The following is a 56,358-nucleotide window of genomic DNA, read 5'->3' as shown; positions in this document are numbered from 1 at the left end:
GTATCGGTGCTAACCTGCTGTGCGATCTTCCGGAGGTGCATTTCCCCCCAATGCGGCAGAGCCTCCGAGCGATGCAGGAGTGACCATGAGTTCCGGAAAGCGGTCCATCCGAGTCAAGATTTTTGCGCTGTTGCTCCTGCCGCTGCTTTCGCTCAGCGCCCTGTGGGGATTCGTCCTCAATCTCACGGTCGGTGATGGCATCGCCCTGATGCGGGCGAACACGATCTATCAGAGCGTGGGCGTCACCTCAACCGATCTGGGACTCCAGATTCAGAGCGAGCGCGCGCTGTCCGCCGCCGCTCTCAGCGTCCGGCTCGGCGACCAGAACCGGCTCGCCGCCCAGCGGCACGCCACGGACGTCTCCCTGGAGAAATTCCGCGCCGCCGCGCTGTCGGACGGCACCCAGAGCGCGCTCACCGAGGCGACGAAGGCGTCGGTCAACACCCTGCTGGACGAGTTGCAGGGCCTGCCGACGATCCGCGCCGACGTCGACACCGCGCAGTCCAACCGCCTGGAGGCCACGCAGGCCTACAACCGCATCATGGACGCGCTGTTCGTCGTGTACACCCGCATGACCTCGGTGCCCGACCTCGCCGTCTTCGAGCAGGCCGCGGCGATGCAGGGCATGGGAATCGTGCGCGAGATCATCGCGCGGGAGAACGCCCTGATCACCGGCGCCCTGCGCTCCGGAGGGCTGACCCACCCCGAGTTCTCGGCCTTCGCCGAGTGGGCCGCCAACCGGCGCTTCCAGCTCGCCAAGGGCATGGCCGCCCTCGACCCCGAGCTGCGCAGGCCCTACGAGGAGGTCATCGCCTCCCCGACGTACAAGCGCTTCAACGCCATGGAGCAGGACGTCTTCGGGAAGATCCACACCGGCGGTCCGCTGCCCGACACGCTCGGCAAGTGGCAGCCGATCACCGACAACCTCTCCTCGACGCTCGACCAGGTCGCCGTCAAGGCGACCCGCACCCTGGCCGACCGCGCCAAGTCCATCGCCACCGGCATCCTGCTGCGCATCATCCTGGCCGGCGGCCTCGGCCTGGTCGCCGTCATCGCCTCGATCGTCATCTCGGTGCGCTTCGGCCGCCGCCTGGTGCGCGAGCTGGCCGACCTGCGCAACTCCGCGCGCGAGCTGGCCGACGTACGGCTGCCGCGCGTCGTCGACCGGCTGCGCCAGGGCGAGGCGGTCGACGTCGAGGCCGAGGCGCCGCCGATCACCGGCGGCGACTCCTCCGAGGTCGCCGACGTCGCCCATGCGTTCAGCTCGGTGCAGCGCACCGCCGTGGAGGCCGCCGTCCAGCAGGCCGCCCTGCGCCAGGGCGTCGGCCAGGTGTTCCTCAACCTCGCCCGCCGCAACCAGGGCCTGCTGCACCGCCAGCTCCGGCTGCTCGACGCCATGCAGCGGCGCACGAACGAGCCGGACGGGCTGGAGGACCTGTTCCAGCTCGACCACCTCACCACCCGCATGCGCCGCCACGCGGAGAGCCTGATCATCCTGTCCGGCGCCGCGCCCGGCCGCGCCTGGCGCAGGCCGGTGCCCATGGTCGACGTCGTGCGCGCCGCGGTGTCCGAGGTGGAGGACTACACCCGGGTCAACCTGTTCCCGCTGCCGAGCGCGTACATCAACGGCGCCGTCGTCGCCGACGTCATCCACCTGATCGCCGAGCTGATCGAGAACGCGACGATGTTCTCGCCGCCGCAGACCACGGTCCAGGTCCGCGGCGACACGGTCGGGAACGGCTTCGTGGTCGAGATCGAGGACCGCGGCCTCGGCCTCACCCCCGAGGAGTACAAGGCGGTCAACGAACGGCTGGCCGACCCGCCGGAGTTCGACCTGGCCGACAGCGACCGGCTCGGGCTCTTCGTCGTCGGCCGGCTGGCCACGCGCAACGGCGTGAGCGTGGTGCTCCGCGGCTCCCCCTACGGCGGCACGACGGCCATCGTCCTGATCCCCAAGAGCCTGCTGGCCGATCCCCAGGAGCTCGCCGAGAGCGGCGGCCCCCGGCACGCCGGCGGCACGCAGGCCGGCCGGACGCCCAGGCCCGAGGCGGCCCTGCCCGACGCTCCCGCCGGTCCGGCGAAGGGACCGGCGACCGGCGCCTCGCCGTTCCTCACGCCCTTCCGCGGGGACGCACGGCCCGGCGACCCGCCGCCGGCGCTCACCGTGGTCCCCGGCATCGCCGACACCGGCCCGATCGGCCCGATCAGCCTGAACGGCATGAACGGCGACGCCACCACGACGGCGGACCCGGACAGGGCGGACCAGGCCGGCGAGGCCGGTGAGGCGTCGTCCGGCGACCGGGGGGAGGCGTCCCTCGGTGACGGAGGCGAGGCGTCCTCGCCCACCAGGCCGCCGCGCGCCAGCGCGGCCAACGGGACCCACCGAGGGCTGCCGCGCCGGGTCCGGCAGGCCAACATGGCTCCGCAACTGCGCGAGACCACCGGCCCGCTGGCCGCTCCGACGCCCACGGCCGACCCGCCGGGCGCCGGGGCGCAGGCGGGCGGCCCCGGAGCCGCCGAGCGGTCCCCGGACGAGGCGCGCGCGATGTTCTCCGCCTTCCAGCAAGGAGGGCGGCGCGGGCGCCTGGAAGCGGAACGAGATCTGCCGGACGATTCGGCTGAAGACGCATCGCGGCCCGAGACGGCCGCGAGCAGGGGCGACGGCGAGAACCGCCTGCCCCGGCGGACATCGGGCGCGAATCACCGCGCCACCGACGAGTCCGACCAAGGTGACCAAAGACGCGAGCTGCGCGACCATAGTGAGGGTTACGTACAGCAGACGACTGGCGAGAAGGGTGACGAATGACCGGCAATGTCTCGTCGAACGGCGAACTGAACTGGCTCCTCGACGATCTCATCAGCAGGGTCGCGGCCGTGCGGCAGGCGGTCATCCTCTCCACCGACGGGCTCGTCGTCGGCGCGTCCAAGGGGTTCAGCAGGGAGGACGCCGAGCACCTGTCGGCCGTGGCCTCCGGCTTCCAGAGCCTGGCCCGCGGCGCGGGCCGCCACTTCGGCGGCGGGGAGGTACGCCAGACCATCGTGGAGATGGAGTCGGCCTTCCTGTTCGTGACCGCCGCGGGCACCGGCACCTGCCTGGCGGTGCTCAGCAGCTCGGACGCCGACGTGGGCCACATCGCCTACGAGATGGCGATGCTGGTCAAGCGCGTCGGCCAGCACATCTCGACCAACCCGCGGCGGACATTGTCATGAGGGCGCGCGGAGACCAGTGGGTCGACGAGGAGGCCGGGCCGATAGTGCGCCCGTACGCGCTCATCCGCGGGCGCACCCGCTCGTCCGGCGACGATCTTGACCTGATCGCTATGGTCACGGCGACCGGCGCTCCCTACACTGGCGAGGCCGGTCTCGGCCCTGAGGAGCTACGCATCCTCGAGCTCGCCGACCGGCCGATGTCGGTCGCGGACATCGCCTCCGAGATCGACCTGCCGCTCGGCGTGGTCCGCGTTCTCCTCGGCGATCTCCAAGATCAGGGCATGATCAGCGTCCGGGCGCCCGCTCATGCGGGACCGCGTCCGAACGAGCGCATTCTCAAGGAAGTGATCAATGGCCTACGAGCACTCTGAGGAGCCCGTCGCTCTCAAGATCTTGGTGGCGGGCGGCTTCGGCGTGGGGAAGACCACGCTGGTGGGGGCGATCAGCGAGATCCGCCCCCTGCGCACGGAAGAGGTCCTGTCCGACCGCGGCATCGGTGTCGACGACATCGACGGCGTGGAAGGGAAGACCACCACGACGGTGGCCATGGACTTCGGCCGGATCACCATCCGCGAAGGCCTGGTGGTGTACCTCTTCGGCACCCCCGGTCAGGAGCGGTTCTGGTTCATGTGGGACGAGCTGTCCTACGGCGCGCTCGGCGCGGTCGTCCTCGCCGACACCCGGCGCCTCACCGACTGCTTTCCCTCCATCGACTACTTCGAGCAGCGGGGCACGCCGTTCATCGTCGCGGTCAACTGCTTCGACGGGGCCGAGCAACACGAGCCGGAGGACGTCCGCATCGCGCTCGACCTCGACCCGGACATCCCGGTGATCCTGTGCGACGTACGACGCCGCGCCTCGGCGAAGGTCGTGCTGGTCACCCTGGTAGAGCACGCCCTGCGCACCCTGACGCCCGCCGCCGGGTAGGAGCTCGCCGCCCGGCGAGCGTGATCGGGGCTCCGCGAGGAGTCTCGCCGGGCGCCTGACCGGCCTCGACCCGCGGCGGTGCGCCCGCGAGGGCACCCGTGCTGAAAGGGCACCGCATGCTCAAAGGCACCACAGGGCCCCGGCCGGAGGACCTGACCGAACGCGCCCGCGGGTGGCACGACCCCCGGCTGCCCCTGGCGCTGCGCGCCGCCAACCGCGTCCTTGCGCCGTTCGCCTCCCGGTTGTGGCCGCTGACCCCCGACGCGCTGACGGCCAAGGCGCGCCGCAGGACCGGCCTTTCGGACTTCGGGGACGGCGCCCCTCTGGCCGAGCCGCTACGGCTGCTGTGCCGGTCTCTGGACGAAGAGGCGGAGTTCCACGCCCTCGGCCGGCTGTCGGCCCATACGGCCCTTCTGAGCGCTCTGGTGAACCGGCTCCGTCTGGAGGACCTCGCGCGGCGGCGTCCTGAGGTGTTCGAGCGGCCCGTCGAAGCGCCCATCGTCATCGTCGGCCTCCAGCGGAGCGGCACGACGTTCCTGCAGCGCCTGCTCGCCCAGGATCCGGCGCTGCGGTCGATCCCGTTCTGGGAGGTCATGAACCCGCTGCCGCTCGGCGACGTCGAGGCGCCGATCCCGAGCCCCGACCCGCGGGTGAAGGCGGGCGCCCGCATGATCTCCTTCATCCACCGGGTGTCCCCCGAGCTCGTCAAGATGCACGAGATGGAGAACGAGGCCCCCGACGAGGAGCTCGTGCTGCTGGCCATGGGGTTCTCGTCGATGCTGTTCGAGACCTTCTCCCCGCTCCCGGCCTACCTGCCCTGGTACACCGGCGCCGACCACACCGCAGGGTACGCCTACCTGCGGCGCACGCTGCAGGCCATGGACTGGGTGCGCCCGGCGGGGCGCCGCTGGCTGCTGAAGTCGCCGCAGCACCTGGAGCAGCTGCGCCCGCTGACCACGGTGTTCCCCGACGCCACCTTGGTGCAGACCCACCGCGATCCCGTCCGCAGCATCGTGTCGCTGGGCGGCATGATGGCGTACGCGCTGCGCCAGAACTACGACCACCCCGACCCGCACCTGATCGGGCGGCAGGTCACGGCCATGACCGAACGTCTGCTCCGCGCCGCGGACCGCGACCGCGACCCGGGGGACGAGCGGTTCGTCGACATCCGGTTCAAGGAGCTGAACGACGACCCGCTCGAAGCCGTCCGCAGGATCTACCGCAGGGCCGGCGCCGAGCTCACCGCGGAGACGGAGCACCGGATGCGCTCCTGGCTCGCCGGCCACCGGCGCGGCCGCCACGGCGCCCACGAATGCGCCCCCGCCGACCTGGCCCTCGACGTCCCCGCGCTCCGCGACCGCTTCGCCTTCTACTACGACCGCTTCGGCGTCCCCCGAGAGCCCGTCTGACCCCGCCGACCGGCGCCCGCCGGAACGCCGCCGGGACGGCGTCGTCTGCGGAAGGGCGTCACAGGGACTGGAGACCCTCGATGACCTCCTGGAGGATGGCGGCCCGGGGGTTGCGCGTGCCGGGGGCCGGGGGGCGGGCCAGGACGAGGCCGTGGGTCACCAGGTCGTCCAGCAGGAGGCGGATCACGCCGAGCGGGAGGTCGATGTCGGCGGCGACCTCGACCAGGGGGCGCGGCCGCTGGACGACGGCGAGCAACCGGCGGTGCTCGGGGCCGAGGTCGGCGGTGCCGGGCGGCGGCGTGCCGGTCGCGGCGACGCGGGTCAGCAGGTCGAACGCCTTGGCGGACGGCGGGGTCCTGCCCTTGGCGAGGGCGTACGGCCGCACCACCGGCCCGTCGTCGATCACCTCGGGCTCGTCCATCACACGGCGCCCCTCGCCTGCGTGGTGAGGTGCCGTCCGACTCCGGCGACCAGGCGGGCCATCTCGTAGGCGATGACGCCCGCGTCGGCCTGCATCTTGCTGATGACGGCCAGGCAGCTGCCGTTGCCCGCCGAGGTGACGAAGAGCAGGGCCGACTCCATCTCGACGATGGTCTGGCGCACCGCGCCGCCCTGGAAACGCATGCCCGCGCCCTTGGCCAGGCTCTGGAAGCCCGCCGCGACGGCCGACAGGTGTTCGGCGTCCTCGCGTTCCAGGCTGCTGGACGCGGCCACGCGCAGACCGTCGTTGGACAGGATGATCGCATGGCGCACGTCGGTCACCCGGGCCACGAAGTCGTCGAGAAGCCAGTGCAGCTCTGCCGACATCCTCACACCTCCTCGCCGTCTGGCTTGTTGTCGGCCCTGCCCCGCCGCCAGCCGAGCTGGAGGGAGTCGAGAAGAGCCCTGGACTCCTCGGGGGATCGCTCCGCTGCCGCCGCCGGCGTGGCGTCCCGGCCATCGGCGCCGCCGCCCCCGTCCCGGCCGTCGAGGCCGTCGAGGCCGTGTCCCGCCCGGCCGTCGGCGCCGAGGCCGTCGCCCGCCGGGCCACGGACGGGGACGGCGGTGCCGTGGTCCGCCGGGCCGTGAACGGCGGGACCGGTCGGGCCGGTGGGGCCCTGTTCGGGGATGCGGTGCTGCGCCGGGCCGCGCACGGGGGAACCGTCATGCGACGCCCGCGCGGCAGGGTCGTGACGTCCGTTCTGCGACCTGAGCTGAGGGGCGAGGCTCGCCTGCCGCACCCGCCGCGGGAGGGCTCCCTTGCCGGACGGCTGCCGGAGGCTCGAAGGCGTCCCGGACGGCTGCGCGTCGCGCGTCCCGGACGGCTGCGCGTCGCGCGTCCCGGACGGCTGCGCGTCGCGCGTCCCGGAACCCTCGGGCGACCGGAAGGCGTCCGGCGACCCCGCGCTCACCGGCGGCCACAGGCTCTCGGGCGGCTGAGAGCCTTCGGGGGGCCGGGCGGCCTGGAACGGCCGGAAAGAGTCCGGGCCGGCCGAGGCGTCCGGCGCTCTTCGGGCCTCCAGGGCTTCACGGGCGGCCAGGGCTTCGCGCGCCTCCAGGGCTTCGCGGGCGGCCAGGGCCTCGGTCGCGTCCAGGGCTTCGCGGGCGTCGGGCGGCCGCGTGGTGTCCGACGGCCGGGGTGCGCGCGGCGGCCGGGTGGGCAGGGTCCTGGACCGGGCGGCGGGCAGGGCCAAGCCCGCGGGCGGGCTCGCGGGCGGCTCCTCGAAGAAGGACTTGGCGCGCGCGGCGGGCGGCATCGCGGTCCGCGCGGGCGGCGGCGTCGGCCGTACGGGCGTGGCGGCCGGGCGCTCCGGCATCGTGATCAGCCGTTCGGGGAGCAGGACGATGACGGTCGTCCCGCCATACGGGGACCCGCGCAGCTCGACGTGGATATCGTGGCGGGCGGCGAGCCGGCCGACGACGAACATGCCGAGGCGCTTGGTGTCGGCCGGGTCGAAGTCGGCGGGACGCGCCAGCTTCTCGTTGAGCGCCTCGCGGTCCTCGGAGGTCATGCCGAGGCCGCGGTCCTCGATCTCGATCGCGAAGCCCCGCCCGACCAGTTCGCCGTGCACGGAGATCTCGGTGTTGGGCGGGGAGAAGGACGTGGCGTTCTCGACCAGCTCCGCGCACAGGTGGATGACGTCGGCGACCGCGTTGCCGACGATCATGACCTCGGGCATGGGGTGGACGCGCACCCGCGTGTAGTCCTCCACCTCGCCGACCGCCGCGCGCAGGGCGTCCATCACCGGCACCTCCTGCCTGAACCTGCGGCCCGGCGAGGCGCCCGACAGGATGACCAGGCTCTCGGCGTGCCGGCGCATGCGGGTGGTGAGGTGGTCCACGCGGAACAGGTCGCGCAGCGTCTCGGGGTCCTCCACGTGCCGCTGCATGCCGTCCAGGAGCTTGAGCTGGCGCTGGAGCAGCGACTGGCTGCGCCGGGCGAGGTTGCGGAACGCCTCGCCGACGGCGTCGCGGAGCCCGGCCTGGTCCACGGCGGCCCGTACGGCGGTGCACTGGACGCTGCTGAAGGCCTCGCTGAGGTCGCGCACCTCGGTGGTGGTCGCGGTGGTGGTCAGCGGCGGCGTCTCGACGGCGGTGTCGACATCCTCTCCGGCCCGCAGCCGCTCGACGACGCGCGGCAGCCGTACGGTGGCCAGCTCGACGGCGAAGGCCCGCAGGTCGCCGAGCTCCCGGCTCAGCCGGCGTCCCACCCGGAACGCGACGAGCAGCGAGGCGACGACCGCGAGGAGCCCGAGCGCGCCGGCCAGGCCGGCCCGGACGAACGAGCCGATGGCCACCGGTTCCGCGGACGCCGCGAGCGCCGCGCCCGCGCGGGTGAGGGTGGCCTGGTAGCCGCCCTCCACCTTGTCGGTGATGGTGCGCCAGGCCTCGTGGGAGAACGTCCGGCCGTCGCCGATGATGATGTCGTTCTCCATGGTGGAGAAGCGCCGGTAGTCCTCCGAGCGCGCCAGGGCGGTGAAGGGGTCGCGCACGGACGGGTCCAGCTCGGCCATGCCCTGGTCGAACAGGAAGCGGCGCGTGGTGGCCAGCGCGGAGAACGTCCGCAGCTCGCCGGGGCTCAGCGCGCGGTTCTCGATCAGCGCGCCGGCGGCCAGCGCCCGTTCGCGCGAGAGGAAGTCCTTGGCGTAGCCCATCGCGGTCAGGTTCTGCGACTGGTGGTAGAGCGCCAGGTCGTTGGTGAGCGTCATGCTGGTGATGAGCTTCTGCATGGCGTCGGGCACCTGGGCGTAGTCGCGGGTGAGCGTGACCAGGTCCATGGCGCCGCTGTCCACGGAGGCGCGCGTGGCGTCGAGCCTGTCGACCGCCGCCATCAGGTCGGCGAACCGCGAGCGCATCTCGGGCGTCGAGAGCTTGGACTGCGCGGTGTCGGCCAGTGCCAGCCGGCGCATCCGCTGGCGGAGCAGGTCGGACTGCTGGCGCTGGCGCAGCAGGTCGGTCTGGGTCTTCTCCGAGGGTGCGCCGAGGTACTCGGCCGAGAGCAGGTGCTCGTGCTGGAGCGCGATCGTGAGCTGGTCGCCGGGTTTGCCGATCTCCTCGTACAGCGAGGCGACGGTGAGCAGGTTGAGGGAATCCCGCGTCGTGACGCTCGTCCCGAAGATCCACAACGCGGTCAGCGAGAGGAGCGGGATCACGAGCAAAGCGGAGATCTTATATCTTATGGACCTGCTCGATGCCATGGCACCTCATCGCTTGGCGGGTTGCCGTCATGGGCCGGCAGCCGAGGGTGAAGATCGGCGACGAGACTAGCATTGAGGCGGCTGATTTTCTTGATGCTTCTGTGATATTTCGCGAATTAAGCTCTTCTGCGTTTACTGTCGGCTTAACGCCGCGGTGGTGTTTCGTGCACCACTTGTAGGATTTTCCAGCGTCGCGGCCATCGCGATGATCGTGGCGATCCGCGGCCGCGACGCGGGCGCGGCGAGGCGCATCAGTCCAACGGCGGAGAAGGCGAGCGCGGCGACCTCGACGGCCAGCAGAGACCACTCCACCAAGCCGATCAGCACCTGGTGCCCGGGAAGCGCGACGTAGGTCAGCACGGCGAGGCCGCCGCCCGCGCCCAGGGCGAGCCACTCCAGCGGCCGGGCCACCGCCGCCCACCGCGCGTCCTCGCCGAACCGCCGGGCCAGCAGCGCCGTGGCGGCGGCCATGCTGATCAGGGCGAGCGCCACCAGAGCGTCGGCCACCCCCGCGAACGGCACGACGGCCGCGCCGGTCAGCGACACGGCCCACACCAGCAGCAGCCGCTCAGGCCAGCCCGACACAGGGGCGGCCATGGCGCGCATCCCGGCGAGCAGACCCAGCGTGGCGAGGCCGAGGAGCGCCAGCGCCGTCTCGGTGAGCCCGCCCGGGTCCAGCGCGGCGGCGCGGCCGATGGTGACGTCGAGGACGCCCGAGGGGGCGCCGACGCGGCCGGCCGCCATCGTGAGCCCCGCGGCCAGCATGGCCGGGACCGACGCGAGGAGCATGCCCGCTCCGGCGGCCAGGGGGTAGAGCCTTTTCAGCATGGCTCCAGACTGTCCGGAACCGGCCGTTTCGAACATCCGGTGCCGTCCCTGAACGACCCCTGAGGCGATCTCGGGGTCCCTCAGGGTCACCGCCCCCGGACGCGGTCACCGTGACCGGCCGGCGTCCCCAACGCCGACCGGCCTCCGGGACGCCGGCCGGCCACGGTGCGCGGGGGCCGCCGCGCTGCCGCGGCGGCCCCCGCCCTGGTCGAACTGCGGCGCCTTCGCCCCGGATCAGACGGCGGCGGCGGCCTCCGCGTACCGGGCACGGACCGCGGGGACCGGGTCGGCCTCGTAGACCTCCGGCTCGCCCGCCTGCCACCGCGGCGGCTCGGCCGCGCCGCTGAGCAGCCACGCGGCCTGGCGCGCGGCGCCGTCGGCGACGTACTCGCCCGGCTCGGGCACCACGACCGGACGCCCGAACACCGCCGGGGCGATCGCGCGCACGGCCTGCGACCGCGCGCCCCCGCCGATCAGCAGGACGCGCCGCGGCTCGACGCCCAGCGCGTCCAGCCCGTCGGCGAGCCCGCACAGCATTCCCTCCACGGCGGCCCGCGCGAAGTGCGCCGGCGTGGAGTTGGCCAGCCGCAGCCCGTGCACCGAGCCGGTGGCGTCCGGCTTGTTCGGCGTCCGCTCGCCTTCCAGGTACGGCACCAGGACGAGCCCGGCCGCGCCGGCGGGCGCCCCCAGGGCGAGGGCGTCCAGCTCGGCCAGGCTGACGCCCAGCATGCGCGCCGCCGCGTCGAGCACCCGGGCGGCGTTGAGCGTGCACACCAGGGGCAGGAACCGGCCGGTCGCGTCGGCGAAGCCGGCCACCGCCCCGGACGGGTCGTGGCTCGGCTCGCCCGCGCAGGCGAACACCGTCCCGGAGGTGCCGATGGACACCACCACGTCGCCGGGCAGCAGCCCGACGCCGAGGGCGGCGGCCATGTTGTCCCCGGTGCCCGGCGCGAGCGCCACGTCGCCGGCCCGCCCGGCCTCGCCCGCGGGAGCCAGCACGCGCGGCACCACGGGGGTGTGGCCCATCGCGAGCTTGAGCAGGTCGGGACGGTAGGACCCCGTGCCGGGCGACCAGTAGCCGGTGCCCGAGGCGTCACCGCGGTCGGTGGTGAGCGCGTTGACGCCCGCGGCGCCGGCCAGCCGCCAGGTGAGCCAGTCGTGCGGCAGGCACACCGCGGCGGTGCGCGCCGCGTTCTCCGGCTCGTGCTCGGCCATCCAGCGCAGCTTGGTCACGGTGAAGGAGGCCACCGGGACGCTGCCGACGGCCTCCGCCCACGCCCGCGGGCCGCCCAGCTCGGCCACCAGTTCTTCCGCGGCCCGCGCGGAACGGGTGTCGTTCCACAGCAGCGCGTCCCTGACGACCTCGCCCCGCTCGTCCAGGCAGACCATGCCGTGCTGCTGGGCGCCGACCGACAGCGCCGCCACGTCCGACAGGCCGCCCGCCTGGGCGAGGGCCTGCTGGAGGGCGTCCCACCAGTGGCCGGGGGCCACCTCGGTGCCGGCGGGGTGCGGGGCCCTGCCCTCACGGACGAGGGCCCCGGTCTCGGCGTCGCGGATGACGACCTTGCAGCTCTGCGTCGATGAGTCGACTCCCGCGACGAGCGTCATCCCCGCACTCCCAGGAGGTGCTCGAGCGCGAGCTGGTTGAGCCGGGTGAAGTGGAAGCCGCGCTCGGCCGCCTTGTCGATGTCGAAGTCGTCGTTGGCCAGGTTCTCGTAGGTCTCGCCGGGGGCCAGGGTCGGCTGGGCCAGCTCGGTGACGCGCGAGTCGGCGAGGGCGGCCTGCACCTCGGGGTCGGCGCGGAACGCGGCGGCCTTCTCCTTGAGGATCAGGTAGGTGCGCATGTTGGCGGCGGCCGAGACCCACACGTCCTCGGCGTCCTCGGTGCGCAGCGGCTTGTAGTCGAAGTGGCGCGGGCCCTCGTAGCCGCCGTTCTCCAGCAGGTCGACCAGGAAGAACGCGCTCTTGAGGTCACCGTGGCCGAAGACGAGGTCCTGGTCGTACTTCGGGCCGTGCTGGCCGTTGAGGTCGATGTGGAACAGCTTGCCGTGCCACAGCGCCTGGGCGATGCCGTGCACGAAGTTGAGCCCGGCCATCTGCTCGTGGCCCACCTCGGGGTTGAGGCCGACCATCTCGGGGTGCTCCAGCTCGTTGATCAGCGCCAGCGCGTGGCCGATCGTCGGCAGCAGGATGTCGCCGCGCGGCTCGTTGGGCTTGGGCTCCAGCGCGAAGCGGATGTCGTACCCCTTGTCGAGCACGTACTGGCACAGGATGTCCAGGCTCTCCTTGTACCGGTCGAGCGCGGCCCGCACGTCCTTGGCGCCGTCGGACTCGGAGCCCTCGCGGCCGCCCCAGCAGACGTAGGTCGTCGCGCCCAGCTCGGCGGCGAGGTCGACGTTGCGCATGACCTTGCGGATCGCGTACCGGCGGACGTCGCGGTCGTTGCTGGTGAAGCCGCCGTCCTTGAAGACGGGGTGGGTGAACAGGTTCGTGGTCGCCATGGGAACCTTGAGACCGGTTTCGCTCAGGGCCTGCTTGAAGTTCTGGACGGCCTTGTCGCGGTCGGGCTCGGTGGCGAGGAGGTCGTCGTCGTGGAAGGTCACGCCGTAGGCGCCCAGCTCCGCGAGGCGGTGCACCGATGTCACGGGGTCGAGCGGCGCGCGGCTGGCGTCGCCGAACGGGTCGCGCGCCTGCCATCCCACCGTCCACAGGCCGAACGTGAACTTGTCTTCCTTCTTCGGTGTGTACGCGTCCACGGTGTGTCTCTCCCGATTTAGTCTAGGTTGTGGACTAAATACTCTGCCCGTAAGCGCGCCGGGTCAAGAGGGAGCGCCCGGCCACTTCACCGGACCAGACTGGAAAATGTGATCGGAATCGGAGGCAGCCCCTGATGGCACAGGCCGTTCGGCACGACGCGATGCGCGCGGGCAACCTCGCCGTGGTCCTCGGAGCGCTGGACCGCCGGGGCCCGCTGACGCGCGCCGCGCTCGCCGAGGCCACCGGCCTGTCCAAGACCACGGTGTCCAAGCTGGTCGCGGACCTGATCGACGCGGGCATGGCCGTGGAGTCCGGCACCGTCGGGGACGGCGAGCGCGGCCGCCCGGGGGTGGCCGTCCGGCTCAGCGGGCACCGCGTGGCCGCCCTCGGCCTGGAGATCAACGTCGACTACCTGGCCGGCTGTGTCGTGGACCTCAGCCGGACGGTGCGGCTGCTCCGTACACAGGCTGTGGACAACCGGGCCGCGACGCCCGAGGAGGTGATCGCCGGGCTGCGCGCGCTGGCGGCGTCCATGCTCGCCGACGCCGCCAGGCTGGGCCTGTCGGTCGCCGGGGCCATCGTCGCCCTGCCCGGCCCGGTCGAACGGTCCGCCGGGAAGGTCCACCGGGCGCCCAACCTCGGCTGGCGGGACGTGGCGGTCACCCAGACCCTCGAACTGCCGCTGCCGGTGCTGGTGGACAACGAGGCCAACCTCGCCGCCCTCGGCGAGCTGTGGTTCGGCTCCGGCGCGGCGCTCGGCGACTTCCTGCACGTGTCGGGCGAGATCGGCATCGGCGCCGGCCTGGTGGTCGACGGGGCGCTGTTCCGGGGGGCGCACGGGTACGCGGGCGAGCTCGGCCACGTCGTGGTCTCGCCGGACGGCCCGCAGTGCCGGTGCGGCGGCAGCGGCTGCCTCGAACGGTACGCCGGGCAGGACGCCCTGCTGCCTCCGGGCGACGACATGGCAGCGCTGGTGGCCCGGCTGCGGGCCGGCGACGCGGCCGCCGCGGACGCCTGCGAGCGGGCGGGGACGGCGCTCGGCGTCGCGCTGAGCAGCGCGGTCAACCTGCTCGACCCGGACACGATCGTGCTGGGCGGCATCTTCGCGCCGCTGTTCCCCTGGGTGTCGGGGCCGGCCGAGGCGACCTTGCACCGGCGGCTCGGGCAGATGCGCGCCCGCGTCCCGGCGGTGGTGGTCTCCCAGGTCGGCGCGGACGCCGCGCCCCTGGGAGCCGCCGGCCAGGTCATCCAGCGCATCATCGCCGATCCGGGGGCCTTCCTGCTGGAACCACAGCGCTGAGCCCGGCGCCTTTCGCCTCGCCCGGCGCCCCTTCGCGTCAAAGATATTTGATGCAGGGATAGTTGCTTCGTCAAATAATTCTGGATATGATTGGTTGAGAGTTCAAGCTCTAGGAGGCAGCATGCCGGTCCACCGTCTCAACCACGCCGTCCTCTACGTCCGCGACGTCGAGCGCAGCGTCGCCTTCTACCAGCGGGCGCTCGGCTTCCGCCAGGTCATGAGCCTCCCCGGCGCGGCCTTCCTGCAGGCCGCCGCCTCCGGCAACGACCACGACCTCGGCCTGTTCCAGATCGGCTCGCAGGCCGGGCCGTCCGAGGCGGGACGGGCCACCGTCGGCCTGTACCACCTGGCCTGGGAGGTCGAGACGCTCGACGACCTCGACGAGATCGCGACGACGCTGCGCGAGCTCGGCGCCCTGGTCGGCGCCTCCGACCACTCCACCACCAAGGCCCTGTACGCCAAGGACCCCGACGGCATCGAGTTCGAGGTCTCCTGGCTGGTGCCCGCCGCCCTGCTCACCGAGGAGACGCTCGCCGGGCGCACCGCCATCAAGCCGCTCGACATCGCCCGCGAGAAGCGGCGCTATGGCGGCGGCACCCGCGGCGGCGTCGGCGTCTCCATCGCCGCCGCCCCCTGACCGGCCGCCGTCACGGCGCGCCGTCCCCGGTCAGCTCGCGTTGCAGGGTGAACGCCTGGTGCAGGTAGTCGCGGGCCAGGTCGGCACGGCCGGCGGCCCGGTGCAGTTCACCGAGCATCCGGGTCGCGCTGGCCTCCCCGCTGCGGTCGCCGAGCCGCTGGAAGATCGTGCGTGAGCGTTCGAGCTGGGCCGAGGCGTGCACGCGCTCACCGCGGACGGCCCGGCGGTTGCCGAGGCTCTGCATCGCGTACGCCGCGCAGTGGCAGTCGCCGAGGCTCTCGAAGATGTCCAGCGCCTGGTCCTGGAAGTGCGTCGCCCGGTCGAAGTCGGCCGCCAGATCGTGCAGCCGCCCGAAATGATTGAACACGCACCCCTCGCGGTGCCGGTCGCCGATGGCGCGGGCGAGCCGCAGCGCCTCGTCCAGCCACCGCGACGCCGCCGCGAGGTCGCCCGACTCCAGGCACACCTTGCCGATCGCCTGCCGCGCGTACGCCTCGCCCGCCGGGTCGCCCATGCGGAGGAACATGCCGAGCGCGTGCCGGAAGCGCCTGAGCGCCCTGAGCGGCCGGCCGCGGATCTGGTCCACCGCGCCGAGCCCGCAGATCGCGATCGCCTCGCCCCTGCCGTCCCCGAGCCGGCGGAACAGCACGTACGACCGGTGGAACATCTCCGCCGACTCGGCGTACCCGTCCTGGTACAGGTGGACCTGGCCGAGGCCGCGGAGCAGCGCGGCCTCCCCGCGCGGGTCGCCCTTGGCGCGCACCGCCTCCAGCGCGATCTCGTGGGTGCTCCGCCAGGCGTCGTAATGCCCGCGCAGGTCGAAGTACGGCACCAGCGAGGCCGCGAGGCCCCACGCCGAGTCGGCCATCCCCGCGTCGGCGGCCAGCCGCACCGTCCCCACCAGCGCCTCCCGCTCGGTGTCGAACCACGACAGCGGGTCGGCGCCGACCTGGCCGACGGCGGACTCGTCGGGCTCCCAGCGGGTGGCGGTGGGCGACATCAGGCCGAACACGGTGGTCGGCAGCCGCGCGGTGGCCCGTTCGGCGACCGCCAGCCACGCGCCGACCACCCGGCCGAGCGCCGGCGCCTCCGGCTCGGCGTAGGCCTTCTCCCTGGCGCCGCAGCGGATCAGGTCGTGCAGCCGGTAGCGGGGCTGGCCGGACGGGTCGCCGCCGACCGGTTGCAGCAGGTTCGCGTCCACCAGGTCGTCCACCACGTCGTCGGCGCCGTGCCGGTCGAGCGCGGCGTCCACGATCCAGGCGGGCAGCGACCGCGGGCCGAGCAGGCCGAGCATCCGGAACGCGCGGGCGGCCTCCTCCGGCAGCAGGCGGTAGCTGCGGTCCACGCTGGCCCGGACGGCGAGGTCCCCGGCCCGCAGCTCGCTCAGCCTGCGCGCCTCGTCCTCCAGCCGGCGCTCCAGCAGGCGCAGCGGCCACCCGGGGCGCGCGACCAGGCGCGCGCCGGCGATCCGGACGGCGAGCGGCAGGTGGCCGCACGACCGGACGATGGCCGCCGCCGCGTCCGGCTCGCGTTCCAGCCGCTCCCGGCCGACGATCTTGCCGAGCAGTTCCCCGGCTTCCGGGGGCGTGAGCACGTCGAGCTCCACCTGGAGCGTCCCGGGCAGCGCGGTGATCCTGCGGCGGCTGGTGACCAGCACCGAGCATCCGCTGCCCGGCAGCAGGGGACGCACCTGCGCGGCGCTCGCCGCGTCGTCCAGCACGAGCAGCACGTTGCGTCCGGCCAGCAGCGACCGGTACAGGGCCGAGCGCTCGCGCACGCCCGCAGGAAGCGCGCCCTCGGTCACGCCCAGCGCCCGCAGCGCCTCCGCCAGCAGGTCGGCGGGGTCGGCCGGCGCCGCCGAGGTGCCGCCCAGGTCGAGATAGAGCTGGCCGTCCGGGTGAGCGGCCCGTGCCGCGTGCGCGCAGTGCACCGCCAGCGCGGACTTGCCGACGCCCGGCGGGCCGACGATCACCGTGATCGCCGGCGGACCCGCCGCCCGTCCGGGTCCGAGCGCGTCGGCCAGCGCCGCCACCTCGTCCGACCGGCCGGTGAAGTCGGGAATGTCGGGCGGTAATCGCCACAGGGACGGTTCCCCCGACATCTCGGGCGCACGACTCGGCGGCGGATTCCCCCGTGCCTCCGCCGCCGGCGCACCGCGAGGTCCGCTCGGCGGTCGCGGGGGCGGGGAAGGGTCGCCCGCGAGCACGGCGGCGTGGGTGCGGCGCAGCTCGGCCCCCGGCTCGACCCCGAGCTCCTCCACCAGCCGGTCGCGGATCGTCGCGTACGCGCGCAGCGCCTCGGCCTGGCGGCCGCTCCAGTGCAGGGCCAGCATGAGCTGCCGCCACAGGCCCTCGCGGAAAGGGTGCTCCACCAGCAGGCCGCGCAGCTCGCCGATCGCGCTGGTGTACTGCCCGAGCGACACCCGCATGGCCAGCAGCTCCTCCGCCGCCGTGAGCCGCGTCTCCACCAGCGGCGACAGGCGGCTTTCCCACAACGGGCTGCCCGGCAGGTCCGCCAGCGGGGCGCCCTGCCACAGGGACAGCGCCCGGCACAGCAGGTCCACCGCCTCGGCGGTGCGGCCCTCGGCCCCCGTCCGGCGGCCCTCCTCGACGAGCCGCTCGAAGGCAAGCAGGTCGAGGTCCTCCGCGGACAGCTCGATCATGTAGCCGGACTGCCGGGCCAGGATGACCGCCCCGGCCCCCGCGGCTTCGGCGAGGCCGGACCGCAGGGAGCTGACGTAGGTCCGCAGGTTCTCCACGGCCGAGCGCGGCCGCCGGTCCGGCCAGAGCACCTCGACCAGATGGCTCGTGCCCACCACCCGGTTGGCATGGAGCAGCAGGGTGGCCAGCAGCATCCGCGGCTTGGCGCCGCCGAGTCGCACGGGCCGCCCGCCGAGCCGGACGTCCAAAGGTCCGAGAACGCTGAATGTGGGCCGATCAGTCATCATGCCCGTCTGCTCCTTTGCGACTTTGCACGCGGCTTTACCGGTGAGTCACTCAAAGCTCTGGATCTCTTTGTATCCGTTTTGGACGTTTCTTATACGGCTTATCCGGACGCTGTACGCGAAGCGAAGGGCCCGGGCCGGCCCGTCGGAGTTTCTCCCGAGTACCCCGTAACCGGCCTGGCACAGGCGGGGCCCGGCACCGGCCCGGCCGGAACCGTGAGAAAGGATCCGCATGAGGCTCAGAACATTGTCGACGGCGGGAGTCGCGCTGCTGCTCAGCCTGGTCGGCGGCGTCGCGATGGCACCGGCCGCCGGCGCCGCCGGCCCCCGTCCGAACTTCCAGATGCCCTTCCCCTGCAACCAGGTGTGGACCGGCAACTCCAGCGCCAGCAGCGCCCACCAGTCATGGGAGATCGACTTCAACCGGGGCGGCACGGCCGACGCCGACCGCGGCGACACCGTGGTCGCCGCCGCGGCCGGCACGGTGGTCATCTCGGCCCACCAGGGCTCGACCAACGGGTTCGGCAACCTGGTCAAGATCGACCACGGTGGCGGGTGGTCGACGTACTACGCGCACCTGGAGTCGCGCGCGGTGAGCGTGGGCGTCCACGTCTCGCAGGGCCAGAAGATCGGCGCCGTCGGCAACACCAGCAAGCCGGGCAACAACATCTCGCCCCACCTGCACTACGAGGTGCGCACGACCGACACCTCCTACCCCGCCAACATCCAGAAGGCCGTCTTCAACGGCACCACCTTCGGCTACCCCGTGCAGAGCGTGACCTCGCGCAACTGCTCGGGCAGCAACAACCCGTACACGCCGGAGGAGGTCTGCGGCAGCGGCTACGGCGTCATCGACTCGGCCGCCCTCGGCACGTCGGGCAGGGTGTACCTGCTCTACAACACCTCCAACGGGTACAACTGCGTGGCCACGATCAAGAGCGCGTCGGTCGGCACGGCGACCGCCACCACGGCCTACCTGGAGGTCCAGGGCAGGTCCCGGATCATCGACTCGGGCAACTTCTCCTACTACGCGGGCCCCGTACGGGCCTCGGCCGCCGACACCTGCGTGAAGTGGGGCGGCAAGGCGGGCTCCTCCGCATACGACAGCCCCTTCGAGCACTGCGGCTGACCGTCGCCCCCCGAGGACCGGTCCGGCGAGCCCCGGACCGGCCCTCGACCATGCGACGCGCGCCCGCCCAGCGGATGCGCTCAGCGGGTGCGGGCGGCCCGGCGGGCGAGGGCCGGGACGGGCAGGGAGCAGGCGAGGAAGACGGCGGCCATCAGCAGCCAGCCCCTCGCGGCGAGGCCCGTGAGCGCGAGCGTGAACACGGCGGGCGCGAACATCTGCACCGTCGCGGTCGCCGCCTCGGAGGCGCCCTGGTAGGCGCCCTTGGCGTCCTCGCGCATCAGCTCCACCGACAGGCCCCAGCCCCCGCCGACGTACCCCAGCTCGCCGGCCACGTGGAACAGCGCGGCCAGCGTCACCACCCCGATCGCCGCCGCCCCCGACCCTCCGGCCGTGGTGGCCAGCAGCACGCAGCTCACGGCCAGAAACGCACCCGCCCAGACGACGGTGCGCGCCGCCTGGACGGCGGTGGCGGTGAACCTGGTGACGAAGACCTGCGCCGCGGCGATGCCCACCGAGCTGATCACCACCACGGCGCCGCTCAGCGAGAGCGGCAGGTGCGTGGAGCCGGCGATCCACAGCGGCAGCCCCGTCGAGAGCATCGCCCAGCACAGCGACAGCAGCGAGGTGGCGCCGATGACCGCGAGGTAGGGCCGGTCGCGCAGAACGATCCTGACGCCCGGCGGGCGCTCGCGTACCGTCCGCGCGCGCGGCGGCGGCGGGACGGTGGCGGTGAGCACCGCGAGGACGGCGAAGCTGACCACGTTGCCGCCGATGGCGAGCAGGTAGGCCGACGGCCGGTCGGCCGACAGCACCACCGCGCCCGCGGCGGCGCCGAGGGCGTATCCGGCATGCTGGGCGACCCGCTGCCTGGCGAGTTCCCGCACGCGGTCCTCGGTGCCGGTGACCAGCGCGGCGACCAGGACGGTCCGGACGGCCGAGGCCCCGTTCGCGGGCGCCGCGAAGGCGACCGTGACCAGCATGAACGCCCACGTCGGGCCCACCAGCGCGTACGAGGCCATGGCGGCGCCGCGAAGCACGGTCACGGCGACCAGGATGGCGCGCGGGTCGTACCTGTCGGCCATGGCCCCGAGCGGCATCGCCACCAGCAGGCCCGCGCCCCCGGCCGCCGCCATGGCCAGTCCGACCAGGGCCGGCGGCAGGTGCAGGATCCGGGTGAAGTACAGCGCCCAGATGGTGAACCACAGCCCGTCGCCCAGCGCCGAGACGCCCCGTCCCCACAGCAGCCGCCGGAGCCCGGTCACCTCGCGAGCCGCCTGCCTGCCAGGGGCCGCCACCATGTCACCACCACCTTTCACGAGTCGCTTAATAGTGAATGTACCGACATGGCCGCTGCTCGAACAACCACCATTCAGGACTGCGTGAACCTTGATAGCCTGATAGCGAGGAGGCGAGGTCGATGGGCGGTTGGCTGGACGCACAGGAGCCGGTGCTGGGCTCGGTCATCTCCCTCGCCCGCGAACTGGCCGATCCGGTGCGGCTCACCGCGCTGCAGCTTCTCTCCGCCGAGGGCCCCCACACGCTCGGCCGGCTCGCCGACGTCCTCGGCGTCTCCGCGCCGCGCATGAGCAACCACCTCGCCCGCCTGCGCGCCGCCGGACTCGTCACCGTCGAGCACACCGGCCGGCACGCGGTCTACCAGGTGGCCTCACCCGGCATGGCGGACGTGCTCGCCGCGCTGGCCAGGTACGCCCACGCCGACCTGGCGGCGCGTCCCGGCCGCCCGCGGGACGCGGACGACATCGCGCACACCTGCTACGACCACACCGCCGGGCTGCTCGGCGTGTCGCTGTTCGCCGCGCTCGTCGAGCGCGGCGCCCTGCGGCCGCCCGACGGACGCGACAGCGCGCTCACCCTCGGCCCCGGCGCCGGCTTCCTCGCCGACCTCGGCGTCGACCCGGCCGCTGTGGACACCGGACGCCGCAAGCTCGCCACGGCCTGCCTGGACCGCGTCCACCGCCTGCCTCACCTGGGCGGCGTCCTGGGCAAGGCCGTGCTGGACGCCTTCGTCGCCCGGGGGTACGTCGAACCGCGCGAGGGCACCCGCGAACTCGCCGTGACCCCCCACGGCGCGACCGTCCTGCCCACTCTGCTGCCCGGCTTCACTCCCGCGACGACGACGGCCTCCCCGTCCGCGCCGTGAGCCGCGCCGGGCCGGCTCGCCCGGCCGCGAGCACGAGCAGCGCGAGCATGCTCAGCACGAGGCCCATCTGTGCGAGCAGGTTCGCCGCGTTCGCGTTTCCCTCCAGGTACAGCAGGAAGAAGCCGATCCAGGCGTAGGTCAGCAGCGCCGCGCCGCCCAGCGCGAGCCGGTGGCCGGCGCCCCACCCTGCCCGCCGGGACCAGCGGGCGACCGCGACGGCCGTCACGACGATCAGGCCGGCGCCGATCGCCACGCCCCACCAGTTCTCCGGCCGCGAGACGAACAGGCCCGCCACCACGAACGCCGCCACTCCCACCAACCAGACTCGCGGCGCCCGCCGCACACCGTCACCCGCGCCGTGGCCCGCGCTCATCCCATCGGCCGCGCTCGTCCCGTCGCCCGTGTTCGTACCGTCGCCCGTGTTCGTCCCGTTGGCCGCGCCGGCGTCGGGGCGCGCGGCGGCGGCGCGGGCCGGACGCCGTCCGAGGGTGAACGCGACGGCGATCAGCGCCACGACGACGACGGACGCGCCGATCACCTGCGGCGCCGGCGCCACGAAGGTCTTCCTGTGGTCGGCGGCGATGACGGCGCAGCCGAGGAGGAAGACGACGCAGGTCACCACCAGGCCGGGGATGCGCAGCCACGGCTCGGTCCTGCGAGCGGGCACCAGCGACTCGATCAGCACGATGGGCACGCCGATGCTCCAGACCGCGTGCCCGGTGACGAAGGTCAGCGCGTAGTGGGCGCTGACGCCGAGCACCGGGACGTGCGCGACGCTCTGGAAGTCGTACCCCTCCTCGTCGAAGGACGGGTTGAACAGCGACTGGTCCAGCAACCCGGCCTCCAGCACGCCGTACGCCGCGCCGAGCACCAGGATCGCCGGCCAGCCGCGCCCCGCGCGGCGGACCGCTTCCCTGATCAGGACCGCCCCGCCCCCGTACATCGGCGCGAGGACGAACAGCCCCGCGAGCTCCGACGGCGGAATGTTGCCCAGCAGGTACTCGGCGACCAGCGGCGCGAGAAAGAACAGCCCGACGGCGGGCGCGACGCGTCTCGGCATCCGCAGCCGACGGGCGTCGGTCAGCCCGGAGGCGGTCATGCGGCCGAGGCCCGACAAGAGAAGGAGCCGGACGCGATGAACGTCGGTGCGATGAACGTCGGTGCGATGAACGTCCGCCCGATGGACGTTGGCGCGATGGACGCCCGCACGATGGACGTTGGTGCGATGGACGCCCGCACGATGGACGTTGGTGCGATGGGCATCCGCGCGACGGGCCTTGGAGCGACGGTGAGCATGGGGCGACGCTAGGCGCCGGCACGGCGGCGGCGGATCGGCCATCGGTATTCTCCGCCGCGACCAACGTACCCGTCCGGCCACCCGCCCTCCGACCGAAGTATCACCCCTTCACGCGACCGCCGTGCGCCGGCGGACGACCGGAGAGCTGAGGTCGAAGAGCAGCGGCCGAAGGGTCGTTACGGGTCTGTCGCGATACTCGGCGACGGCGGGCGTGGAATGGCGCATATAGTGGTGCCGTCCCAGCAGTGGACGGACCGAGGAGGTGAGACCCATTACCGCTGTACCAGGTTGGGTGCTCCCTGCTAGCGGCCGCGCGATCCGCATGGCTTAGGTGGCCGAGGGAGCCCCGCGAGGCATCCCGAAAGGCTCTCATGTCGGCTTCACCACCGCCCCCTCCCTTCGCTCCGCTCCCCTCCGCGTCTCCCCCCGCCTCCCCGTCGCCGACGATGTCGGCCGTCGTTGACAGACTTCGCGCGGCGGGGTGCGTGTTCGCCGAGGACGAGGCGTCGCTGATCCTGTCCACCGCGCCCTCCGCCGCCGAACTCGCCTCCATGGTGGAACGGCGCGCCTCCGGCTTGCCTCTGGAGCACGTCCTCGGCTGGGCGGAGTTCTGCGGCCTGCGGGTGGACGTGGACCACGGCGTCTTCGTCCCCCGACGCCGCAGCGAGTTCCTCGTCCACCAGGCCGCCGCCCTCACCGGGCCGGGGTCGGTCGTCCTTGACCTGTGCTGCGGCTCGGGCGCGCTTGGCGCGGCGCTGGCCGTGATGCGGGCCCCCGTCGAACTGCACGCGGCCGACATCGACCCCGCAGCTCTGGCCTGCGCCCGCCGCAACGTCGCCGCCGTGGCGGGCCGGCTCTCCTGCGGCGGCCGGGTGTACGAAGGCGATCTCTATACGCCCCTCCCCGTCACGCTGCGCGGCCGGGTGGACGTCCTGCTGGCCAACGTGCCCTACGTTCCGACCGGCCAGATCGAGCTGCTCCCCCCGGAGGCCCGCCTGCACGAGGCACGGGTGGCGCTCGACGGCGGCGCGGACGGGCTGGAGGTGCTGCGGAGGGTCGCCGCCGAGGCGCCGCGCTGGCTCGCTCCGGGCGGCCACCTGCTGTTCGAGACCAGCGAACGCCAGGCGGCGCACGCCGTCGAGACCGTGACCCGGGAAGGACTGCTCCCTCGGGTCGCCACGTCCGAGGAGCTCTCCGCCACCGTCATCATCGCCTCCAGACCACCCGAGGACGCCGCGCGATGAGGGACGGCCCACCCCGCGACACGACACGAGGACGCCGGGCGACGAGGGACGGCTGACCTCGCGACCAGGTCGCGCGACGCCCGCCGCCCGGCCGGCGTCGCGCGCGCGGGTGTGCTCGCCCGCGAACCGGCCCGTGTCAGGAGGTTCCCGGCTCGATCAGGCCGCTCTCGTAGGCGAGGATCACCGCGTGGATCCGGTCGCGCAGGTACAGCTTGGCCAGGATGTTGCTCACGTGGGTCTTCACCGTCTGCTCGCCGATCACCAGACCGGCCGCGATCTCGGCGTTCGACCGGCCGCGGGCCATGAGCTGGAGCACCTCGCGCTCTCTGGCGGTGAGGGTCCCCAGGGCGTCGGGGGCCTTCTCCTGCGGGCGCGGGCGGCGGGCGAACTCGCCGATGAGCCGCCTGGTGACCGAGGGGGCGAGCAGCGCCTCGCCGGCCGCGACGACTCGTACGGCGTTGACCAGGTCGTCCCGGCGCAGGTCCTTGAGCAGGAAGCCGCTCGCCCCCGCCCTCAGCGCCTCGTACACGTAGTCGTCGAGGTCGAACGTCGTGAGCATCAGCACCTTCACCGGGTACGCCACCCCGGGCCCGGCGAGCCGGCGGGTCGCCTCAAGCCCGTCCATCCTCGGCATCCGGATGTCCATCAGCACCACGTCGGGGCGGAGCCGGCGGGCGGCCGCGACCGCCTCGGCGCCGTCGGCCGCCTCCGCGATCACCTCCATGTCCGGCTGCGCGTCCAGGATCATGTGGAAGCCGGCCCGCACCAGCTCCTGGTCGTCCGCCACCACGATCTTGATGCTCATCGCCGCCCGCCGATCGGCAGCCGCGCCGCCACGGTGAAGCCTCCGTCCGGGGCGGGCCCCGCGGTCAGCTCGCCGCCGAACAGCTGCGCCCGCTCCCGCATGCCGACCAGGCCGTGACCACGTGACCCGTCGCCCGGACGGCCCGCGCCGCCCGGCTGCGGCAAGGCGTCCGGCACCGGCCCCTCGCGCCGGTTCAGTGCATCCTCCGCCGCCATCACACCGAGCCGGTCCAGTGGGAACTCCAGGGCGGGCGCGTCCCAACCCTGATCGCCGGAGCCGGCGTCGTGGATCTCGACGCGGAGCTCGTGGTCGTCGTAGCGCAGCATGACGCGCGCGCGTGCCGGCCCGACGTGCTTGAGCACGTTGGTCAGCGCCTCCTGGACGATGCGGTAGGCCGACAGGTCCACTCCGGCCGGCAGCGGAACGGGCTCGCCCTCGATCTCCAGCACCGCCTCCAGCCCCGCGCGGCGTACCTGCTCGACCAGGCCGGGCAGCTGGGCCACGCCGGGCTGCGGGGCGAGGCCGGCGTCATCGTCGCCGGTCTCCTCGCGCAGCACGCCGAGCAGGCGGCGCATCTCGGCCAGCGCCTGCCGTCCGATGCCGGAGATCGTGTCGAACGCCCGCCCCGCCGCGGCCCCGTCGCGCTCGGCGGCGACGGGGCCGGCCTCGGCCTGCACCACCATCATGCTGACGTGGTGGGCGACCACGTCGTGCAGCTCGCGCGCGATGCGGGCCCGCTCGGCGGTCACCGCCCGCCGCGCTTCCAGGTCCTGCTCGCGTGCCAGCCAGGCGGCACGCGCCTCCAGCCCGGCGGTGTACGCGCGGCGGATTCTGGCGCTGTCGCCGAGAACCCAGGCGCTGCCCAGCGACAGCGCGCCGAAGGCAAGGTCCAGCACGTCGCTGTCGGTCGCCGGGTACACGGCGACGACCACGACGCCGACGCCGCTGAGCAGGCCGACGGCCACCGACCTGCGGCGGTCCTCGCACCACGCGGCCATGCTGTACATGGCGACCAGAGCGCCCAGCGGCATCGAGGTGACCAGGTCGGGCAGCGGTGTCGCCCCGTACACCCCCGACGCCGCGCCGGCCGCCAGGTTGGCCCAGAACGGCTCGCGCCGCCGCCAGGCCAGCGGCACGTTGATCAGCAGCACCAGCGCCACCGCGGCCAGGCCCGGCGACGGCAGGTGCTCGGCCCGCGTCTTCAGAGCGAGCGCGAGCAGCGAGACGGCCGCGAGCGTCCCGGCGAGCACCGCGTCCGCCGCGGACGGGTGCGCCTTGACCCATGCCACGGGGCTGGTTGATCGGCCGGTTCCCATGCCGCCCAGTATCCGTCGTCGCGGCCTCCGCGGAACTCCCCCGCCAGAGGGATCGGCGGGCGCTTCTCGCCGCGTTCCCCGTCCCTCCGGAGAGGGAGGACGGCGGGATGCTCCCCGGCGCGGGGGAGCCGGAAGTTGGCGAGCGCGGGGGATCCGGGGCGGCGGGGCCGCGGCCTACGGTCCTGGTGTCCTCGGCGTCCGCGCCGGCGCCGCACCTGTCAAGGAGGCCCGATGTCCAGCGCGATCTCCCACCTGGTCCCCGCCCGCACACTGGAAAGGCCCGCGACCTCGGCGCGGAGCACATGGGCGCCCGCCGACCGGCGGCTGATGTACCTCACCGGCGCGGCGCTGTTCGCGGCGGGGCTGGCGCAGGCGGGCGTCTGGGCCGTGACCGGCGGTTCGGCATCCGGCCCGCTGTCCTGGCGCAAGCCCGTGACCTTCGGCCTGTCGTTCGGCATGACCACCCTCACGCTCGGCGCGGTCGCCGCGTACCTGCCGGTGCGCCGGTGGATCGGCCGGCTGCTGAGCATCCTGCTGTGCGCCTCGACCACCGTGGAGGTGACCTGGGTGAGCGTGCAGCACGCCCGCGGCGTCCCCTCGCACTTCAACGGGATGAACCCCCTGGACGGCGCGCTGTTCACGGCCGCGGGGATCACCATCGGCGTCACCATCCTCGTCATGGCCGTCATGACGGTCATGTCCTTCACCCGCACGACGGCGCCCGCGCCGATGGCATGGGCGATCAGGGCGGGGCTGGTGGCGCTGCTGGCCGCGCAGGGCGTCGGCTTCTGGATGATCTCCCACGGTGAGGCGCTGCTGGACGGGGGCGCCGACCTGCTCACCGAGTCGATGACCACGTACGGCCTCGCCGGGGCGATGAAGTACGCCCACGCCGTTCCCATGCACGCCATCCAGCTGTTCATGGTGCTCGCCTGGCTGCTCGGGCTCTCTGGGGCGAGCCCGAGCCGGCAGGTGCGCCTGGTCGCGGCGGCCGTCGCCGGGTACGCGTCGCTGTTCGCGGTCGCGCTCACGCGCACCGCCGCCGGGCTGCCGCCGTTCGACCTCGGTGCGTCCACGCTGTTCTACCTCATCCCGGCCGCACTCCTGGCGGGCTCGGGCGCCGTCACCCTGGCGCACGTGTACCGCGCCGTCGTCCGCCCGCGCACCACGCCCGCCCCGCCCGTCCGCCCCGGCGGCCACATCCCCTGACGCCGGTTTTCCGCGGGCCGGGTCCGGTGGAACCACGAAGGCCACTCCCGATGACCGGGAGTGGCCTTCCTGTGCGACTACGGTTCAGTGCACCGGCACCGGCGAAGGTCAGTGCGCGAGCACCGGCATCGACGGCGCGTCCTCGTGCCCGCCCTCGCCGGACGCGGCGGCGGGCCGCCGTCCCTGGTGGCCGCTGTCGACCAGGGTGATCACGATGAGCGCGGCCAGCACCAGGATGCCCACCGCCCACCAGATCGCGGTGGCGTAGCCGTGCACCGCCGCCTCGTTGGCGAAGGCGGCCTTGCCCAGCGACCGCGCCTGCGCGGCGTGCGAGGTGACCCAGTCGGTGACGGCGCTGGCGGCGATGGTGTTCAGCAGGGCGGTGCCGATGGCGCCGCCGACCTGCTGGGAGGTGTTGACCATCGCGGAGGCCACACCGGCGTCGCGCGGCTGGACCCCGAAGGTGGCCAGGCTCATCGCCGGCATGAACGCCGTGCCCATGCCGAGGCCCAGCAGGATCTGCGCCGGCAGCACCAGGCCGACGTAGGAGCTGCCGGTCTGCATCTGGGTGAGGATGAGCATGCCGACCGCGGCGAGCAGGAATCCCGGCGCCATCAGCAGCCGAGGCGGGACGCGGGTCATCAGGCGGGCGCCGATCTGCGTCGAGCCGGTGACCATGCCCGCGACCATCGGGAGGAAGGCGAAGCCCGTCCGCACCGGCGAGTACCCCTTGACGACCTGCAGGTAGTAGGTCAGAAACAGGAACAGGCCGAACATCGCGATGATGGCGAGCCCCAGCGACAGGTACACGCCGCCGCGGTTGCGGTCGGTCACCACGCGCAGCGGGAGCAGCGGCGCCCGCACCTTGCTCTCGACCAGCACGAAGGCGACCAGGAGCACGGCGGCCGCGACGAACAGGCCGATCGTCACGTTCGCGCCCCAGCCGTCGGACTCGGCGCGGGTGAAGCCGTAGACCAGGGACACCAGGCCGAGGGTGGCCAGCACGACGCCGGGAATGTCCAGGCCGCGCCCGTTGTGGGCGCCGGCGGGCTCGCGGATCACCATGACGGCGCCGATGACGGCGAGGACGGCGAAGGGGATGTTGACGTAGAACGTCCAGCGCCAATCGAGGTACTCGGTGAGGAAGCCGCCGAGGATCAGGCCGACGGCGCTGCCGCCGCCCGCGATGGCGCCGTAGATGCCGAACGCCTTGGCCCGCTCGTGCGCCTCGGTGAACATCACCGCGAGCAGCGACAGCGCGGCGGGCGCCAGCAGCGCGCCGAACGCCCCCTGCAGCGCGCGGGCGCCGAGGAGCATCGCCTCGTTGACGGCCGCGCCGCCGATCGCGGAGGCCAGTGCGAAGCCGATCAGGCCGGTCATGAAGGCGCGCCTGCGGCCCCACAGGTCGGCGACACGGCCGCCGAACAGGAGCAGTCCGCCGAACGCCAGGGCGTACAACGTGATGACCCACTGGCGGTCGCCGTCGGAGATATGGAGATCCAGCTGCGCGGAGGGCAGGGCGATGTTCACGATCGTCGCGTCGAGCACGACCATCAGCTGGGCTATGGCGATGAATCCGAGGGCTTTCCAGCGCCGCGGGTCCGGCTGGACCTGGGCTGTTTCAGGCATGCGTTAACTCACTTACGGTGCGAGGTCGCCGAATCGGCAGGTTGGAGACAGGGAAGACAGGAGGGAAACAGGTGGGAGACAGGTGGCGATCCGCCGCGGGGGCGGGGATCTCAGGCGGTCGGCGTCGCCGTGGCCGGCGGCCGGTTGAGGTCCTCGAAGGTCGCACCGGCTCCCGGCAGGACAGAGCGCGCCGGAGCGCGGAGGCCGTCGAGAAAGAGCTCCAGATGGCGGCCGACGAACCTGTCGAGGTTCAGGCACCTGGAGGCCGGCAGCGGACGGGTCAGCTGGAGGAGTGCGATCAGGATGTCCGTGGGGGTCACGTCCGGGCGCAGGAGGCCCGAGCCGCGCGCCCGGTCGACGATGGCTTCCACGGCCCGTTCGAGGCGGACGCGTTCTTCGGCCAACGCCGAGGCGATCCTCTCACAACCGTCGGAGAGAATCGGACACAGGGCCCCAATTCGCTCCTCGGCCGCGCCGTGCACGAAGCGCCGCAGCGCCTCGAACGCGTCCGGTTCCTCGGCGAGCGCCGTCTCGGCGAGCTTCACGGCGCGGGTCATGACCTCCAGCGTCACCTGGCGGATGAGTTCGGGACGGTCGGCGAAGTGCCGGTAGATCGTGGCGTTGCCCACCCCGGCCCGCCGCGCGATCTGGTCGAAGGTCACCTCGGCGCCGTGCTCCACGAACGCCTCACGCGCGGCCGCCACGATGCGCTCGCGGTTGCGTGACGCGTCCGCCCGCAGCCGATGCGCGTGGCTCCGCTCGGCGGTCGTGCTGCCCACGGCGGTGCCCCCTTCCGTCCTTCTGCCACCCCGAACCGGGGGCAGAATCCCCGTTTATCAGACCTACGTGCAAACGGGGAGAACGTCCCCGGTTATTTCGCCCCTGCTTGTGAACCGCGTCACAAGCCTGCGTGCCGCGGCCGGCGCGCTACGCGCTCATGGACGACACGCGCACCATCCTCACGGCCGACGCGCGCACGGGCCGATTCTGTCGTTCGGCGCTGCTACAGATTCGGCATCCGATGTTCACCAGGGAGCGGAGCGTTCGATGGCGTTAGTGGTGTTTCGCGATGAGACGGCGACAGGGCGGCCGTTGGAGGAGTTCTCGCTTCCGGGCCTGCCCGAGCGCATCTCGGCCCGTGAGCTGGTGCGGCTCCGCGTCCGCGAAGAGGTGGCCCGCCACAACGCCGCCCCCTCCCAGCACTTCCGCGGCCTGGTCAGGCCGACCGACGCCGAGTCGGAGCTGAACGGCTACCGCATGCCCGCCGCCCGCAGGCTCGACTGGGAGAAGCAGGCCGATGCCGCCGAGGCCGCGTTCGCGCGCAACGGCTACCTGCTGCTGGCCGGCGACCGGCAGATCGACGACCTCGGCGAGATGATCGACCTGACCGTCGACCCGGTGGTCTCCTTCGTCAAGCTCGTCCCCCTGGCCGGAGGCTGACATGGGCGTCCTCGACGACCTCCCCGCCGAGTACGCCGGCTGGGCGGACAAGCTCGACGAGGCCACGCTGGAGGGGTTCCGGCGCCTGGACGAGACGTACGTGCCCACCGGCTCCGCCAACTTTCCCGACGACACCCCGCTGGGACGATCGGCCAGAGGCTGGGGCGACGCCGAATGGCGCATCATGGGGCTGTGGTCGCAGCTGTGCCTGCGGTCGATCTCCGGCAGGGGCATCGTGCAGACGGTGCCGGCGGCCGTGGCGCGGCGCAAACTGCGCTGGACCGCTCAAGAGCTCGATCTGCTGTGGCGCACGACGCTCAGCCCGCCAGAGCGCAGACGGCAGACCGACGTGCTGTACCGCGTCCCGGTGTCCGCGGTCAAACACCTGCCGGCGTCCGAGCGCGCGCCGCTGCTGCCCCATCTCCGCCAGGCTCAGCGAGAGCTCGACGAGGTGCCGTACGCGTCGAGCTGGAAGGCCAAGCGCGTGCTGGACGACCTGCTCGCCGAGCATCCGACCGAAGACCCTGCCGACGCCTTGCGCTCCCTGCTGCCCGCGGGCGACGGCTTCGCCGCACTGCTGCGCGACGAGTACGCCGGTCGTCTCGGCGGGCCGGCGCTGCTCCCGCTCCTGCGGCACTGGACCACCGCCCAGGCCGCCAACCCCGCCCCCAAGTGGTCGGCACGGGCCGCCGGCCTGCTCACCCCCGAAGCCGTCACCCTCGTCAGGGAAGTGCTCGGCCGTGTCCCCGCCTACCGCGAGACGGTCGAGCGGCGCCGGTACGGCACCTACGAGCACACCGTCGTCACCTACTTCCACGAGCGCACCGCCGAGCTGCTGCGGGGCATGATCTGGACCCTCGACCACGTCGGCGAGCCCTGGGTGCCCGCCCTTCTGGGCGAGGTCGCCGTGGCGACCGGCACGGGCATCGGCGGCTCCGGCGCCAACTCCCGCAGCGAGCTCGTGGCCAACGCCGCGATCGGTTGCCTGGCCCGGCGCGGCGGCCTCGAAGTGGTCGCACAACTCGCCCGCATCCAGGCGAAGGTCCGCAAGAAGAGCATCCTGTCCAAGGTCGCCGAGACTCTGCGGGCGGTGGCCGCGCAGACGGGGCTGTCCCCCGAACGGCTCCTCGATCGCACTGTCCCCTCCTTCGGGCTGGGCCCCGACGACGGCACCCGCACCGAGCACGATTTCCGGCTGTCCCTGGACGGCGCCATCACCTACCGCTCACGCAAGACCATCCCCAAGTCCGTCCGCGACGAGCACAAGGAGCTGCTGGCCGAGCTCAGGACGACCGCCAAGGAGCTGAAGAAGGCGCTGTCGGCCGAGCGCTTCCGCGTCGAGCGCGCGCTGGCCACCGAGCGCATCTGGCGCTGGCGCGAGGCGTGCGAGTTCTACCTCGACCACCCGGTCACCGGTTCCTTCGGCCGCGCCCTGATCTGGGAGATCCTGCAGGGCCCTTCCGGCCTTCCGGTGAAGGTCGACGGCGCGTGGGAGCTCACCGACCCCGCCGGCCGCCGCATCCAGCCCCGCGATGACACTCCGGTCCATCTGTGGCATCCGATCTCGCACCCGGCCGACGAGGTCCGCGCCTGGCGCGACCACCTCATCGCACACGGCCCGCGCCAGCCGTTCAAGCAGGCCTTCCGTGAGGTCTACCTGCTCACCCCCGCCGAGGAACAGACCCGCGACCACTCCCGGCGCTTCGCCGGCCACCTGCTCCGGTACGGCCAGGCCAAGGCCCTGCTGACCGCCCGCGGCTGGACCGACATGTCGCTGGGCCACTGGGACTGGGCCGGAGGGTCCGGTCAGAGCGACGCCGTCAAAGACCTTCCCGGCGGCCTGACCGCCTCCTGGGCGTTCCACCTGGACATGCATTCCGCCGAACGCGACGAGTACGGCGGCACCGCCTCCATCTGCGTGAGCGACGATCTCCGTTTCGTCTCCGGCGACGACGGACGACAGGTCCCGCTGCACGAGGTGCCGGCCCTGACGTTCTCCGAGACGTTGCGCGACGCCGACCTGGCCGTGGGCGTCACCTCCACGGGCCTGGACCCCGAGGGGCACGGCGACTACTGGCAGTCCTACGGCTTCGGCGAACTGAGCGAGACCGCCCAGGTCCGCAGGGACGCCCTGACGCGGCTGCTGCCCCGGCTGTCCATCGCCGGCCGGGCCGAACTCACCGACCGTTTCCTGCGCGTCCGGGGCGACCTGCGCACCTACAAGATCCATCTGGGCTCGGGCAACATCCTGATGGAGCCGAACGACGCCTACCTGTGCATCGTCCCGAGCGGCTCGGGCGACCGGGTGTTCCTGCCGTTCGAACAGGACGGCGGCATGCTGTCGGTCATCCTGTCCAAGGCCTTCCTCCTGGCCGCCGACACCACGATCACCGACCCGTCCATCACCCGCCAGATCCAGCCCTGACGTACGTGCGAGACAACCCCCGCCTCCGCCGGGCGACCCGGGTGTCGGGCCGCGGGACGATCAAGAACGCGGGCCGGTTGAGGCCGCCTCGTGGCCCTTCACATCGTGGCCCTTCACATCGTGGCCCTGCGCAGCACCGCGGCGGCGCCGGAGGGCCTGCCCCGCGGCGACGAGTCCGCAGAGGACGACGATGACGAGCAGCGGCGCCCAGGGGATGGTCCAGGTGTGCGCCGTGGTCTCGACGGCGGCGAGCGGCGCTACCGAGCCCGCCGCGTCGGTGATGAGCGGGACGAGCGTGACCTTCCCCGTCAGTCTCAGCGCGGGTACCGCTCCGCGCACGGGCATCGACACCTTCCAGGTGTCTCCCGGGAGGAGTTGGGGAGAGTTGTCGATCCGCACCGCGCGGACGGCCAGGCGCCCGAAGGGTCCCGAGACCGACACCGTCTGCCGCGCCGAGAGGATGACGTTGCCGGTGTTGCGGATCGTGTAGCTCACGGTGGCGTCGCCCTTCCCGAAGGGGTTGGGCGTGCCCGCGTAGCGCACGCGCACGTCCTCCGCCGACAGGCTCGGCCTGAGCTCTCCGCCCACCCGCAGCCGGATCCTGATGCCGGCGCGCCGGTCCGCGCCGGCCCCGGCCGCCGCGCCGTCCTCCGCGGGCGAGGTGACGATGCCGCCCATGTACTCGCCGGGCGCGACGTCGCCCGGAAGCGTGACGGTGAACGGCACCACGGCCGACTCGCCGGGACCGACGGTCACCTCGGGCCGGTCCGGGCGGACCCACGCGCCCACCCCCGTCGACCTGGCGTCCTTGGCGACCAGGTCGAGCGCGCCGTCCTCGGCGGTGAAGGCGTCGGCGGCGTACACGGCGAGGCGGAGCGGTGCGGCGCCGTGGTTGGCGACCACGAGACCGTCCTTGAGCGTCCCGCCCGGGTCGAGGGTGTAGCCGTAGTTCCGCCGGCCGGACCCGAAGTCGCCGTCGGCGGTGCCGACCGTCCAGGAGGGGTCGCCGTCCGCCGCCGCGGCGGGTCCCGCCACCGATCCGAGGAGGCCGAGCGCGGCGAGCAGCACCACGACAGTGGCCGTGGCCAGGCCTCCGGCGGACCGGGTGCGGGCTCGGCATGCTGTTGTGGTCGTAGGCGGTCTGGGCATCTGGTGGTCCTCGGGCGGTGCTCGGAATGGCGGTGGAACGCGTGTGGTGGGGCGGACGCCGGCACGGCGCCCACCCCACCGGGCGGGAGCGGTCCGGATGAGGCTCAGCGCGGTGAGCGTGCGCGTCCCCGGAACCGCTGCCGGGCGGCTACTGCAGCCAGGAGGCCTCGTCCGCGGCCGGCTGCTTCTCGTCGGCCTCGTCGGCGCTGGTGTGGATGACCACCTTGTCGACGGTCGAGCCGACCGGCTGGGCGGCGCCGGCGCCGTCGTTCGGGCCGCACCACGACTCCTGGCCGAGCTCCACCGCCGCGTTGGGCGCGGCGCAGGTGCCACTGCGGAGGTTCTCGACGACCAGCTTGCCGCCGCGCACCTCGACCTTCACGTAGGTGCGGACGTGCTCCTGGTTCTCGACCGAGTTGGCCCAGTGGCTCTTGGGGTTGAGCGGGTCGGGGCCGTAGTTCGGGTCCTTGGTGGTGTTCGGAGCGGTGATGTTGTAGTACTTCGACCCGGACGCGGAGTTCGCCGTCACGTAGATGACGCCGCCCGGGCCCTTGACGACCTCGGCCGCGCCGGGCTGCTCGTCCTTGTCGGCCTTCTTGCCGTTCTTGATCACGTAGCTGCGGGAGTAGCTGTGGTCGTGACCCTGCAGGACCAGGTCGACGCCGAGCTTGGAGAAGGCGGTCGGGAAGTCCTCGCGGCGCACCTTGTTGTCGCCGTCGTTCGCGTGGCTGGCCGGCGAGTAGATCGAGTGGTGGTACACGAGCACCGTGTGCTTGGCCTTGGCGCCGTGCTGCTTGACCACGTCGGTGATGTAGCCGATGTGCGCGGCGTCGGAGCCGTTGGCGTAGGCGTTGCTGTTGATGTCGATGAACAGCACGCTCTTGTACATGAACCAGTAGTCGCCGCCCGACCGGGTGTTCGCGTCGCCGTTGTAGTACGGCGCGGAACGGTCGGTGTTCGGCGTCCAGTTGTGCTGCTCGTACGCCTTGCCGCCGACGTCGTGGTTGCCGATGGTGGCCGCCCACGGGTACTGGCGCAGCTTGTCGGAGGCGAGGAACGCGTCCCACTGGTTCTCGGTGTTGGCGCTCTCGACCTGGTCGCCGCCCGAGACGAGCAGCTCGGCCTTCGGGTTGGCGGCGGTGGCGACGTTCAGGGTGTCCGCCCAGCCGGCGCCGTCCATCGCGGTGTTGCCGGACGAGCCGATCTGCGGGTCGCCGAAGAACAGGAAGTCGAAGCTGTTGCCGTTGAAGTTCTGGGTCTTGAAGGAGTACGCCTTCGACCAGGCGCCCTTGGTGCCGACGCGGTAGGAGTACGCGGTGTTCTGCTTCAGACCGTCGATGACGGCGTGGGCGTTGAAGCCCCCGTTGACCTTGTTCGCGGCGACCGTGGCCGGGAAGGTGACGACCTTCTTCGGGAACTCGCCGTTGACGACCTGGGAGGCCGGCGCGACCTGCACCACCTGCGCGACGTTGGCCGAGGAGTACCACGACACGACGCGCTGCGACTCGTCGGCGCCCACGCCGAGGATGATGGCGGTGATCGTGGTGGCGTCGGCGTGCGCCGCGGCCGCCAGGCCGCCGCCGAGCACCGCGCCGACGCCCATGACCGCCGCAGTGGCGCCCACGGCCAGCCGGCGACGAACAGACCCGGGGATCTGCGGCTGCTTGTCGAGCTTCATCAGGTTTCCATCCATTTGAGGGTGTTATGGAGCTTTGTCATGGTTTAGAGGGCGGGTGTCCCGGAGGTGAACACGGAACGGGCGCACTGTTGCGCTTACCGGAAGTTGTGACGCGGTCTCACAACCCGAGCACGCGCTGCGCGAACCACACCAGGCCCATCACCGACACGCCCGCCGCGATCGCCCCGGTCGTCCACAGCCCCGCGACGGGCCGGCGACGACGCAGCAGGGCGAGCAGCGGGAAGACGACCATGATGATCGCCAGCTGGACGCCCTCGATGCCCAGGTTGAAGACGAGCAGCGACCACAGCAGCCGCCACGAGAAGGCCTGCTCGATGCCCAGCGCCGCGGCGAAGCCGAGCCCGTGCACCAGGCCGAAGCAGAAGACCACCGCGAGCCGCGTCCAGCCCGCGCGGTCCAGGCTGAGATGGCCGTGACCCGACGTCGGCAGGTCCGTGGCGTGCGATCGGCGTCGCCAGACCCGCCACAGGTGCCACCCGGCGACGACCGCGATCGACAGCGCGATGACGGGCTCGACGAACGCCGCGGGCGCCCGCACCAGGCCGAGGGCGGCGAAGACGAAGGTCACCGAGTGGGCGAGCGTGAACGTCGTCGCCGCCAGCACGATCTCGCGCAGGCGGCGCGACCCCGCGATGAGCGCGAGCAGGAACAGGATGTGGTCGAGCCCGGTGAGCAGGTGCTCGGCCCCGAGCCGGAAGAACTCCCAGAACCGCTCGCCCCACGACTGCCGCGTGGAGAACGACGCGTGCGCGGCGTCGAGAGCGGCGCTTCCCGAGGTCAGGTCGAGGTCGTAGGTCACCACCGTCTTGCTGTCGCGCACGTAGCCCTCGGAGTCCGGGAACAGCCCGCTGCGCACCTCGTGCGCCTCGGCGGACGCCGGGCACCGGTAGTCGAGGACCAGCAGCGCGTACGGGACGCCCTCGCGTCGCTCGATCGCGAAGTCGCCGTCCCGGACCGGAGCGCACGCCCGGCCTTCGGCCGCGACGCCGAAGCGCCGGGTCACGTACGCGACGGCCGAGCCGGCGTGGGCGCGGAGCGCGGCCGCCTGTCCCGCCGCGTCGCCGGCCTCGAAGGCCGCGGTGCCCGTCCGGAAGAGCGGATCGTCCTTCTCCGTGTCGGCGGCCGAGACGACGAACAGGTCGTACTCCAGCCCGAGCTTCGCGCGGACGTGGCCGGCACTGGGCGCGGTCAGGTCGACGTACACGGTCGAGCTGAATCCATGGGCGAAAGCGGGTAGGGCGCTGAGCAGAACGGCCACGGCTACCGCGGCGACGACGGCACAGGCACGACGCCGGGCGGCGCGGGACATGTGACTCCTTCGGGTTGGCGAACGCACTCTGCTCAGCCCAGGTGAACGAGCGGCGACTCACGCGGGAACCGGCAGCGAACCCAATCCGGCGAAACCGGTCTTTGTGTCGAAAACCGCCCAGATGATGGGATAGGAAGTAGGCGCACCTCCCCCGCCACCGCTCCGAAGGACGATCCCTATGCGCTCACGGCTTCTGCCCGCCGGCATGCAGGCCGTGGCGGTCGCGACCGCCGTACTCATGCTCAGTGGGTGCGGCTCGAACGACGACTGGTCCCGGCCGCACGCCAAGCCCACCGCCGGCGCCCTCGGCCCGGGGTTCTTCGACCCGGCCGCACCGCCCGCCCCGGAGGCGACGATCACGCCCCGGCCCGGCTCATGGGACCGAAGCCGGCCCTCGGAGGGCTACCGGGTGGTGCTGCTCACCGCGGGCAAGGACCCGCAGACCAGGACACTGGTGAACGCCGTGACGGAATGGGCGGAGCAGGAACGCGTCAGCCTCAAAACCGTCACGGCCACGCGGCCGGAGGAGTACGTCAAGAGCGTCGGCGCGGCGATCGCCCTTGCGCCCGACCTGGTCATCAGCGCCGGCAACGACCTCGTCGACCCGCTCGCCATGGTCACCCCGAGCCACCTCGGCCAGCGGTTCCTCGTGCTCGGCGCGGAACTGGCCGAGCCCACCGCGAACGTCACCGCCGCCGACTGGACCGGCGCGTCGTTCCGTGGCGAAGGACTCGGCATGTCCTCGAAGTACGATCCCGCGACCTTCACCCCCGAACGCGCCGACCGCGCCCTCCGCGCCGGCGTCGCGGCCGTGCTCAACGGCATGACGGGCATCGTCATCTGGATCGACTAGACCAGCCGGACGGGGCCGCAGCAGACACGCACGGTCATATCTTTGGGGCGACTTCACGGTAAGTCGCGTTACGCCGTTCGACATCGCAGGCAGGAGTTATACATCTGCCTCAGACGTACTTCGGACGGGCGAGACCATGGGCATTCGGCAATTCGTGAGACCAAGGATCCGGCTGGCGACCCTGGGCGGGCTCGCGCTGGCGATGGGCGGCGTCGCGGCATTCCCAGCGGCCGCCGCACCGGCGAGCGGAGCCGCCACGGCGGCCGTCACCCCGACAGACGTCACCCCGGTCGCGGCGTGGTCCGGTTCGCGCGCGGGACCGGCGGGCGACACCGAGCGCGCCGCCCTCAACCAGCTCTACCAGCGGCAGGCCCAGGCATGGGCGCGGGGCGACGCCAAGGCGTACGCCGCGACCTACACGCCCGACGCCGACTTCGTGAACGTCACCGGCGAGCACATGCACACCCGCGAGGTGATAGCCGAGCGGTACGACGGCTTCCTGCGCAAGCAGCTCAAGAACAGCCGCATCCACACCATCGAAGAGCGCATCGACATGCTCTCGCCCTCGACCGCGCTCATCGTCCGCAAGGGATGCGTGTTCGTGGGCGCGGAGACCGCCTGTCATCCGAACACCATGTCCGTCAACACGAGCATCGTCGTCAAGAGGGCCGGTCAGTGGCTGGTCAGGTCCTTCCATAACACCCTCGTCGACGAGAGCAAGATCCAGCGCAAGCCCGCGCGGCCCACGCCCTCCACACCGGCCGGAACACGCTCCTGACCATCACGTCGCACGGAACGCCCCCCGGCTTCGGGGGCCGTTCCGATCCCAGTCCTGACACGACCCTGCCGCCGAACGTAAAATCCGGGCATGACCGGCCGAAGCGCTGCGAAGTGGTTGGCAGGACTCGGAGTGGCCGCACTCACGTTGACGGGGTGCGCCCAGGACGACGAGATCTACGTCTCGAACTTCAGCGACTCGCACGGCAGAGCGTGCACCTTCGTCTACACGTCACAGGAAGGCGCGGGCTGGAACAGCAGCAGGGACGTGGACGTCAGCCAGCTCGACTGCGAGTATCCCCCCGCGGGCCGCAGCCCAGGCCCGCCACTGACAGAGCACCTGGAAGCCCGCCCCGCGGAGTGACCTACTCGACACCACTCCGCACACGGGTCGCCCACCCACCCGCCTCGCTCGCGCACCCGCGAAACTTCCAACAGGCAGGCCGGCACCTGCCCATCGCTCTATGATCACCGAATGCCCCTCAAGACTGCCATGCCGGCATTGCTGGCCGTTGGTCTCCTCGCCGGTTGCGGGCCGGCCGTACAGGACAGCGCAGGCGAAGTGAACTCGCCGAAACCGGCGGCCTCGTCGGCAGAGTCCATCCAGGGACGCTGGTGGACTTGGGCGGCCTCGGAAGGCGGGAGCACCAATCCCGTGTCGGACACGACGGGGCGGTTCTGCGACCGGAACCAGCCCGAGGACGTGTGGTTCCTCGCCGGAACCTTCGGCGGTACCCTACGGCGGACGTGCAGGGTTCCCGCGGGGCAGCCACTGGTGTTCCCGCTGGTGAATCTGGCCGACTCCAAGGCGTCATGCGAGGAGTTCATGGCCACCGCCGAAGGCGGCGCCACCCTCGACGGCAGGCCCGTCACGCCTGAACGGCTGGAGGAAGACAACGTCGCCGTGACCGGAGTGGCGGACAACCCACTGACAGGCGAAGAGGGAACGGACACTTCTTACGCCTGCGGCATCTGGGTGCGCCTCCAACCGCCGCCCCCTGGCCGTCACATCCTGACCATCCGCGGATCCTCCGGCGAATTCCACACAGGCGTGGACTACACCCTCATCGTCGACACCACGCGGTGACGATCCCAGCCCACTGACTCTCCCAGGCGATGACCGGAAAGCGCGAGGGAAGGGGCTTCGGGCTGGAGCGGCCTGCGGGAGCCGAACCCTGGACCTGGCGGCGTTCCGTCGGCGGAGCCTGTGACCACCTCGCGTCCGTGCGCCGACGGGGACGGCCGTCGGGTCTCGCGACCGCGGCCACCGTACGGCTCGTCACGAGATGGCGAGCGCCTCGGTCGGTGACATGCGGGCCGCGCGGACCGCCGGGTAGAACCCCGCGATGCCGCCGATCACCAACGTGGCGACCACACCACCGGCCATCGCCCAGATCGGGATGACCGACGGCCATCCCTGGGAGGTGGCGTACAGCATGGTCACACCGATGCCGAGCATCACGCCGCCGACGCCCCCGATGGCCGACAGCAGGAGCGACTCGGCCAGGAACTGCAGCCGGATCTGTCCCCGGGTGGCGCCCAAGGAGCGGCGCAGGCCGATCTCCGCGCGCCGCTCCAGCACCGATATCACCATGGTGTTGGCCACGCCGACCCCGCCGACGAGCAGCGCGACACCGCCCAGGCCAAGGAGCAGCGCGTTCAGCGTCGCGTCGGTGGCCTGCTTGGCGGCGAGCACGTCTGAGGGCCGCGAGACGTCGACCTCGTCGGGGTGCTCGGGGTTGGCCGAGACGGCCAGCACGTCGCGGACCTCGACCACGTGCCGCTCCTCGGCCCGGGTGTAGACGGTCGTCGGGTAGCCGTCGAAGCCCAGCCGTTCCTCGGCCACCGGCCAGCCCACCAGGGCGGAGACGTCGAGTTCGGGGGTGAGCGCCACCGGGGCGAGCACGCCGACGACGGTGAACCACTGGCCGCCGAGCCAGACGCGCTGCTCAGGTCCCGCCTCGACGACGCCGAGCCGGTCGGCCGTCCTCGATCCGAGGACCACCGCGGGGTGACGGTGGGTGGCCCCGTTGAGCCACGTGCCGCTGACGACCGTCGCGCCGACGCCCCTGAGCAGGTCGAGACGGGCGGCCTGGACCGTGATGCTGCCGGATTCCCCGGCCGGGATGCGGTCGTTGCGGTAGACCTTGGCGCTGGTGGCCCCGGTGGCGGTCACCGAGATCACCGGGGCGATCTGGCCGATCATGCCTTCCGCCTCGGCGGGCAGGTGGGACCCCTGGCCGAACATGTCGTCGCCGGGTGAGACGGTGAGCAGATTGGTGCCGAGCGCGGAGAGCTGCCGGTTGAGGTCCTCCTGGCTGGAGGCGGAGATGCCGACCACGCCGAGCATCGCGGCGATGCCGATCGCGATTCCGAGGGCCGACAGGAACACCCGCAGCGGCCGGGACCTCAGCCCCGCCCCACCTACTCTGATCACGTCGCGCGGGCTCAGCCGGGCGGCGGTCAGCCGGACGCCGCGCCGGCCCGCGGGGACGGCCGGCATGCCACCTGTCCGGTCCCGGACGGCGTCGCCGGCGCGCGCCCGTTCTCGGACGGGACGGTCACCGCCCGCTACGGGGTCGCTTCTCATGCCGGCACCTGCCTGGTGTGGGAGTCGTGGACGACACGCCCGTCGAGCATCTCGATCCGGCGGGGGAGACTCGCCGCGATGTCCCGGTCATGGGTGATGACCACGACGGTGGTGCCGCCATGGTTGAGCTCGCGCAGCAGACTCATCACGGCGGCGCCGGACGTGGAGTCGAGGTTGCCCGTCGGTTCGTCGGCGAGGAGCAGTTGGGGCTCGCCGGCCACGGCGCGGGCGATGGCGACGCGCTGCCGCTCGCCGCCTGACAGTTCGTGCGGCCGGTGGTCGAGGCGGTGTGCGAGGCCCACCTGGCGCAGCGCCTCCTTCGCCCGCCTGCGCCGCCGCTTCACGGAGACGCCCGAGTAGAGCAACCCGTCGGCCACGTTGTCCAGCACCGGTACTCCCGCCGCCAGGTGGAACTGCTGGAAGACGAAGCCGATGGCGCTCGCGCGCAGCGCGGACAGCTGCCGGTCGGAGAGCGCCGCGACGTCGTGGCCCGCGATGCGCACGGTGCCACCGGACGGCCGGTCCAGCGTGCCGATCATGTTCAGCATCGTGGACTTGCCGGAGCCCGAAGGGCCCACGATGCCGACCAGTTCGCCGTACCCGATCTCCATGGTGGCCCCGCGCAGGGCGGCCACGTCTCCGGCGTAGAGCTTGCTGACCTGGCCGAGCCGGACGATGAGGTCGGCGTCACCGGCGAGCCCGCCCGTTCTGCCGGGTTCGGCGATCACTTGGGCACCACCACGGTCGTGCCCTCGCCGATTCCGGTGACCTCGACCTTGCCGTCGGCGAACATACCGGTCCTCACCGCCGCGTACCGGGTGGCCGTGCCCTCCACGACCTGGACTCCGTACCCGCCCTCCGCCAGCGCGAGCAGGGCGTTGACCGGGACGACGAGCACGCCCTCGCGTCGCGAGGCGACGATCGTGACGTCCACCGGCGTGGTGTCGTACGTCCTGAGCTTCTTGCCGCCGCGGACGGCGACGACCACATCGATCGTGGTCGTGGTCTCGTCCTGGACGGTGGTCTCGGTGGCCACCTTGCCGATGTCCTTCACGGTGCCGGGCACGGTGGCGCCGTCCGGCAGTTCCACGGTCGCCTTCATGCCCTTCCTGACCAGATGCCGGTCGGCGACGTCCAGCGGCACGGTCACCTGGCGGGTCGTGCCGGTGCAGGTCAGCACGGGACCGCCGGCCGGGCTGCCGGGCGCGGTCCTGAGCGCGGCGACCCGTAACGCGCCGGCGTGCACCACGACGGCGCCGGGCTCGACCCGCCCGGTCACCGGGACGCCGATGTCGTCCTGCCATCGCTCCACCGCCTGGCTGGTGCTCCAGGTGAACTCGCCGTCCACGGTGAAGCCGTCGTAGCCGAGCTTGGCCAGGTTGGTCTCCAGCAGCTTGACGTCCTTGCCCTCCACCCCGTTCTGGAGTGTGCGGTACAGGGGTGTGCTCCCGTACAGGAGCGGAACCCGCCGTTCGTCGACCTTGTAGACGCCCTGGCCCCTGGTGACCACGGCGCCGGGGGACGGCAGCCAGGTGATCCTTCCCTGCGCGCCCGAGGCCAGGACCGTGGCGGTGCCGCCGTAACCGAGGGTGCCGTCGACGGTCTTGGTCTCGGTGAGCGTGGTACGGGTGACCTGGGCGACCGCCGGTGGGGTGCGCCGGGCGACGGGCGTGCCGGTGTCGCCTCCGACGCCGACCGCGGCGGCCACCCCGGCGCAGAGCAGCAACGCGCCGCCGACGGCCGTGGCGACCGCCTTGCCCCTCCCGCGGCGGCGCGAAGGCGCCTCCGGTTCGTCCGTCGAGCTCAGAGGAGTCCCGGTGCGCAGGTCGCTCACTTGAAGGATCCGCTCTTACCGGGCAGCTTGTCCTTGCATGCCTCCTCGGCCCTCTTGAACGCCGGGTCGTCCACCTTGATCTTGCCGCCGCGGCCGCCGATCCTGATGCCGCCCTTGGAGAAGTCCGGGTCGGGCATGTCGACGCCGTTGTCGCGCATGCACCGGGTGTAGGCCCGCGCCATCTCCTGGTCCTCCGGCGATATCGGACGGTTCCCCGCCCCGCGCGGGCCCCACTCGCGGCAGGCTTCCATGGCCTCGTCGACCTTGCCGGAGCGCCCGGGGACCTTGTATTCCGTTCTGCCCCCGTTGGTCTCGGGATCGGGCATGTCGACACCGTGGTCCCGCATGCACTGAGCGAACTTCCTGCCTCTTTCCTCGGGGTCCAGCGAGACGGCCGGCGAAGCGCCGGCGGTCTGGGAAGCGGACTTCGTGCTCCGCACCGACGCGACCCCACCGGAGGAGACCGGAGCCTGTCCGCATCCGGCGGCGAGCGCGAGTAGCGTCACCGCCACGAGTGTTCTTCTCATGCCGCCGATGCTGCTCGCCGTGGATCGGAACGACCCCCGAGCTACCTCGGAGGCACCTCGGAATCGGCGAGCGGGAGCAGGACGCGGAAGGTGGCGCCCTCCCCCGGGGCGGTCTGGAGCTCGGCCCTGCCGCCGTGCGCCTTGACGATTCCGGCCACGATCGCGAGCCCGAGCCCTGCCCCGCCGTCGGAGCGAGAGCGGCTCTGGCTGACCCGGTAGAGCCGCTCGAAGACACGCGGAGCGTGGTCCTTGTGGATTCCCGGCCCGGTGTCGCACACCTCCAGCACCCCCAAGGTCCGCGGGCCGCGGAACTCGGCGCCGAGCGCGGCCACCGGTGCGGCGGCGGCCGTACCGGCGCCGACCCTGAGCGTGATGTCCGCGTCCTTCGGGGTGTGCGCGAGCGCGTTGGCCACCAGATTGGCCGCCACCTGCCGCAACCGGGCATCGTCGCCCAGCACCATGACCGGGCTCAGCGCCGAGTCGAGCCCGGTGAGCCGTATCCGCCGCTCGGGGTGACGTGCCCGCGCGTCACGTACCGTCTCGACCCCTATCTCCAGCAGATCGACGGGACGCCTGTCGAGGGGACGTTCCTCGTCAAGGCGGGCCAGCATGAGCAGGTCGTTCACCAGCAAGCCCATGCGCCCCGCCTCGTCCTCGATCCTGCGCATGGTCTCGTCCATCGGCGGTCCCGGCGGCGCGCCACCTCTGCGGTACAGCTCGGCGAAGCCCCGCACCGAGGTCAGCGGGGTACGGAGCTCGTGTGAGGCGTCGGCGAGGAACTGGCGCATCCGCGCCTCGGACTCGACCCGCGCGGCGATCTCCGCCTCGACCCGGTCGAGCATCACGTTCATCGCGACCCCGAGGCGACCCGGCTCGGTGTGCGGGCCGGTCACCGGCACCCGGCGGCCGAAGTCACCGGCGGAGATCAGCGCGGCGGTCTCCTCCATCCTGGTCAGGGGACGCATGCCGATGCGCACCAGAGCGGCGGCGGCCAGGCCGAGCAGCAGCAGCACCGCCGCCATGACACCTGCGTCGATGGCCATCAGCCACCGCCGCGTCGCCTCGACCTCGGCCAGCGAAGCCGTCACCACGACGGTCCCGCCGTCCGGGACGTCGACCGCCAGCACACGCCAGGACGGTCCGTCGATGCCGGGCACCGTGTACGGCTCGCCCCTCCGGAGCTTCTCCAAGGAGCCGAGGTCCGGCCGGTTCGAGGTCTGTCTTGAGAACTCGGCGGCCAGCTTCCCCCCGGGGGCGAAGAAGTAGAAGCCCCGCTCGCCGACCATCCTCTCGACGATCTTCCGCTCGCCCCCCGGCGCCCAGTCCACCTTCAGGCGGGGCTCGGACACCGGTGACGCCGACTCCTTGTCGCCCTTCATCATGATTTCCGACGTGGCGGTCGCCCCGGTGGCGTGGAGCTGATCGTCCAACCGTTTCACCAGGTAGTTCTGCAGCAGCGCCAGGCCGGCCGCGTTGGCCAGCACCAGCCCGACACCGGTCAGCGCCACCGCCGCCACCACCAACCGGGCTCGCAGGCTCCAGCGGCCAGGCGTTCTCACGCGTCCCCCTATCTCGGCAGCCGAAGCGTGTACCCGACCCCGCGCACGGTGTGGATCAGCGGGGGATCCCAGCGGTCGATCTTCTTGCGCAGGTAGTAGACGTAGGACTCGACGATGCTCGAGTCGCCGCCGAAGTCGTACCGCCAGACGCTGTCGAGGATCTGCGACTTGCTCACCACCCGTCCGGCGTTGGCGAGCAGGTAGGCCAGCAGGTTGAACTCGGTGGGCGACAGCTCCACCGAGACGCCGCCGCGCCGCACCTCGTGCGCGTCCGGGTCCAGCTCCACATCGGCGTACCTGAGCAGCCGGTCCTTGGACGGCCCCGCCGCCCGGCTCCGGCGCAGGATGGCCCTGATCCGCAGGACCACCTCCTCAAGGCTGAACGGCTTGGTGACGTAGTCGTCCGCGCCGAGGCTCAGCCCCTGCACCCTGTCCTCGACCGTGTCCCGCGCGGTCAGGAACAGCACGGGCACCGCGCCCAGCCTGCGCGCCACCTCGAACCCGTCCAGGTCGGGCAGCATCACGTCGAGCACCACGATGTCGGGCTCGAACGCCGCCGCGGCCCTCAACGCATCGTTTCCGCACTCCGCCGTCCGCACGTCGAACGACACCAGGCGCAGCGTCTGCGACAGCAGAGCGAGAATGTTCGGCTCGTCGTCCACGACGAGCACCTTGTCGGGCCGCTCCATAACCCCTACGTCTACCCGACCCACCTCAACGCCAGCTCAAAACACCTCACCCCGCACCCGCCGGGCTCCTCCACCAGGTGAGCCGGGGCGCCTGGCGCACGTTCGTCGACGGCCTACGCGCCGGCGCGTTCGATATCTGATCCTGACCGGGGATCTCGCACCGTCTCCCCTGTCAACGATCCCTGTCACACGAAAGACCCCCTGGAGATCATCTCCAGGGGGTCTTTGCTGGTCAGAGCACCGAGCCGCCTAAGGGAATCGAACCCTTGACCTACGCATTACGAGTGCGTCGCTCTGGCCGACTGAGCTAAGGCGGCGTGCTGCGCGAAGGGAGCCGCAGCGTGTGGAAGTCTACAGGTTTCCGGGCGTTCTTGCTCACGCCGCTGCCAGGCGGGCGATCGGCGGTCAGGTGACCTTGGGGCAGAGGGTGCCGGACTTGGGAGTGGTCTGGGTCAGCAGATAGCGGTCGACGGCGGCGTCGATGCAGGCGGAGCCGGTGCGGTAGGCCGTGTGGCCGTCGCCGTCGTAGCTGAGGAGCACGCCGGAGGACAGCTGCGAGGCCAGCGCCTTGGCCCACTCGTACGGCGTCGCGGGGTCGCGCTGGGTGCCGACGACCAGGATGGGAGGCGAGCCGGCGGCCCGCAGCGGCTTGTCTGCGCCCGTCGACTTGACCGGCCAGTATTCACACGGCAGGGAGCCCCACATCACGTACGCGCCGAAGTGCGGGGATTCCTTCTGCGCCGCGCGGGCGGCGTTCTCGTAGGCGGCGGTGTCGCGCGGGTACGGATGGTCCACGCAGTTGACGGCCATGTTGGCCTCGGTCTGGTTGGAGTAGCTGCCGTCCTGGTGCCGGTCGACCAGGATGTCGGCCAGCCTGAGCAGGATGGTGCCGTCGCCGCGGAAGGCCTGGCTGAGAGCGGTGCGCAGTACGGGCCAGGAACGCTTGTCGTAGAGGGCGGTCACGATGCCGAGGGTCGCCCACGACTCGTCGATCTTGCGGTCGTCGCCGGTGTTGTTGCGCAGCGGACGCTGGTCGGCGTTCTTGAGCAGGGTCGACAGCTGCGCGAGCGCCGAGTCGGTGTTCTTGGGAGAGAAGGGGCAGGAGGTCTGGTTGAAGCAGTCGGCGAGGAACGAGCGGAACGCCACCTCGAAGCCGCGCGCCTGGGCGGCGTTGACCGTCGGGACCGGCGCCAGGGCCGGGTCGATGGCGCCGTCCAGCACCAGGGCGCGGACCTTCTGCGGGAACAGGTCGGCGTAGACGGCGCCCAGGTACGTGCCGTACGACTTGCCCAGGTAGGTCATGCCCCGGTCGCCGAGTGCGGCGCGCAGGACGTCCATGTCGCGGGCCGCGTCCGCGGTGCCGACGTGCGGGAGGAGCTTGGCGGACTTGGCCTCGCACCCCTCAGCGAACTCCTTGGCGCCCTTGGCCAGCGCCTTGACCTCGGCCGAGTCGTCCGGGGTGCCGTCCAGGCCGATGAACTTGTCGAGCTGGGGGCCGGAGAGGCAGTGGACCGGCGCGGACTCGCCGACGCCGCGCGGGTCGAAGCCGACGGTGTCGAACCGGGACAGGATCGATGGTGTCAGCACGGTCTTGGCGGCGCGGGCGTACTCGATGCCGGATCCTCCCGGGCCGCCGGGGTTGAGGATGACGGAGCCGATGCGGTCTTTCCCGGTGGCGGGGAGGCGGATCACGCTGATCTGGATGCGGTCGCCGGACGGGTCGGCGTAGTCCAGCGGCACCTCGAGCTTGCCGCACTGGAAGTTGTCCTTGCACGGCGCCCACGTGATCTTCTGCGTGTAGAAGGGCGCGAGTGCGGCGGAGGGCGCCTTGGTGGCCTCTCCGCCGGCCTGTGTCGCGGCGGGGGGATCGGCCGGCGAACCGCCCGAGGAGCCGCCTGTTTCGCCCGTCGCCGAGCAGGCCGAGGCGAACAGCGTCGCCGCCACAAGTGCGGTGGCCGTACGGCTACCGCCGGAAAAGCGCATCATCGCGCCTACCCCTATCCCCCGTTGTAGAGCCTTTTCGTCGCGCCGGGCCTGCCTGCCCCGGTCGCCGATGGCCGGCGGACCCCTGTACCGTCCGGTCTGGCTGCCGTCCCCCGTACGCCCGCGCGATGATCAACCGCGCGGCGCTTACGTTGTACCCCGCCCCGGTGGCCTTTCACTCCTCGACGGTATCCGCTTCGCGGGGTGCTCCGCCGGGCTCCGCGCCCATCACGTATGAAGCCCCGCAGGTGCGGCATTTTCCCTGTGCGACTGTTGACCGGTTCTTGAACGGGGATCGACCTGTTGTGACATTCGGGGATACGGCCGCGGATTTCCATGCCACGCGTGCGCACAGGACGATCACCCCGCGCCCGGCCTTCGTGGGACTGCGTCGGCCTTCGAGTGAACGGCCGCCCGGTGGGCGCGCCGGGCGGGGAGGGTGAGTCGGCTACCCCTCGGTGTACATCGCGTCGTGCTGCTTGCGCGGGGCGCACACGCTGGCGCGGGAGCAGGCGCATCGGCGGCCGCCGTCGTTCAGGCGGACGACGACCGAGTCGGACGGCACGTTGTGCCCGACGACCGTGCCCTCCCCCTCGGGAGTGTCCACCGCCAGGCCCACACGCGGGGCTGAGGCGCGGAACTCCTGGTACAGCGGGTGCTCGTACTTCAGGCAGCACATCAGCCGGCCGCACGCCCCGGCGATGCGCAGGGGATTGACCGGAAGATCCTGGTCCTTGGCCATACGGACGGAGACGGGTTCGAAGTCCTTGAGGAACGTGGCGCAGCACAGGTCGCGGCCGCAGGGGCCGATGCCGCCCTGCAGGCGGGCCTCGTCGCGCGGGCCGATCTGCCGCAGCTCCACACGGGCCCGCAGGTTGCGGGCGAGATCGCGGACGAGCGCGCGGAAGTCCACCCGGTGCGGAGCGGAGAAGTACACCGTGTAGACGTTCTCGGCGTCGAGGTAGTCGACGCCGACGATCTTCATGGGCAGTTCGTGCCGCTTGATGAGGCGCTTGGACACGCTGCGGGCCTCGGCGCGCCGGCGCCGGTTGCCCTCGTCCCGCTCGACGTGCTGCTCGCCGGCCATGCCCGCGCAGACGGGCAGGCCTTCGATGTCGTCACTGACCCACTGCGGCGCCCAGACGCATTCGGCCACCTCGGGTCCTGCGTCGGTCGGGACGAGGACCTTGTCGCCGACCTTGGGAGTGTGCTCGCCCGGATCGAGGTAGTAGAGCCTTCCGTAACGGGTGAAACTCACCGCCATGATCATGCCCACGGAACGCCTCCGCCTCCTCGCCGTCTCGTCCGAATACGGCAGCACTCACGCGCTTCCGGCCCACATTACGCGCCAATCGGACGCGAGAGTCAACCATTCGTTCCAGCGCAGCTCAGGAGGTGATCAGGAGGTGAGGCGTCGGGGACGACCGCGACCACAGGACCGTCCCGATTTTCGCGAGGGCCGCGGTCGCACGTCAGAGGTGGGGGTGCCAGAGGGAGATGGTCATGGCCTCGACGGCGATCTGGGGGTTGACGTTCGTGGCCAGCCGTTCGCGGCAGAGCATGATGGCGTCGATGCGGCGCAAGGTGTCCTCAGGGGAGCTCGACCGTGCCAGCGCGGCGAGGTCGTTCCTGCGGTCTTCGGTGGACAGCTCGACCTCGGCCCCGAACTGCACGGCGAGGACGTCGCGGTAGAAGGAGACCAGGTCCAGGAGCGCGGCGTCCAAGGAGTCGCGCTTGATGCGCGTCGCGCGTGACTTCTGGCGGTCCTCCAGCTCTTTGACCGCCCCGGCGCCGCCCCGCACCAGCCCTCTGTTGAGCCCCTTGCCCGACGAGCCCTCGCCGTAGATCTTGCGCAGCTCGGTGGTCTCGGCCTCGTTGAGGTGGGAGGTGGCCTCCTCGGCGTCCTCAGCCGAGGTCTTGACCAGGCGTTCGGCGGCGTCGACGCACTCGCCGACGCCGGTGAGCGAGCGCGGCAGCGACAGGACGGCCTCGCGCCGGCGCCGTACCTCTTCGTCGAGGGCGAGCCGTCGCGCCCGCTCGACGTGCCCTTGGGTGGCCCGCGCCGCGAACTCGGCCATCTCGGGCGGCACGTTGTCGCGCGTGGCGAGCACGTGCGCGACGGCGGCCGTGGACGGAGTGCGCAGCGTCACCACCCGGCAGCGGGACCGGATGGTGATGACCATGTCGTCGGGCGATGGCGCGCACAGCAGCCACACCGTACGCGGGGGCGGCTCTTCGATGGCTTTGAGCAGCGCGTTCGCCGCGGCCTCCGTGGAGCGGTCGGCGTCCTCGAAGAGGATGACCCGCCACCGGCCGAGCGTCGGAGCCCCCGCCGCCCGCAGCACCAGCTCGCGCGTCTGCTTGACGCTGTAGGACAGCCCTTCGGGCCGCACGGTCTCGACGTCGGGATGGGAGCCGATGGCGACCTGGTGGCACATGTCGCAGTGGCCGCACCCCTGGTCGGGGCACAGCAGTGCCGAGGCGAACGCCCGCGCCGCCTCTGACCGGCCCGACCCGGGCGGGCCGGTGAACAGCCAGGCGTGCGTCATGCCGGCCCCGCGCCCTCCTTTGAGGGCGTCGGCGGCGGCCGCCGCGGCGCGCCCCAGCACGCCCGCCGCCTCGTCCTGACCGACCAGGTCGTCGAAGACTGTCACGCACGCCAGACTAGCCGCGCCCGGCTCCGGAGGTGAGCCATGGCGAGCCGCCTGTGGACAACTGCCCGAGAGAGGCGACCGCCGGTGGACAACTGCCCGGGAAAGGCGACCGGCTGTGGCGGACCCCATGGAGACGAGCCCTTCTGCTGACGACGGCCCAGAGACGGCTTTCAGAGGAGCAGGCCTGTAGGAGGTCATCCATCTGCGGCCGGAGAAGCCAGGGGAATCAGTGGAGTCAGTCGCGGATGGCGGGCATCGTGCCGGTGATGGCCTCGGTCTCCTGAGGGACCGGGTCGGGCAGGATCTCGCGGATGCGGTCCTGGATCAGCACGGAGATCTCCTCCTGCGTGCGCTGCCCGTCGACCACGAGGTACCGGTCGGGCTCGGCGGCGGCCAGCGCCCGGAACTCCCGGCGCACCCGCTCGTGGAACTGCAGCGGCTCGGCCTCGATGCGGTCGGCGGGCGACGCCATCCGGGTCAGCCCCACCGACGGCGGCACGTCGATCAGGACGGTGAGGTCGGGGACGAGCCCTCCGGTGGCCCAGGAGTTCACCTTGGCGACGTCCTGCTGGTCCAGCTCGCGGCCGGCCCCCTGGTAGGCCAGCGAGGAGTCGACGTATCGGTCGCAGACCACCATCGCGCCGCGGTGCAGGGCCGGCCTGATGACCTTCTCGACGTGCTCGGCGCGGTCGGCCGCGTACAGCAGGGTCTCGGACCGCGCGGACAGGCCCTGGTGCGTCGAGTCGAGCAGGATCGCCCGCAGCCGCATGCCGACCTTGGTGGAACCCGGCTCGCGGGTCTGGACCACGTCGAAGCCCTGGTCGCGCAGCCAGATGGCGATCAGCCTCGACTGGGTGGTCTTGCCCGACCCCTCGCCCCCCTCGAAGGCGATGAACATGCCGCGCTCCTGCTCGGCGGGCTCAGGGGCGTACCGCTCGCCGCGGACGGCGGCCATCAGGTCGGAGGCGATGGGCACGTCGCGCCGGTCGTCCATGTGGCGCAGCGCGAGCGCGCCGACGACGATCGCGACCAGCGCCCCGATCAGCATGACGAGGTTCGGGCCGTCGAAGTCGTAGTCGAGGCCGGCGCCGACCGAGACGACGTGCTCGCCGAAGACGCCGGCGAGGGCGGGGGCGACCGCGACCACGAGCAGCAGCGTCACCCTGGCCATGGACTGCAGGAAGGAGAACGTGCGGCCGCGGATGCCGTCCTCGACCTCCAGGCCGATCAGCGTGTACCCGATGATCCAGGCGATGCCGGCGCAGGCGCCGAGCGCGACCACCAGCATGACGACGATCACGAGGTTGTGGATCAGCGCGGTGCCGGCCAGGACGACGCCCGCCGTGACGATCGCCAGCCCGAACAGGCGCCGCCGGGACAGCTCGCGCAGCAGGCGGGGGCCGAAGAAGATGCCGAGGGCCATGCCGACGAAGACCGCGGCGAAGACCGTGCCGTACGCGGCGTCGCCGCCGCCGAGCGTGACGACGTACATCTTGGCGACGCCGATGACCGCGCCGCCGGCGGCGAACGCGCCGAGCATGCCGATGACCAGCCCGCGGACCATGCGGTTGGCGCCGACGTAGCGCCAGCCGTCGATGATCTGCCGGAACACCGACGGGGCCGCGACGGTGGCGGTGTGGCCCCTGGGGATGCTCCGCAGTGTGAAGATCAGGAACGCGGAGACCAGGTAGGCGACGGCGTTGACGATCAGCGCGGGATGGGCGGGCTCCCAGGCCATGCTGGGGACGGCCTTGCCGAGCACCTCGACGCTCACCGACAGCACGGCGAACAGCGCCGCGGCGACCGGCGCGGTGCCGTACGTGACCAGCAGGTTGAGCTGGTTGGCCTCCTCCAGCCGGTCCTTGGGCACGAGGTTCGGGACCGTGGCGTCCTTGGCGGGCACCCAGAACAGGTTGACGCACTCGACCAGGAGCGTCGCGATGATGATCCACTGGTAGCTGCCGACCAGCGGGATCGACAGCACCAGCGCGAAGCGCGCCAGGTCGGCGAGGAACATGGTGAGGCGCCGGTCGAACCGGTCGGCGAACGCGCCCGCGAGCGGCCCGAGCACGATGGCGGGCAGCATCTTGACGATGAAGACGCCGCCGATGGCGAGGCTCTGCGCCTTGTAGCCCGCGCCCTGGGTCAGGTACGCGGCGAACGCGGTGATCGCGATGATGTTGAGCCAGTCACCCAGGCTGCAGACCGCCATGGCCGTCCACAGCCGACGGAATGGGGCGTTCGCCAGCACGTGGGTGGGTCTGCGACGCGAGGCGGACCGGCCGGAGGTGGTCATGATGTCAGCGTATCCAGGTGCTCGCTTGGCATGGAGTGGATCGAACGCAAGACGGATTCGCCCGCCTGTTCCACACCTGAGGGTATTACCTCCCCCACGTCCCTCGCAGGCAAGATGTGGCGAAATGTAGGACAGGTTCCTGGTTGGATCGACCCCTGTCCCGGCGCGCCGCCCCGGCCCTCACATCGACTCTCCCGGTCCTCGCGTCGGCTCCATCCGGCGTACGCGCCGGAGCCGTCGCGATATGGCCGATATGGCCGAAGTCGCCGGCATGGCATGGGCACGGCGTCCCGGCGACGCGCATGCCCGCCGGAGCCCCGACAGGCCGGCTCACCGGCACCGAACGGCACTCGAGCCAGTCAACTGTCACCCCGGAGCCACGCGGACGCCTCCTCGACGCCTCCTCCCCGCTGAACGCGGCCTCGCCGGGCGATGACGTTGCGCGGAACGCGTGCCGCGTGCCCGCCCTGCTCCGCGCCTCGTCTCCGCCGGCATTCTTTGCCCGCGCCCGCGCGTTCCCGCGCCGGACTCGGGGAATCGTGCGCGACACGGGGGCCGCTCGCGGCGGCACCCGGAGAGACGCCCCAGCCGTCGGCCGCGCCCCTTGCCAAGGCTAAGGTAAGTCTGTCCTAATTTAGGTAAGGCTAAGCAAGCATCAGGGAGCAGCGGTGTTCGCCAGTTATCTCATCGGTCTGCGCGAGGGCCTTGAGGCGACCCTTGTCGTGTCCATCCTGGTCGCCTTCCTCGTCAAGAGCGACCGGCGGGACCGGCTGCCGCTCGTATGGGGCGGAGTGGCCGCCGCCGTCGCCCTGTCCGTCGGCTTCGGCGCGCTGCTGACCTTCACCGCCGCCAACCTCGACTCACGCTCGCACGAGCTCTTCGACGCGATCGCATCGCTGGCCGCCACCGTGTTCGTCACCTTCATGATCTTCTGGATGCGGACGGCGGCCCGCCGCATGTCCGGCGACCTGCGCGCCAAGCTCACCGAGGCGCTCAACCTCGGCGCGACCGCCGTGGTCGTGATGGCCTTCCTCGCCGTCGCGCGCGAGGGCCTGGAGACCGCGCTGCTCTTCTTCGCCGCCGCCCAGGGCGCCACCACCAGCGCCTCTCCGCTCATCGGCATCCTCCTCGGCCTCGCGACCGCCGTCGTGCTCGGCTGGGCGCTGTACGCGAGCGCGCTGCGCATCAACCTCACCAAGTTCTTCACCTGGACCGGCCTGCTGCTGATCATCGTGGCGGCGGGCATCTTCAAGTACGGCGTCCACGACCTCATCGAGGCCGGCGTGGCGCAGGTGCTGACCGGTCCCGCGTTCGACCTGTCGGGCGCCCTCCCGCCGGACGCCTGGTACACCACCCTGCTGAACGGCATGTTCAACTTCACCCCGCAGCCCAGCGTCCTGGAGACGATCGCCTGGGTGGCCTACCTGGTGCCCGTGCTGGTGCTCTTCCTGGTGCCGCCCCGCAAGAAGGACGTCACCCGCGCCCCGTCCGCGGCCGCCGCCTCCACCTCGTCGTGATCACGTCTCGCACCGTGATCCGTCCCGCACACCTCGACACCTTCGTGAACTGGAGAAACATGCGTACCCCCCTCGTCCTCACCGCTGGCGCGCTGGCCTTGGCGGGGCTCACCGCGTGTTCGTCGACGGACGGCGGCGGCGACTCGGCCGCCCAGGCCGGGGGCAAGCCCGGGAAGATCAGCGTCGCCGCCTCCGACACCGACTGCAAGGTCTCCGTGACCGACCTGCCCGCCGGGACCTCGACGTTCGCCGTGACCAACGGCGGCAGCAAGGTCACCGAGTTCTACGTCTACGCGGCGGGCGACCGCGTCATGGGAGAGGTCGAGAACATCGTCCCCGGCCTCACCCGCGAGGTGCTGATCGAACTGCCCGCCGGCGTCTACGAGACGGCCTGCAAGCCCGGCATGATCGGCAAGGGCATCCGCAACCCGCTGAAGGTCAGCGGCGCCGCCGTCCCGCTCAGCGACGACGCCAAGCTCGCCAAGGCCGGCAGCGACTACCAGCGGTACGTCAAGAGCCAGACCGACGCGCTGCTCACCAAGACCCAGGAGTTCGTGGACGCCGTCAAGGCGGGCGACGCGGACAAGGCCAAGTCGCTGTTCCCGATCGCGCGGACGTACTGGGAGCGCATCGAGCCGGTCGCCGAGAGCTTCGGCGACCTCGACCCCGCCATCGACGCCCGCGAGGGCGATCTGGCCAAGGGCGAAGAGTGGACCGGCTTCCACAAGATCGAGAAGGACCTCTGGATCACCAAGGACATCAGCAAGGACGGCCCCGTCGCCGACAAGCTGATGACCGACGTGAAGAAGATCGTCGAGCTGGCCAACACCGATAAGGTCCCCCCGCTCAAGCTCGCCAACGGCGCGAAGGAGCTCCTGGACGAGGTCGCGACCGGCAAGATCACCGGCGAGGAGGACCGCTACTCGCACACCGACCTGTGGGACTTCGCGGCCAACCTCGAAGGATCGCAGGCGGCCGTCGCCGCGCTGCGCCCCGTGCTGGACGAGCGCGACCCCGCCCTCGCCAAGTCCCTCGACGAGAAGTTCGCCGCCGCCGAGTCCACCCTGGAGAAGCACCGCGACGGTGACGGGTGGAAGCTGCACACCGAACTGTCCAAGGAGGAGCTGAAGGAGCTCTCCGACGCCATCAACGCCCTGGCCGAGCCGATCAGCAAGGTCGCCGCGGTGGTGGCCAGGTGACCGGCTTCCTCGGGAGGGGGACACGATGACCCAGATCAACCGGCGCAAGCTGCTCGGCATCGGCGCCGCGGGCGTGGCAGCCGCCGGCGCCGGCGCGTTCGCCACCCGCACCGTGATGGAGGGCCCGGCCCCCGCGGCGGCCGCCTCCACCTCAGACCCGGTGTCCTTCTACGGCGAGCACCAGGCCGGCATCGTCACCCCCGCGCAGGACCGCCTGCACTTCGTCAGCTTCGACGTCATCACCAAGAAGCGCGACGAACTGGTCGAGGTGCTGCAGGAGTGGACGGCGGCGGCCGCGCGGATGACCCAGGGCAAGGACGCGGGCACGTTCGGCGCGGTCGGCGGCGCGATCGAGGCCCCGCCGGACGACACCGGCGAGGCGCTCGGCCTGCCCGCGTCCGGCCTGACGATCACCATCGGCTTCGGGGCGTCGCTGTTCGACGACCGGTTCGGCCTGGCCGCGAAGAAGCCCTCCGCCCTGGCCGACCTGCCGAAGTTCCCCGGTGAGGACCTGCGGCCCGAGATCTCCGGCGGCGACATCTGCATCCAGGCGTGCGCCCACGACCCCCAGGTCGCCGTGCACGCGGTGCGCAACCTGGCCCGCATCGGCTTCGGCAAGGTCTCGGTCCGCTGGTCCCAGCTCGGCTTCGGCCGCACGTCCTCCACCTCGCGCTCCCAGGCCACCCCGCGCAACCTCATGGGGTTCAAGGACGGCACCAACAACCTCAAGCTCGAGGACGCGGCCATGCTCAGGGACAACCTGTGGGTGGCCCCCGGGGACGGCCCCGCGTGGATGGCCGGCGGCAGCTACATGGTCACCCGCAAGATCCGCATGAACATCGAGACGTGGGACCGGACCTCGCTGTCGGAGCAGCAGGAGATCTTCGGCCGCGACAAGGGCGAGGGCGCGCCGCTGGGCAAGAAGAAGGAGTTCGACGAGATCGACTTCGCCGCCAAGAAACCCGACGGCACGCCGGTGATCCCGATGGACTCCCACATCAGGCTCGCCCACCCCTCCACGCACGGCGGCGCCCACCTGCTGCGCCGCGGCTACAACTACGTGGACGGCTCCGACGGGCTCGGACGGCTGGACGCCGGGCTGTTCTTCATCTCCTACCAGCGCGACGCGCACAAGCAGTTCGTCCCGGTCCAGATGGAGCTGGCGCGCAAGGACAAGCTGAACGAGTACATCAAGCACATCTCCAGCGGCCTGTTCGCCTGCCCGCCGGGCCTGCGCGACGCGGGCGACTACTGGGGCCGCTCCCTGTTCGCCTGACCGGCACGACGTGAAGGGGGGGGGGGGGGGGGGGGGGGGGGGGGGGGGGAGCCCCCCCCCGGGGGGGGGGGGGGCGTTTGCTTCCTTCCGGCTGGAGCATATG

Annotated in this window: 47 protein-coding genes and 1 tRNA gene; 21 read left to right on the top strand and 27 right to left on the bottom strand. The window is 72.1% G+C overall.

The features are described from left to right. Positions 1-85 precede the first annotated feature (85 nt). The 5 genes from ACZ6QO_RS09690 to ACZ6QO_RS09670 all read left to right on the top strand — a co-directional run bounded on the left by ACZ6QO_RS09690 (position 86) and on the right by ACZ6QO_RS09670 (position 5,546). Positions 86-2,806 carry a sensor histidine kinase gene (locus ACZ6QO_RS09690; RefSeq protein ID WP_465849286.1) on the top strand — a complete coding sequence of 907 codons (2,721 nt, stop codon included), beginning with the start codon at positions 86-88 and terminating at the stop codon, positions 2,804-2,806. Then, positions 2,803-3,210 carry a roadblock/LC7 domain-containing protein gene (locus tag ACZ6QO_RS09685; RefSeq protein ID WP_248963046.1) on the top strand — a complete coding sequence of 136 codons (408 nt, stop codon included), beginning with the start codon at positions 2,803-2,805 and terminating at the stop codon, positions 3,208-3,210. The genes ACZ6QO_RS09690 and ACZ6QO_RS09685 overlap by 4 nt, the downstream gene beginning before the upstream one ends. Then, on the top strand, positions 3,207-3,581 hold the full coding sequence (locus tag ACZ6QO_RS09680; RefSeq protein WP_465849284.1) for a DUF742 domain-containing protein: 375 nt from the start codon (positions 3,207-3,209) through the stop codon (positions 3,579-3,581). The genes ACZ6QO_RS09685 and ACZ6QO_RS09680 overlap by 4 nt, the downstream gene beginning before the upstream one ends. Continuing rightward, positions 3,562-4,137 carry a GTP-binding protein gene (locus ACZ6QO_RS09675; RefSeq protein WP_465849283.1) on the top strand — a complete coding sequence of 192 codons (576 nt, stop codon included), beginning with the start codon at positions 3,562-3,564 and terminating at the stop codon, positions 4,135-4,137. Before ACZ6QO_RS09680 ends, ACZ6QO_RS09675 begins: the two co-directional genes overlap by 20 nt. 116 nt (positions 4,138-4,253) lie before the next feature. Then, positions 4,254-5,546, top strand: a complete 1,293-nt coding sequence (locus ACZ6QO_RS09670; RefSeq protein ID WP_465849282.1) for a sulfotransferase family protein — start codon at positions 4,254-4,256, stop codon at positions 5,544-5,546. A gap of 58 nt (positions 5,547-5,604) precedes the next feature. On the opposite strand, the gene ACZ6QO_RS09665 is transcribed toward ACZ6QO_RS09670, so the two are convergent. The 6 genes from ACZ6QO_RS09665 to xylA all read right to left on the bottom strand — a co-directional run bounded on the left by ACZ6QO_RS09665 (position 5,605) and on the right by xylA (position 12,807). Continuing rightward, positions 5,605-5,967 carry a DUF742 domain-containing protein gene (locus tag ACZ6QO_RS09665; RefSeq protein ID WP_465849280.1) on the bottom strand — a complete coding sequence of 121 codons (363 nt, stop codon included), beginning with the start codon at positions 5,965-5,967 and terminating at the stop codon, positions 5,605-5,607. Further along, on the bottom strand, positions 5,967-6,353 hold the full coding sequence (locus ACZ6QO_RS09660) for a roadblock/LC7 domain-containing protein (RefSeq protein ID WP_465849278.1): 387 nt from the start codon (positions 6,351-6,353) through the stop codon (positions 5,967-5,969). The genes ACZ6QO_RS09665 and ACZ6QO_RS09660 overlap by 1 nt, the downstream gene beginning before the upstream one ends. A gap of 2 nt (positions 6,354-6,355) precedes the next feature. Further along, positions 6,356-9,178, bottom strand: coding sequence for a sensor histidine kinase (locus tag ACZ6QO_RS09655; RefSeq protein ID WP_465849687.1), 2,823 nt, complete (start codon positions 9,176-9,178; stop codon positions 6,356-6,358). 177 nt (positions 9,179-9,355) lie between these two features. Further along, a complete protein-coding gene (locus ACZ6QO_RS09650; RefSeq protein ID WP_465849277.1) occupies positions 9,356-10,051 on the bottom strand; it encodes a DUF998 domain-containing protein in 696 nt (231 codons plus the stop codon). Between the two features lie 234 nt (positions 10,052-10,285). Then, positions 10,286-11,659 (bottom strand): xylulokinase, encoded by a 1,374-nt coding sequence (gene xylB, locus ACZ6QO_RS09645; protein ID WP_465849275.1) that lies wholly within the window; start codon positions 11,657-11,659, stop codon positions 10,286-10,288. Next, entirely contained in the window at positions 11,656-12,807 is a 1,152-nt protein-coding gene (gene xylA, locus ACZ6QO_RS09640) for a xylose isomerase (RefSeq protein ID WP_465849273.1), read from the bottom strand. The genes xylB and xylA overlap by 4 nt, the downstream gene beginning before the upstream one ends. Positions 12,808-12,941: 134 nt before the next feature. Between xylA and ACZ6QO_RS09635 the strand changes: the two genes are divergently transcribed. Together ACZ6QO_RS09635 and ACZ6QO_RS09630 are read left to right on the top strand one after the other, a co-directional pair. Beyond that, positions 12,942-14,108 carry an ROK family protein gene (locus tag ACZ6QO_RS09635; protein ID WP_465849272.1) on the top strand — a complete coding sequence of 389 codons (1,167 nt, stop codon included), beginning with the start codon at positions 12,942-12,944 and terminating at the stop codon, positions 14,106-14,108. Positions 14,109-14,229: 121 nt separating this feature from the next. Then, a complete protein-coding gene (locus tag ACZ6QO_RS09630; RefSeq protein WP_465849270.1) occupies positions 14,230-14,745 on the top strand; it encodes a VOC family protein in 516 nt (171 codons plus the stop codon). A gap of 10 nt (positions 14,746-14,755) precedes the next feature. On the opposite strand, the gene ACZ6QO_RS09625 is transcribed toward ACZ6QO_RS09630, so the two are convergent. Next, the gene (locus ACZ6QO_RS09625) at positions 14,756-17,692 is read right to left on the bottom strand and encodes an AfsR/SARP family transcriptional regulator (protein ID WP_465849269.1); all 2,937 of its coding nucleotides are present in this window, start codon (positions 17,690-17,692) and stop codon (positions 14,756-14,758) included. A 229-nt stretch (positions 17,693-17,921) separates the two neighbouring features. Between ACZ6QO_RS09625 and ACZ6QO_RS09620 the strand changes: the two genes are divergently transcribed. Next, on the top strand, positions 17,922-18,818 hold the full coding sequence (locus tag ACZ6QO_RS09620) for a M23 family metallopeptidase (protein WP_465849267.1): 897 nt from the start codon (positions 17,922-17,924) through the stop codon (positions 18,816-18,818). Between the two features lie 80 nt (positions 18,819-18,898). Here ACZ6QO_RS09620 and ACZ6QO_RS09615 read toward each other — a convergent pair whose 3' ends face one another. Further along, positions 18,899-20,116 carry an MFS transporter gene (locus tag ACZ6QO_RS09615; RefSeq protein ID WP_465849266.1) on the bottom strand — a complete coding sequence of 406 codons (1,218 nt, stop codon included), beginning with the start codon at positions 20,114-20,116 and terminating at the stop codon, positions 18,899-18,901. Positions 20,117-20,235: 119 nt separating this feature from the next. Here ACZ6QO_RS09615 and ACZ6QO_RS09610 point away from each other — a divergent pair, with 119 nt between their 5' ends. Further along, a complete protein-coding gene (locus ACZ6QO_RS09610) occupies positions 20,236-20,979 on the top strand; it encodes an ArsR/SmtB family transcription factor (RefSeq protein WP_465849264.1) in 744 nt (247 codons plus the stop codon). Here ACZ6QO_RS09610 and ACZ6QO_RS09605 read toward each other — a convergent pair. Beyond that, positions 20,939-22,078, bottom strand: coding sequence for a hypothetical protein (locus ACZ6QO_RS09605; protein WP_465849262.1), 1,140 nt, complete (start codon positions 22,076-22,078; stop codon positions 20,939-20,941). The two genes, ACZ6QO_RS09610 and ACZ6QO_RS09605, sit on opposite strands and share 41 nt — an antisense overlap. 36 nt (positions 22,079-22,114) lie before the next feature. On the opposite strand from ACZ6QO_RS09605, the gene ACZ6QO_RS09600 reads away from it, so the two are divergent. Both ACZ6QO_RS09600 and ACZ6QO_RS09595 read left to right on the top strand, forming a co-directional pair. Next, positions 22,115-22,288: a hypothetical protein gene (locus ACZ6QO_RS09600; protein ID WP_465849260.1), complete on the top strand. Its 174-nt coding sequence runs from the start codon at positions 22,115-22,117 to the stop codon at positions 22,286-22,288. A gap of 434 nt (positions 22,289-22,722) precedes the next feature. Next, positions 22,723-23,520, top strand: coding sequence for a putative protein N(5)-glutamine methyltransferase (locus ACZ6QO_RS09595; protein WP_465849259.1), 798 nt, complete (start codon positions 22,723-22,725; stop codon positions 23,518-23,520). Positions 23,521-23,656: 136 nt separating this feature from the next. Here ACZ6QO_RS09595 and ACZ6QO_RS09590 read toward each other — a convergent pair whose 3' ends face one another. Both ACZ6QO_RS09590 and ACZ6QO_RS09585 read right to left on the bottom strand, forming a co-directional pair. After that, on the bottom strand, positions 23,657-24,325 hold the full coding sequence (locus ACZ6QO_RS09590; protein WP_465849257.1) for a response regulator: 669 nt from the start codon (positions 24,323-24,325) through the stop codon (positions 23,657-23,659). After that, positions 24,322-25,614, bottom strand: coding sequence for a sensor histidine kinase (locus ACZ6QO_RS09585; RefSeq protein ID WP_465849256.1), 1,293 nt, complete (start codon positions 25,612-25,614; stop codon positions 24,322-24,324). Before ACZ6QO_RS09585 ends, ACZ6QO_RS09590 begins: the two co-directional genes overlap by 4 nt. 258 nt (positions 25,615-25,872) lie before the next feature. Here ACZ6QO_RS09585 and ACZ6QO_RS09580 point away from each other — a divergent pair, with 258 nt between their 5' ends. Next, on the top strand, positions 25,873-26,850 hold the full coding sequence (locus tag ACZ6QO_RS09580) for a hypothetical protein (RefSeq protein ID WP_465849254.1): 978 nt from the start codon (positions 25,873-25,875) through the stop codon (positions 26,848-26,850). Positions 26,851-26,958: 108 nt separating this feature from the next. Here the strand turns inward: ACZ6QO_RS09580 and ACZ6QO_RS09575 are convergent, their stop codons facing one another. Both ACZ6QO_RS09575 and ACZ6QO_RS09570 read right to left on the bottom strand, forming a co-directional pair. Beyond that, complete coding sequence (locus ACZ6QO_RS09575; RefSeq protein WP_465849252.1) at positions 26,959-28,479, bottom strand: MFS transporter; 1,521 nt, start codon at positions 28,477-28,479, stop codon at positions 26,959-26,961. Between the two features lie 110 nt (positions 28,480-28,589). Continuing rightward, on the bottom strand, positions 28,590-29,258 hold the full coding sequence (locus ACZ6QO_RS09570) for a TetR/AcrR family transcriptional regulator (protein WP_465849250.1): 669 nt from the start codon (positions 29,256-29,258) through the stop codon (positions 28,590-28,592). A gap of 268 nt (positions 29,259-29,526) precedes the next feature. Here ACZ6QO_RS09570 and ACZ6QO_RS09565 point away from each other — a divergent pair, with 268 nt between their 5' ends. Both ACZ6QO_RS09565 and ACZ6QO_RS09560 read left to right on the top strand, forming a co-directional pair. Continuing rightward, positions 29,527-29,919 carry a hypothetical protein gene (locus tag ACZ6QO_RS09565; protein ID WP_465849248.1) on the top strand — a complete coding sequence of 131 codons (393 nt, stop codon included), beginning with the start codon at positions 29,527-29,529 and terminating at the stop codon, positions 29,917-29,919. A gap of 1 nt (position 29,920) precedes the next feature. Then, a complete protein-coding gene (locus ACZ6QO_RS09560; protein ID WP_465849247.1) occupies positions 29,921-32,344 on the top strand; it encodes a DUF4132 domain-containing protein in 2,424 nt (807 codons plus the stop codon). A 60-nt stretch (positions 32,345-32,404) separates the two neighbouring features. Here the strand turns inward: ACZ6QO_RS09560 and ACZ6QO_RS09555 are convergent, their stop codons facing one another. The 3 genes from ACZ6QO_RS09555 to ACZ6QO_RS09545 form a co-directional block, all read right to left on the bottom strand. Next, entirely contained in the window at positions 32,405-33,493 is a 1,089-nt protein-coding gene (locus ACZ6QO_RS09555) for a hypothetical protein (protein ID WP_465849246.1), read from the bottom strand. A 148-nt stretch (positions 33,494-33,641) separates the two neighbouring features. Further along, positions 33,642-35,171, bottom strand: a complete 1,530-nt coding sequence (locus ACZ6QO_RS09550; protein ID WP_465849244.1) for a purple acid phosphatase family protein — start codon at positions 35,169-35,171, stop codon at positions 33,642-33,644. 118 nt (positions 35,172-35,289) lie between these two features. Then, positions 35,290-36,501, bottom strand: coding sequence for a HupE/UreJ family protein (locus ACZ6QO_RS09545; RefSeq protein WP_465849243.1), 1,212 nt, complete (start codon positions 36,499-36,501; stop codon positions 35,290-35,292). Between the two features lie 178 nt (positions 36,502-36,679). Between ACZ6QO_RS09545 and ACZ6QO_RS09540 the strand changes: the two genes are divergently transcribed. The 4 genes from ACZ6QO_RS09540 to ACZ6QO_RS09525 all read left to right on the top strand — a co-directional run bounded on the left by ACZ6QO_RS09540 (position 36,680) and on the right by ACZ6QO_RS09525 (position 39,218). Then, the gene (locus tag ACZ6QO_RS09540; RefSeq protein WP_465849241.1) at positions 36,680-37,354 is read left to right on the top strand and encodes a type 1 periplasmic-binding domain-containing protein; all 675 of its coding nucleotides are present in this window, start codon (positions 36,680-36,682) and stop codon (positions 37,352-37,354) included. Positions 37,355-37,508: 154 nt separating this feature from the next. Beyond that, a complete protein-coding gene (locus tag ACZ6QO_RS09535; RefSeq protein ID WP_465849240.1) occupies positions 37,509-38,132 on the top strand; it encodes an SgcJ/EcaC family oxidoreductase in 624 nt (207 codons plus the stop codon). Between the two features lie 90 nt (positions 38,133-38,222). After that, positions 38,223-38,495, top strand: a complete 273-nt coding sequence (locus ACZ6QO_RS09530) for a hypothetical protein (RefSeq protein WP_465849238.1) — start codon at positions 38,223-38,225, stop codon at positions 38,493-38,495. 111 nt (positions 38,496-38,606) lie between these two features. After that, positions 38,607-39,218, top strand: a complete 612-nt coding sequence (locus ACZ6QO_RS09525) for a signal protein (protein ID WP_465849236.1) — start codon at positions 38,607-38,609, stop codon at positions 39,216-39,218. A 192-nt stretch (positions 39,219-39,410) separates the two neighbouring features. Here the strand turns inward: ACZ6QO_RS09525 and ACZ6QO_RS09520 are convergent, their stop codons facing one another. From ACZ6QO_RS09520 to tmk, 11 genes are all read right to left on the bottom strand, one after another. Continuing rightward, positions 39,411-40,721, bottom strand: a complete 1,311-nt coding sequence (locus ACZ6QO_RS09520; RefSeq protein WP_465849235.1) for an ABC transporter permease — start codon at positions 40,719-40,721, stop codon at positions 39,411-39,413. Further along, complete coding sequence (locus ACZ6QO_RS09515; RefSeq protein ID WP_465849233.1) at positions 40,718-41,449, bottom strand: ABC transporter ATP-binding protein; 732 nt, start codon at positions 41,447-41,449, stop codon at positions 40,718-40,720. Before ACZ6QO_RS09515 ends, ACZ6QO_RS09520 begins: the two co-directional genes overlap by 4 nt. Beyond that, positions 41,446-42,555 carry a peptidoglycan-binding protein gene (locus ACZ6QO_RS09510; protein WP_465849231.1) on the bottom strand — a complete coding sequence of 370 codons (1,110 nt, stop codon included), beginning with the start codon at positions 42,553-42,555 and terminating at the stop codon, positions 41,446-41,448. Before ACZ6QO_RS09510 ends, ACZ6QO_RS09515 begins: the two co-directional genes overlap by 4 nt. Beyond that, complete coding sequence (locus tag ACZ6QO_RS09505) at positions 42,552-43,082, bottom strand: hypothetical protein (protein ID WP_465849229.1); 531 nt, start codon at positions 43,080-43,082, stop codon at positions 42,552-42,554. The genes ACZ6QO_RS09510 and ACZ6QO_RS09505 overlap by 4 nt, the downstream gene beginning before the upstream one ends. A gap of 41 nt (positions 43,083-43,123) precedes the next feature. Further along, on the bottom strand, positions 43,124-44,641 hold the full coding sequence (locus ACZ6QO_RS09500; RefSeq protein WP_465849227.1) for a sensor histidine kinase: 1,518 nt from the start codon (positions 44,639-44,641) through the stop codon (positions 43,124-43,126). Between the two features lie 8 nt (positions 44,642-44,649). Then, on the bottom strand, positions 44,650-45,330 hold the full coding sequence (locus ACZ6QO_RS09495; protein WP_465849226.1) for a response regulator transcription factor: 681 nt from the start codon (positions 45,328-45,330) through the stop codon (positions 44,650-44,652). Between the two features lie 243 nt (positions 45,331-45,573). Then, a tRNA-Thr gene (locus ACZ6QO_RS09490) sits at positions 45,574-45,647 on the bottom strand. A gap of 88 nt (positions 45,648-45,735) precedes the next feature. Then, positions 45,736-47,316, bottom strand: a complete 1,581-nt coding sequence (locus ACZ6QO_RS09485; protein WP_465849225.1) for an alpha/beta hydrolase — start codon at positions 47,314-47,316, stop codon at positions 45,736-45,738. A gap of 445 nt (positions 47,317-47,761) precedes the next feature. Beyond that, complete coding sequence (locus tag ACZ6QO_RS09480) at positions 47,762-48,577, bottom strand: PSP1 domain-containing protein (RefSeq protein WP_465849685.1); 816 nt, start codon at positions 48,575-48,577, stop codon at positions 47,762-47,764. Between the two features lie 208 nt (positions 48,578-48,785). After that, positions 48,786-49,967 (bottom strand): DNA polymerase III subunit delta', encoded by a 1,182-nt coding sequence (locus ACZ6QO_RS09475; protein WP_465849223.1) that lies wholly within the window; start codon positions 49,965-49,967, stop codon positions 48,786-48,788. Positions 49,968-50,202: 235 nt separating this feature from the next. Beyond that, positions 50,203-52,263, bottom strand: a complete 2,061-nt coding sequence (gene tmk, locus ACZ6QO_RS09470) for a dTMP kinase (RefSeq protein ID WP_465849222.1) — start codon at positions 52,261-52,263, stop codon at positions 50,203-50,205. A 668-nt stretch (positions 52,264-52,931) separates the two neighbouring features. Between tmk and efeU the strand changes: the two genes are divergently transcribed. The 3 genes from efeU to efeB are packed head-to-tail and all read left to right on the top strand — an operon-like array spanning position 52,932 to position 56,255. Next, positions 52,932-53,780, top strand: coding sequence for an iron uptake transporter permease EfeU (gene efeU, locus ACZ6QO_RS09465; protein ID WP_465849220.1), 849 nt, complete (start codon positions 52,932-52,934; stop codon positions 53,778-53,780). A gap of 59 nt (positions 53,781-53,839) precedes the next feature. Beyond that, complete coding sequence (gene efeO / locus ACZ6QO_RS09460; RefSeq protein WP_465849218.1) at positions 53,840-54,979, top strand: iron uptake system protein EfeO; 1,140 nt, start codon at positions 53,840-53,842, stop codon at positions 54,977-54,979. Between the two features lie 25 nt (positions 54,980-55,004). Beyond that, positions 55,005-56,255, top strand: coding sequence for an iron uptake transporter deferrochelatase/peroxidase subunit (gene efeB, locus ACZ6QO_RS09455; protein ID WP_465849216.1), 1,251 nt, complete (start codon positions 55,005-55,007; stop codon positions 56,253-56,255). Positions 56,256-56,358: the final 103 nt, after the last annotated feature.

It is taken from the genome of Sphaerisporangium sp. NPDC049457 (assembly GCF_055586705.1).
The sequence above is the reverse complement of the archived record's forward strand: the minus strand, read 5'-3'. Positions and strand labels throughout refer to the sequence as shown.

What these genes read in the sequence shown, in the direction of transcription:
- ACZ6QO_RS09595 (WP_465849259.1), top strand. Translation starts at nt 22,723, where the DNA reads ATGTCGGCCGTCGTTGACAGACTTCGCGCGGCGGGGTGCGTGTTCGCC.
- ACZ6QO_RS09555 (WP_465849246.1), bottom strand. Translation starts at nt 33,493, where the DNA reads ATGCCCAGACCGCCTACGACCACAACAGCATGCCGAGCCCGCACCCGG.
- ACZ6QO_RS09680 (WP_465849284.1), top strand. Translation starts at nt 3,207, where the DNA reads ATGAGGGCGCGCGGAGACCAGTGGGTCGACGAGGAGGCCGGGCCGATA.
- ACZ6QO_RS09530 (WP_465849238.1), top strand. Translation starts at nt 38,223, where the DNA reads ATGACCGGCCGAAGCGCTGCGAAGTGGTTGGCAGGACTCGGAGTGGCC.
- ACZ6QO_RS09670 (WP_465849282.1), top strand. Translation starts at nt 4,254, where the DNA reads ATGCTCAAAGGCACCACAGGGCCCCGGCCGGAGGACCTGACCGAACGC.
- ACZ6QO_RS09575 (WP_465849252.1), bottom strand. Translation starts at nt 28,479, where the DNA reads ATGCCTGAAACAGCCCAGGTCCAGCCGGACCCGCGGCGCTGGAAAGCC.
- ACZ6QO_RS09550 (WP_465849244.1), bottom strand. Translation starts at nt 35,171, where the DNA reads ATGAAGCTCGACAAGCAGCCGCAGATCCCCGGGTCTGTTCGTCGCCGG.
- ACZ6QO_RS09580 (WP_465849254.1), top strand. Translation starts at nt 25,873, where the DNA reads ATGTCCAGCGCGATCTCCCACCTGGTCCCCGCCCGCACACTGGAAAGG.
- ACZ6QO_RS09540 (WP_465849241.1), top strand. Translation starts at nt 36,680, where the DNA reads ATGCGCTCACGGCTTCTGCCCGCCGGCATGCAGGCCGTGGCGGTCGCG.
- ACZ6QO_RS09520 (WP_465849235.1), bottom strand. Translation starts at nt 40,721, where the DNA reads ATGAGAAGCGACCCCGTAGCGGGCGGTGACCGTCCCGTCCGAGAACGG.
- ACZ6QO_RS09665 (WP_465849280.1), bottom strand. Translation starts at nt 5,967, where the DNA reads ATGGACGAGCCCGAGGTGATCGACGACGGGCCGGTGGTGCGGCCGTAC.
- ACZ6QO_RS09630 (WP_465849270.1), top strand. Translation starts at nt 14,230, where the DNA reads ATGCCGGTCCACCGTCTCAACCACGCCGTCCTCTACGTCCGCGACGTC.
- ACZ6QO_RS09675 (WP_465849283.1), top strand. Translation starts at nt 3,562, where the DNA reads ATGGCCTACGAGCACTCTGAGGAGCCCGTCGCTCTCAAGATCTTGGTG.
- tmk (WP_465849222.1), bottom strand. Translation starts at nt 52,263, where the DNA reads ATGACCACCTCCGGCCGGTCCGCCTCGCGTCGCAGACCCACCCACGTG.
- ACZ6QO_RS09600 (WP_465849260.1), top strand. Translation starts at nt 22,115, where the DNA reads ATGAACGTCGGTGCGATGAACGTCGGTGCGATGAACGTCCGCCCGATG.
- ACZ6QO_RS09660 (WP_465849278.1), bottom strand. Translation starts at nt 6,353, where the DNA reads ATGTCGGCAGAGCTGCACTGGCTTCTCGACGACTTCGTGGCCCGGGTG.
- xylB (WP_465849275.1), bottom strand. Translation starts at nt 11,659, where the DNA reads ATGACGCTCGTCGCGGGAGTCGACTCATCGACGCAGAGCTGCAAGGTC.
- ACZ6QO_RS09480 (WP_465849685.1), bottom strand. Translation starts at nt 48,577, where the DNA reads ATGGCGGTGAGTTTCACCCGTTACGGAAGGCTCTACTACCTCGATCCG.
- ACZ6QO_RS09635 (WP_465849272.1), top strand. Translation starts at nt 12,942, where the DNA reads ATGGCACAGGCCGTTCGGCACGACGCGATGCGCGCGGGCAACCTCGCC.
- ACZ6QO_RS09605 (WP_465849262.1), bottom strand. Translation starts at nt 22,078, where the DNA reads ATGACCGCCTCCGGGCTGACCGACGCCCGTCGGCTGCGGATGCCGAGA.
- efeO (WP_465849218.1), top strand. Translation starts at nt 53,840, where the DNA reads ATGCGTACCCCCCTCGTCCTCACCGCTGGCGCGCTGGCCTTGGCGGGG.
- ACZ6QO_RS09545 (WP_465849243.1), bottom strand. Translation starts at nt 36,501, where the DNA reads ATGTCCCGCGCCGCCCGGCGTCGTGCCTGTGCCGTCGTCGCCGCGGTA.
- ACZ6QO_RS09565 (WP_465849248.1), top strand. Translation starts at nt 29,527, where the DNA reads ATGGCGTTAGTGGTGTTTCGCGATGAGACGGCGACAGGGCGGCCGTTG.
- ACZ6QO_RS09525 (WP_465849236.1), top strand. Translation starts at nt 38,607, where the DNA reads ATGCCCCTCAAGACTGCCATGCCGGCATTGCTGGCCGTTGGTCTCCTC.
- ACZ6QO_RS09620 (WP_465849267.1), top strand. Translation starts at nt 17,922, where the DNA reads ATGAGGCTCAGAACATTGTCGACGGCGGGAGTCGCGCTGCTGCTCAGC.
- efeB (WP_465849216.1), top strand. Translation starts at nt 55,005, where the DNA reads ATGACCCAGATCAACCGGCGCAAGCTGCTCGGCATCGGCGCCGCGGGC.
- ACZ6QO_RS09615 (WP_465849266.1), bottom strand. Translation starts at nt 20,116, where the DNA reads ATGGTGGCGGCCCCTGGCAGGCAGGCGGCTCGCGAGGTGACCGGGCTC.
- ACZ6QO_RS09625 (WP_465849269.1), bottom strand. Translation starts at nt 17,692, where the DNA reads ATGATGACTGATCGGCCCACATTCAGCGTTCTCGGACCTTTGGACGTC.
- ACZ6QO_RS09690 (WP_465849286.1), top strand. Translation starts at nt 86, where the DNA reads ATGAGTTCCGGAAAGCGGTCCATCCGAGTCAAGATTTTTGCGCTGTTG.
- ACZ6QO_RS09590 (WP_465849257.1), bottom strand. Translation starts at nt 24,325, where the DNA reads ATGAGCATCAAGATCGTGGTGGCGGACGACCAGGAGCTGGTGCGGGCC.
- ACZ6QO_RS09650 (WP_465849277.1), bottom strand. Translation starts at nt 10,051, where the DNA reads ATGCTGAAAAGGCTCTACCCCCTGGCCGCCGGAGCGGGCATGCTCCTC.
- ACZ6QO_RS09685 (WP_248963046.1), top strand. Translation starts at nt 2,803, where the DNA reads ATGACCGGCAATGTCTCGTCGAACGGCGAACTGAACTGGCTCCTCGAC.
- ACZ6QO_RS09610 (WP_465849264.1), top strand. Translation starts at nt 20,236, where the DNA reads ATGGGCGGTTGGCTGGACGCACAGGAGCCGGTGCTGGGCTCGGTCATC.
- ACZ6QO_RS09505 (WP_465849229.1), bottom strand. Translation starts at nt 43,082, where the DNA reads ATGAGAAGAACACTCGTGGCGGTGACGCTACTCGCGCTCGCCGCCGGA.
- ACZ6QO_RS09560 (WP_465849247.1), top strand. Translation starts at nt 29,921, where the DNA reads ATGGGCGTCCTCGACGACCTCCCCGCCGAGTACGCCGGCTGGGCGGAC.
- ACZ6QO_RS09485 (WP_465849225.1), bottom strand. Translation starts at nt 47,316, where the DNA reads ATGATGCGCTTTTCCGGCGGTAGCCGTACGGCCACCGCACTTGTGGCG.
- ACZ6QO_RS09495 (WP_465849226.1), bottom strand. Translation starts at nt 45,330, where the DNA reads ATGGAGCGGCCCGACAAGGTGCTCGTCGTGGACGACGAGCCGAACATT.